At 33.7% G+C, this 57,587-nt stretch carries 51 protein-coding genes and 4 pseudogenes; 22 read left to right on the top strand and 33 right to left on the bottom strand.

The window, feature by feature from the left end:
- Window positions 1-1,159: 1,159 nt before the first annotated feature.
- On the top strand, window positions 1,160-1,981 hold the full coding sequence (locus KQI85_RS14580; protein WP_216576796.1) for an HAD-IIB family hydrolase: 822 nt from the start codon (window positions 1,160-1,162) through the stop codon (window positions 1,979-1,981).
- Window positions 1,982-2,109: 128 nt separating this feature from the next.
- Here KQI85_RS14580 and KQI85_RS14575 read toward each other — a convergent pair whose 3' ends face one another.
- The 3 genes from KQI85_RS14575 to KQI85_RS14565 all read right to left on the bottom strand — a co-directional run bounded on the left by KQI85_RS14575 (window position 2,110) and on the right by KQI85_RS14565 (window position 7,112).
- A complete protein-coding gene (locus KQI85_RS14575) occupies window positions 2,110-2,343 on the bottom strand; it encodes a hypothetical protein (protein WP_216576795.1) in 234 nt (77 codons plus the stop codon).
- 489 nt (window positions 2,344-2,832) lie between these two features.
- Window positions 2,833-6,039 carry a carbamoyl-phosphate synthase large subunit gene (carB, locus tag KQI85_RS14570; protein WP_216576794.1) on the bottom strand — a complete coding sequence of 1,069 codons (3,207 nt, stop codon included), beginning with the start codon at window positions 6,037-6,039 and terminating at the stop codon, window positions 2,833-2,835.
- The gene (locus KQI85_RS14565) at window positions 6,039-7,112 is read right to left on the bottom strand and encodes a carbamoyl phosphate synthase small subunit (protein ID WP_216576793.1); all 1,074 of its coding nucleotides are present in this window, start codon (window positions 7,110-7,112) and stop codon (window positions 6,039-6,041) included. The genes carB and KQI85_RS14565 overlap by 1 nt, the downstream gene beginning before the upstream one ends.
- Before the next feature lie 649 nt (window positions 7,113-7,761).
- On the opposite strand from KQI85_RS14565, the pseudogene KQI85_RS14560 reads away from it, so the two are divergent.
- Window positions 7,762-8,625, top strand: a pseudogene (locus KQI85_RS14560) (peptidoglycan-binding protein); the annotation flags it as partial.
- An 18-nt stretch (window positions 8,626-8,643) separates the two neighbouring features.
- Here KQI85_RS14560 and KQI85_RS14555 read toward each other — a convergent pair.
- Window positions 8,644-9,498 (bottom strand): N-acetylmuramoyl-L-alanine amidase, encoded by an 855-nt coding sequence (locus KQI85_RS14555; protein ID WP_216576791.1) that lies wholly within the window; start codon window positions 9,496-9,498, stop codon window positions 8,644-8,646.
- A 77-nt stretch (window positions 9,499-9,575) separates the two neighbouring features.
- Window positions 9,576-11,489: a type I pullulanase gene (gene pulA, locus KQI85_RS14550; RefSeq protein WP_216576790.1), complete on the bottom strand. Its 1,914-nt coding sequence runs from the start codon at window positions 11,487-11,489 to the stop codon at window positions 9,576-9,578.
- 406 nt (window positions 11,490-11,895) lie between these two features.
- On the opposite strand from pulA, the gene KQI85_RS14545 reads away from it, so the two are divergent.
- Window positions 11,896-13,671, top strand: coding sequence for an ABC transporter ATP-binding protein (locus KQI85_RS14545; RefSeq protein WP_216576789.1), 1,776 nt, complete (start codon window positions 11,896-11,898; stop codon window positions 13,669-13,671).
- A 229-nt stretch (window positions 13,672-13,900) separates the two neighbouring features.
- On the opposite strand, the gene KQI85_RS14540 is transcribed toward KQI85_RS14545, so the two are convergent.
- The 5 genes from KQI85_RS14540 to KQI85_RS14520 all read right to left on the bottom strand — a co-directional run bounded on the left by KQI85_RS14540 (window position 13,901) and on the right by KQI85_RS14520 (window position 19,390).
- Entirely contained in the window at window positions 13,901-14,869 is a 969-nt protein-coding gene (locus KQI85_RS14540; RefSeq protein WP_216576788.1) for a pectinesterase family protein, read from the bottom strand.
- Between the two features lie 112 nt (window positions 14,870-14,981).
- Window positions 14,982-15,698, bottom strand: a complete 717-nt coding sequence (locus KQI85_RS14535) for a rhamnogalacturonan acetylesterase (protein ID WP_216576787.1) — start codon at window positions 15,696-15,698, stop codon at window positions 14,982-14,984.
- A gap of 127 nt (window positions 15,699-15,825) precedes the next feature.
- Window positions 15,826-16,707: a carbohydrate ABC transporter permease gene (locus KQI85_RS14530; RefSeq protein WP_216576786.1), complete on the bottom strand. Its 882-nt coding sequence runs from the start codon at window positions 16,705-16,707 to the stop codon at window positions 15,826-15,828.
- Window positions 16,708-16,718: 11 nt separating this feature from the next.
- Window positions 16,719-17,729: a sugar ABC transporter permease gene (locus KQI85_RS14525; protein ID WP_253293916.1), complete on the bottom strand. Its 1,011-nt coding sequence runs from the start codon at window positions 17,727-17,729 to the stop codon at window positions 16,719-16,721.
- 86 nt (window positions 17,730-17,815) lie between these two features.
- Complete coding sequence (locus tag KQI85_RS14520) at window positions 17,816-19,390, bottom strand: extracellular solute-binding protein (protein ID WP_216576785.1); 1,575 nt, start codon at window positions 19,388-19,390, stop codon at window positions 17,816-17,818.
- Between the two features lie 394 nt (window positions 19,391-19,784).
- Here KQI85_RS14520 and KQI85_RS14515 point away from each other — a divergent pair, with 394 nt between their 5' ends.
- The 3 genes and pseudogenes from KQI85_RS14515 to KQI85_RS14505 form a co-directional block, all read left to right on the top strand.
- A complete protein-coding gene (locus KQI85_RS14515; RefSeq protein WP_216576784.1) occupies window positions 19,785-22,076 on the top strand; it encodes a helix-turn-helix domain-containing protein in 2,292 nt (763 codons plus the stop codon).
- 139 nt (window positions 22,077-22,215) lie between these two features.
- On the top strand, window positions 22,216-23,031 hold the full coding sequence (locus KQI85_RS14510; RefSeq protein WP_216576783.1) for a recombinase family protein: 816 nt from the start codon (window positions 22,216-22,218) through the stop codon (window positions 23,029-23,031).
- A gap of 165 nt (window positions 23,032-23,196) precedes the next feature.
- A pseudogene (locus KQI85_RS14505) lies at window positions 23,197-23,583 on the top strand (peptidoglycan-binding protein); the annotation flags it as partial.
- A 2-nt stretch (window positions 23,584-23,585) separates the two neighbouring features.
- Here KQI85_RS14505 and KQI85_RS14500 read toward each other — a convergent pair.
- Together KQI85_RS14500 and KQI85_RS14495 are read right to left on the bottom strand one after the other, a co-directional pair.
- Window positions 23,586-24,572 carry a hypothetical protein gene (locus KQI85_RS14500; protein WP_216576781.1) on the bottom strand — a complete coding sequence of 329 codons (987 nt, stop codon included), beginning with the start codon at window positions 24,570-24,572 and terminating at the stop codon, window positions 23,586-23,588.
- 68 nt (window positions 24,573-24,640) lie between these two features.
- Complete coding sequence (locus KQI85_RS14495) at window positions 24,641-25,138, bottom strand: dihydrofolate reductase (protein ID WP_216576780.1); 498 nt, start codon at window positions 25,136-25,138, stop codon at window positions 24,641-24,643.
- Window positions 25,139-25,485: 347 nt separating this feature from the next.
- On the opposite strand from KQI85_RS14495, the gene KQI85_RS14490 reads away from it, so the two are divergent.
- Window positions 25,486-26,538 carry a hypothetical protein gene (locus tag KQI85_RS14490; RefSeq protein ID WP_216576779.1) on the top strand — a complete coding sequence of 351 codons (1,053 nt, stop codon included), beginning with the start codon at window positions 25,486-25,488 and terminating at the stop codon, window positions 26,536-26,538.
- A gap of 124 nt (window positions 26,539-26,662) precedes the next feature.
- Here the strand turns inward: KQI85_RS14490 and KQI85_RS14485 are convergent, their stop codons facing one another.
- The 9 genes from KQI85_RS14485 to KQI85_RS14445 all read right to left on the bottom strand — a co-directional run bounded on the left by KQI85_RS14485 (window position 26,663) and on the right by KQI85_RS14445 (window position 36,329).
- Complete coding sequence (locus tag KQI85_RS14485) at window positions 26,663-27,217, bottom strand: group II intron maturase-specific domain-containing protein (RefSeq protein WP_253293915.1); 555 nt, start codon at window positions 27,215-27,217, stop codon at window positions 26,663-26,665.
- On the bottom strand, window positions 27,214-27,450 hold the full coding sequence (locus KQI85_RS14480) for a hypothetical protein (RefSeq protein WP_216576778.1): 237 nt from the start codon (window positions 27,448-27,450) through the stop codon (window positions 27,214-27,216). The genes KQI85_RS14485 and KQI85_RS14480 overlap by 4 nt, the downstream gene beginning before the upstream one ends.
- 47 nt (window positions 27,451-27,497) lie before the next feature.
- The gene (locus KQI85_RS14475) at window positions 27,498-28,499 is read right to left on the bottom strand and encodes a nucleotidyl transferase AbiEii/AbiGii toxin family protein (protein WP_216576777.1); all 1,002 of its coding nucleotides are present in this window, start codon (window positions 28,497-28,499) and stop codon (window positions 27,498-27,500) included.
- Window positions 28,499-29,104, bottom strand: coding sequence for a DUF6088 family protein (locus tag KQI85_RS14470; protein ID WP_216576776.1), 606 nt, complete (start codon window positions 29,102-29,104; stop codon window positions 28,499-28,501). Before KQI85_RS14470 ends, KQI85_RS14475 begins: the two co-directional genes overlap by 1 nt.
- Window positions 29,105-29,366: 262 nt before the next feature.
- A complete protein-coding gene (locus KQI85_RS14465; RefSeq protein ID WP_216576775.1) occupies window positions 29,367-29,645 on the bottom strand; it encodes a cyclic-phosphate processing receiver domain-containing protein in 279 nt (92 codons plus the stop codon).
- An 11-nt stretch (window positions 29,646-29,656) separates the two neighbouring features.
- Window positions 29,657-30,070 carry a hypothetical protein gene (locus KQI85_RS14460; RefSeq protein ID WP_216576774.1) on the bottom strand — a complete coding sequence of 138 codons (414 nt, stop codon included), beginning with the start codon at window positions 30,068-30,070 and terminating at the stop codon, window positions 29,657-29,659.
- A 152-nt stretch (window positions 30,071-30,222) separates the two neighbouring features.
- Window positions 30,223-33,774, bottom strand: coding sequence for an AAA domain-containing protein (locus KQI85_RS14455; protein WP_216576773.1), 3,552 nt, complete (start codon window positions 33,772-33,774; stop codon window positions 30,223-30,225).
- A gap of 142 nt (window positions 33,775-33,916) precedes the next feature.
- The gene (hflX, locus tag KQI85_RS14450; RefSeq protein ID WP_216576772.1) at window positions 33,917-35,161 is read right to left on the bottom strand and encodes a GTPase HflX; all 1,245 of its coding nucleotides are present in this window, start codon (window positions 35,159-35,161) and stop codon (window positions 33,917-33,919) included.
- Window positions 35,162-35,180: 19 nt separating this feature from the next.
- Window positions 35,181-36,329 carry a lipopolysaccharide assembly protein LapB gene (locus tag KQI85_RS14445; RefSeq protein ID WP_216576771.1) on the bottom strand — a complete coding sequence of 383 codons (1,149 nt, stop codon included), beginning with the start codon at window positions 36,327-36,329 and terminating at the stop codon, window positions 35,181-35,183.
- Between the two features lie 252 nt (window positions 36,330-36,581).
- Between KQI85_RS14445 and KQI85_RS14440 the strand changes: the two genes are divergently transcribed.
- Window positions 36,582-37,550 (top strand): hypothetical protein, encoded by a 969-nt coding sequence (locus KQI85_RS14440; protein ID WP_216576770.1) that lies wholly within the window; start codon window positions 36,582-36,584, stop codon window positions 37,548-37,550.
- Window positions 37,551-37,755: 205 nt separating this feature from the next.
- On the opposite strand, the gene KQI85_RS14435 is transcribed toward KQI85_RS14440, so the two are convergent.
- A complete protein-coding gene (locus KQI85_RS14435) occupies window positions 37,756-39,828 on the bottom strand; it encodes a methyl-accepting chemotaxis protein (RefSeq protein ID WP_216576769.1) in 2,073 nt (690 codons plus the stop codon).
- A gap of 276 nt (window positions 39,829-40,104) precedes the next feature.
- Here KQI85_RS14435 and KQI85_RS14430 point away from each other — a divergent pair, with 276 nt between their 5' ends.
- Entirely contained in the window at window positions 40,105-41,217 is a 1,113-nt protein-coding gene (locus tag KQI85_RS14430) for an alpha/beta fold hydrolase (RefSeq protein WP_216576768.1), read from the top strand.
- Between the two features lie 200 nt (window positions 41,218-41,417).
- Here the strand turns inward: KQI85_RS14430 and KQI85_RS14425 are convergent, their stop codons facing one another.
- The 11 genes from KQI85_RS14425 to KQI85_RS14375 form a co-directional block, all read right to left on the bottom strand.
- On the bottom strand, window positions 41,418-41,900 hold the full coding sequence (locus KQI85_RS14425) for a GNAT family N-acetyltransferase (RefSeq protein WP_216576767.1): 483 nt from the start codon (window positions 41,898-41,900) through the stop codon (window positions 41,418-41,420).
- Window positions 41,901-42,007: 107 nt separating this feature from the next.
- Window positions 42,008-42,955 carry a sensor histidine kinase KdpD gene (locus KQI85_RS14420; RefSeq protein ID WP_216576766.1) on the bottom strand — a complete coding sequence of 316 codons (948 nt, stop codon included), beginning with the start codon at window positions 42,953-42,955 and terminating at the stop codon, window positions 42,008-42,010.
- Between the two features lie 3 nt (window positions 42,956-42,958).
- Window positions 42,959-43,804 (bottom strand): ABC transporter permease, encoded by an 846-nt coding sequence (locus KQI85_RS14415; protein ID WP_216576765.1) that lies wholly within the window; start codon window positions 43,802-43,804, stop codon window positions 42,959-42,961.
- Window positions 43,797-44,714 carry an ABC transporter ATP-binding protein gene (locus KQI85_RS14410; protein WP_371820667.1) on the bottom strand — a complete coding sequence of 306 codons (918 nt, stop codon included), beginning with the start codon at window positions 44,712-44,714 and terminating at the stop codon, window positions 43,797-43,799. Before KQI85_RS14410 ends, KQI85_RS14415 begins: the two co-directional genes overlap by 8 nt.
- 87 nt (window positions 44,715-44,801) lie before the next feature.
- Window positions 44,802-45,485: a response regulator transcription factor gene (locus KQI85_RS14405; RefSeq protein WP_216576763.1), complete on the bottom strand. Its 684-nt coding sequence runs from the start codon at window positions 45,483-45,485 to the stop codon at window positions 44,802-44,804.
- 26 nt (window positions 45,486-45,511) lie between these two features.
- Complete coding sequence (locus KQI85_RS14400) at window positions 45,512-45,823, bottom strand: HAD family hydrolase (protein ID WP_371820670.1); 312 nt, start codon at window positions 45,821-45,823, stop codon at window positions 45,512-45,514.
- 21 nt (window positions 45,824-45,844) lie between these two features.
- Entirely contained in the window at window positions 45,845-46,465 is a 621-nt protein-coding gene (locus KQI85_RS14395) for a non-canonical purine NTP pyrophosphatase (RefSeq protein ID WP_216576761.1), read from the bottom strand.
- Between the two features lie 223 nt (window positions 46,466-46,688).
- Window positions 46,689-47,588 carry an NAD-dependent epimerase/dehydratase family protein gene (locus KQI85_RS14390; protein WP_216576760.1) on the bottom strand — a complete coding sequence of 300 codons (900 nt, stop codon included), beginning with the start codon at window positions 47,586-47,588 and terminating at the stop codon, window positions 46,689-46,691.
- Between the two features lie 406 nt (window positions 47,589-47,994).
- Window positions 47,995-48,936 carry a GNAT family N-acetyltransferase gene (locus KQI85_RS14385; protein WP_216576759.1) on the bottom strand — a complete coding sequence of 314 codons (942 nt, stop codon included), beginning with the start codon at window positions 48,934-48,936 and terminating at the stop codon, window positions 47,995-47,997.
- Between the two features lie 198 nt (window positions 48,937-49,134).
- Window positions 49,135-49,980: a carbon-nitrogen hydrolase family protein gene (locus KQI85_RS14380; RefSeq protein ID WP_216576758.1), complete on the bottom strand. Its 846-nt coding sequence runs from the start codon at window positions 49,978-49,980 to the stop codon at window positions 49,135-49,137.
- Between the two features lie 12 nt (window positions 49,981-49,992).
- The gene (locus KQI85_RS14375; RefSeq protein WP_253293914.1) at window positions 49,993-50,400 is read right to left on the bottom strand and encodes a hypothetical protein; all 408 of its coding nucleotides are present in this window, start codon (window positions 50,398-50,400) and stop codon (window positions 49,993-49,995) included.
- A gap of 768 nt (window positions 50,401-51,168) precedes the next feature.
- On the opposite strand from KQI85_RS14375, the gene KQI85_RS14370 reads away from it, so the two are divergent.
- The 13 genes and pseudogenes from KQI85_RS14370 to KQI85_RS14320 form a co-directional block, all read left to right on the top strand.
- Window positions 51,169-51,621, top strand: coding sequence for a hypothetical protein (locus KQI85_RS14370; RefSeq protein WP_216576757.1), 453 nt, complete (start codon window positions 51,169-51,171; stop codon window positions 51,619-51,621).
- A gap of 71 nt (window positions 51,622-51,692) precedes the next feature.
- Entirely contained in the window at window positions 51,693-52,157 is a 465-nt protein-coding gene (locus KQI85_RS14365; protein WP_216576756.1) for a GNAT family N-acetyltransferase, read from the top strand.
- Between the two features lie 26 nt (window positions 52,158-52,183).
- Window positions 52,184-52,435 carry a TIGR04076 family protein gene (locus tag KQI85_RS14360; RefSeq protein ID WP_216576755.1) on the top strand — a complete coding sequence of 84 codons (252 nt, stop codon included), beginning with the start codon at window positions 52,184-52,186 and terminating at the stop codon, window positions 52,433-52,435.
- A 78-nt stretch (window positions 52,436-52,513) separates the two neighbouring features.
- Window positions 52,514-52,648 (top strand): annotated as a pseudogene (locus tag KQI85_RS16685) (toxin-antitoxin system protein); the annotation flags it as partial.
- Window positions 52,638-52,769, top strand: coding sequence for a hypothetical protein (locus tag KQI85_RS16840; protein WP_256448230.1), 132 nt, complete (start codon window positions 52,638-52,640; stop codon window positions 52,767-52,769). The pseudogene KQI85_RS16685 and the gene KQI85_RS16840, both read left to right, overlap by 11 nt.
- 136 nt (window positions 52,770-52,905) lie before the next feature.
- A complete protein-coding gene (locus tag KQI85_RS16680; RefSeq protein ID WP_253293913.1) occupies window positions 52,906-53,091 on the top strand; it encodes a hypothetical protein in 186 nt (61 codons plus the stop codon).
- Window positions 53,092-53,142: 51 nt separating this feature from the next.
- A complete protein-coding gene (locus tag KQI85_RS14350) occupies window positions 53,143-53,775 on the top strand; it encodes a GyrI-like domain-containing protein (RefSeq protein ID WP_216576754.1) in 633 nt (210 codons plus the stop codon).
- 117 nt (window positions 53,776-53,892) lie between these two features.
- Window positions 53,893-54,210 (top strand): hypothetical protein, encoded by a 318-nt coding sequence (locus KQI85_RS14345; RefSeq protein WP_055215068.1) that lies wholly within the window; start codon window positions 53,893-53,895, stop codon window positions 54,208-54,210.
- A gap of 119 nt (window positions 54,211-54,329) precedes the next feature.
- Window positions 54,330-54,767, top strand: a complete 438-nt coding sequence (locus KQI85_RS14340; RefSeq protein WP_004853467.1) for a radical SAM mobile pair system MarR family transcriptional regulator — start codon at window positions 54,330-54,332, stop codon at window positions 54,765-54,767.
- Window positions 54,764-55,453, top strand: coding sequence for a radical SAM mobile pair protein A (locus KQI85_RS14335; RefSeq protein ID WP_216576753.1), 690 nt, complete (start codon window positions 54,764-54,766; stop codon window positions 55,451-55,453). The genes KQI85_RS14340 and KQI85_RS14335 overlap by 4 nt, the downstream gene beginning before the upstream one ends.
- Window positions 55,441-56,349: a radical SAM mobile pair protein B gene (locus tag KQI85_RS14330; protein WP_216576752.1), complete on the top strand. Its 909-nt coding sequence runs from the start codon at window positions 55,441-55,443 to the stop codon at window positions 56,347-56,349. The genes KQI85_RS14335 and KQI85_RS14330 overlap by 13 nt, the downstream gene beginning before the upstream one ends.
- Window positions 56,350-56,403: 54 nt before the next feature.
- Window positions 56,404-57,168: a class I SAM-dependent methyltransferase gene (locus KQI85_RS14325; protein ID WP_216576751.1), complete on the top strand. Its 765-nt coding sequence runs from the start codon at window positions 56,404-56,406 to the stop codon at window positions 57,166-57,168.
- A 128-nt stretch (window positions 57,169-57,296) separates the two neighbouring features.
- Window positions 57,297-57,587, top strand: a pseudogene (locus KQI85_RS14320) (integrase); the annotation flags it as partial.

The raw sequence follows: 57,587 nt of genomic DNA, 5'->3' as shown, positions 1-57,587 counted from the left end.
TCTCAAATAAAGTTTGAATCTGATTCAAAATCAACTTTTGGCTAATTTATCCTCGTTTTTACTGTTTTAAGTTCAGCACAACTTTTTCAAAAATGTTCTCGTTCCAACTTCGTTGGAACCGGAATTTTCAAGGTTGTTTTATTGTTTAGTTTTCAAAGTTCTGAATTGTCACCTTTTAACATACAATTTATTATGTAAACTTGTTTGTCATCAGCGACTTATTCAGTTTAACACTTTTGTGTTATTCTGTCAAGCACTTTTTTTATTTATTTTTTTAATAAATATTTTTCAAAGTATCTGAAATGCTGTATTTTTCTGCATTTCCTCAACAGCAAGACTTATGATACCACACGTTTTGTAATGTGTCAACAGTTTCTTTTGTTCTTTTATAGATACACTTATTTTCAAAATCTATGACGTGTTTTATTGCTTTTGGAGTTCTTTCAAACTGTATGTGCGTTGAATTGTATATACAATTTCCCAATTATTTCACATATACATACTCATTAACTTTATGATATTTAGTGATTTTGTCATTGCAGACTCTATTTTTCATATATAAAATCCTTTAGGTGGTCATAGGCTCCTCCAACTACCTTTAGGTGGTCTTTTTCTATAAACATTGCTATATTTCCATTTCTGTTTGTCATATGCGCCTCCAACTGCCTTTAGGTGGTGGGTAATTGACTGTTTATGGTGCTTTCTATATTATTTTTTCCGTATATACTTTATAATTTATTTTTTTGATTGCAAAATTATATCTTCCATCTTATTATTTATAATGTGTCTTTTGTATTACTAGTTACTATTTTTTCAGGGATGAACTTCCTGCCTACAACAACGACACCCCCAATGAATATGAGTTTAGTAGCGATAGAGTATATCGTTGGCTTTACAGAACTGCGAATGGGAAAACACTTAATGCAGACATAAATGATGCATTGAATATTATGCGTAAAAGCAGCGTTGTGGATATGAATATCCTATACAGTAGAGACGAAGTGGACACGCCTGTAAGAATAAGGATTGCCTAATTCATTAGGTGGAAACTTAAATATCAAACTTCTTAAATAGGAGCGCAGCTCCTTATAAGCCCATTACCTTTAGGTGATGAGTAGTTCACATAGTATTTAAAAATAAAAGGAGAATATTTTAAGATATGAATAGGAAAATTGCTTTTTTTGATATTGATGGAACTCTTACTTCTGAAATTGATGGTTCTATCCCAGAAAGTGTTAAAGTTGCTATCGCTAAATCCAGAGAGAATGGTCATCTCATGTTCATTAATACTGGAAGATGTATGCAAAATGTTGAGAAACGTTTTCGTGATATTGGCTTTGATGGCTTTGTCTGTGGATGTGGAACTAATATCTATTGTCGAAAACCTGGTACTCCTAACTCAACTTTTACTGAAATTTTTCATCTTGAGCAACCACATAACACTGTGATGTCAATTTTAAAGCATGCACGTAATTTTGAACTTGATTTGCTATTTGAATCTAAGAATTATGTATGTTTTGATATGAAACGACCTTTAATTAACGATGGTGCTATTAAACAATATAATGCCTTCATTAATAGAGGATATGATATGAACCTTAATCCAGAAGAGGAGTCTTTTTCATGCGACAAATTCGTCATTTGGTTTAAAAATATTGATGATATTCCTTATTTTTGCGAAGTAAGTGATAAATTTTTTGACTGCATTGATCGTGGTGGCAATTTTAGAGAATTTGTTCCTAAAGGATATTCTAAAAGCACTGGTATAACTGCAGTTCTTGATTATTATAATCTTGATATATCTGATGCTTTTGCTCTCGGTGACAGCAATAATGATCTACCTATGCTTCTTGCTGTGCCTAATAGTATTGCTATGGGAAATGCATCACCTGCTTCACTGCTAGACAAAGTTTCATTTGTAACCAAAAATGCCAGCGATAATGGAATTGAATATGCTTTAAAACATTTTAATTTCATATAATAACTGTTTACTCTTTTGGTATAATCATTATCTTTGTATAATGACTATTTTCATATAATCGTTATCTTCGTATAATGACTGTTTTGGTATAATCACAATCTTCGTATAATCTAAAAAGATGGCAAGTTTTATTTTTGACTTGCCATCTTTTTAAACTGTTCTATTAGTTCCATATCCTCTGGTGTTACTTTTATATTTGTACAAACTGTTTCTCCGGAACGTGTTGTTAATGTCATTTCTATTATTGTACCTACTTCTATGTTTGTTGACTCATTTTGAAAAAATTTTAGAACTTTTGGATGATTAGTTCTAAATTCATCAAGCATTCCTTTCATTTTCATCGCTTCCATTGGATTCACCATATATATCCCCCTTTCTTTTTCGATAATCTCTTACTTTTCTTATATGGATTGCATACGAGCATCTTCTTTGTCAAAATAGCAATTACTGGTTACAGTTTTTAATGCATGTTTGTTTCAGAGACTACATATTTTCATTATATATCATATATTTTGTAAAATGCAACATTTAAATAATATATATTCTTTATTTGTCACTTGCTAGTTACCTCACTCACACTCACCACGAATGATAGAAGATATTTCATTTCGTGAATTACCCATCACCTAAAGGTAGTGAGTTTTATCTACCCATCGCCTAAAGGTAGCGAGTTTTATGCTCTAGCTTATAAAATATACTAGCAACAAGCAGTTACACACTACTTGCTGCTAGTATATACTTTAAAGCATTTCAATGAATTGTTACAACATTATCTTATATTATTAGCACTTTTCAATTCGCTTATCTACTATATCTGCTAATATCAACTTTGTTAATAAGTTTTATCTTCACTATTTTCTATCGATTGTTGCAATATCTATTAGTGATAAGTCTGTTCCATCTTCTGTTTCAAGGCTTGTTAATAATGCGTTCGCTGTATCAAGGCTTGTTAAACATGTTACACCTGTCTCTATTGCATGTCTTCTTATAAGGAAGCCATCTCTTGTCTTATCACGTCCATTAGTTGGTGTATCGATTACAAGGTCTATCTTATGTTCTAAGATAAGGTCAAGGATTGTTGGTGATTCCTGATCTAGTTTGTTAACTTTTATTGCATGTACACCATTCTCGTTAAGAACTCTTGCTGTGCTTCTTGTTGCATATATCTTATAACCAAGTTTTTCGAATCTTCTTCCGACTTCAACTGCTTCTAATTTATCTGCATTCTTAACGGTCATAATTACCTGTTTATATTTTGGAAGGTTAACTCCTGCTCCTAAGAATGCTTTGTATAATGCTTCGTTGAATGTCTTACCTATACCAAGACATTCACCTGTTGATTTCATCTCTGGTCCAAGGCTTATGTCTGCTCCACGAAGTTTTTCGAATGAGAATACTGGCATCTTGATTGCTACATGTTCTGCGTTTGGCTGTAATCCTGGTGTATAACCTAATCCTTTGATTGTATTACCAATGATTACTTTTGTTGCGAGTTCTACAATTGGTATACCTGTTACTTTACTTATATATGGTACTGTACGGCTTGAACGTGGATTAACTTCAATTACATATACTTCTCCATCTGCTACTATGAACTGGATGTTGATTAATCCTTTTACATGTAATGAACGTGCAAGCTTTCTTGTATAATCTTCAAGTACTCTTATTATCTTCTCTGAGAAGTTCTGTGCCGGATATACTGATATTGAGTCTCCTGAATGTATTCCTGCTCTTTCAATATGTTCCATTATACCAGGTATTAATATATCTTCTCCATCGCATACTGCATCTACTTCACATTCTGTTCCTACCAGATATTTGTCTACAAGGATAGGATGCTCTTGCTCTACTCTGTTGATTACTTTCATAAATTCTACGATTTCTTCATCTGAGATTGCTATCTGCATACCCTGTCCACCAAGTACATATGATGGTCTTACAAGTACTGGATATCCAAGTTCATGTGCTGCTGCAAGTGCTTCTTCTGTTGTAAATACTGTCTTACCTTGTGGTCTTGGTATACAACACTCTTCAAGTATCTCATCGAATAATTCTCTGTCTTCTGCTGCATCAACGTCTTCTGCACTTGTTCCAAGAATCTTAACGCCCATCTTCATAAGTGCTTCTGTAAGTTTGATTGCTGTCTGTCCACCAAACTGTACTACTGCTCCATCTGGTTTTTCAAATTCTACTATGTTCTCTACATCTTCTGGTGTAAGTGGCTCAAAGTAAAGTTTATCTGCTATATCAAAGTCTGTACTAACTGTTTCAGGATTGTTATTAACGATTATTGTCTCGTATCCTTCCTGTTTAAATGCCCATGTTGAGTGTACTGAACAGTAGTCGAATTCGATACCCTGTCCGATACGGATTGGACCTGAACCAAGTACAAGTACTTTTTTCTTAGGTGTTGTCTCTTCTGCTTCGTTCTCACTATTAAAGCATGAATAGTAGTATGGTGTTGTTGCTTCAAATTCTGCTGCACATGTATCAACCATCTTGAATGCAGCTCTTATTCCATATTCGTTACGAAGTTCTTTTATCTCTTTTTCTGTCTTGCCTGTAAGTTTTCCTATTATCTTATCAGGGAATTCTATTCTCTTTGCTTCAAGAAGAAGTTCTTTTGTAAGTGGTTCTTCTTTGAGACGTTTTTCCATCTCTGTTATTATTGCGATCTTATCAATAAACCACATATCTATCTTAGTGATATCATGGATTGTCTCATATGAGATTCCTCTTCTTAATGCTTCTGCAATAACGAATATTCTTCTGTCATCTACTCTATGAAGCATCTCTTCAATCTCTTCTGTCTTAAGTTCTCCATAGTTTTCATAGAAAAGACTGTCTACATGCTGTTCTAATGAACGTATAGCTTTCATTAATGCACCTTCAAAGTTAGTGCAGATACTCATTACTTCTCCAGTTGCTTTCATCTGTGTTGTAAGTGTTCTCTTTGCCATGATAAATTTATCAAATGGAAGTCTTGGTATCTTAACTACACAGTAGTCAAGTGCTGGCTCAAAGCTTGCGTATGTCTTACCTGTAATTGCATTTTTAATCTCATCAAGTGTATATCCTAATGCTATCTTTGCTGCAACTTTGGCTATTGGATATCCTGTTGCTTTTGATGCTAATGCTGATGAACGGCTAACTCGTGGGTTAACTTCAATTACACAGTATTCGAAACTTGTTGGGTGTAATGCATACTGTACATTACATCCACCTGTTATGTTAAGTTCATCTATAATCTTTAATGCACTTGTTCTTAACATCTGATATTCTTTATCACTTAATGTCTGTGATGGTGCAACTACTATACTGTCACCTGTATGAACACCTACAGGATCTATATTCTCCATATTACATACTGTAATGCAGTTACCGTTGCTGTCTCGCATTACTTCGTATTCTATCTCTTTCCATCCTGCGATACATCTCTCTACTAATACCTGTCCTACTCGGCTAAGTCTTAATCCATTAGAAAGTATATCTACAAGTTCTTCTTCATTGTGTGCGATACCACCGCCGCTACCGCCAAGTGTATATGCTGGACGAAGTACTATTGGATATCCTATCTTATTAGCAAATCCTATACCATCTTCTACATTCTCTACTACGATTGATGGTGCTATTGGCTCACCAAGTTTCTCCATTGTATTCTTGAATTCAAGACGGTCTTCTGCTTTTTTAATTGTAAGTGATGTTGTTCCTATAAGTCTTACATTGTTTTCTTTAAGGAATCCACTTTCTTCAAGTTCCATTGCAAGATTAAGTGCTGCCTGACCTCCTAATGTTGGAAGAACGCTATCTGGTCTTTCTTTTAAAATAATCTGTTCGACAACTTTTACTGTAAGTGGCTCGATATATACCATATCTGCAATGTCTTTATCTGTCATAATTGTTGCAGGGTTAGAGTTAACAAGTACTACTTCTATGCCTTCTTCTTTTAATGAACGGCATGCCTGTGTACCAGCATAGTCAAATTCTGCTGCCTGGCCAATTACAATCGGACCTGAACCAATAACTAAAACTTTTTTTATACTATTATCTCTTGGCATTATTTATTATCCTCCATCATTTTTATGAATCTGTCAAATAAGAAGTCTGAATCCTTAGGGCCTGCACATGCCTCAGGATGGAACTGTACTGTAAATATATTCTTGTTAACGTATTTTAATCCTTCGATTGTTCCATCATTAACATTTACAAATCCTTTTACTGCTACATTCTCATCAAGACTTTCTTCATCTACAACGTATCCATGGTTCTGTGAAGAAATATAGACTTTATTTGTCTCTAAGTCTTTTACTGGATGATTGGCTCCTCTATGTCCATATTTCATCTTATGTGTCTTTGCTCCTGTTGCCAGTGCCATAAGCTGATGTCCAAGGCATATTGCAAATATTGGAATATCTGTGTTATATAATTTTTTAATTTCTTCGATTATCTCTACACATTCGGCTGGATCGCCAGGTCCGTTAGAAAGCATTATTCCGTCCGGATTAGATGCTATTATCTCTTCTGCTGTTGTGAATGCTGGATAGATTGTTACTTCACAGCCTCGTTTATTAAGTGAACGTGCGATGTTTCTCTTTGCACCGTAGTCAAGAAGTGCTACTTTATATCCGTCACCTTTAAGAATCTGTTTTTCAGAACATGTTACTTTTTTAACTACTCCTGCACATGTATACTTCTTTGTTCTTGCTATTATATCATCAAGATCATAATTCTCATTAGTTGTAATACATCCGTTCATTGTTCCTTTTTCTCTCAAGATCTTTGTAAGTGCTCTTGTGTCAATTCCTGCAATACCTGGAATATCATGTTCTTTTAAGAAATTTTGTATTGTATCTTCACTTCTGAAATTGCTAGGGAGTCTTGATAATTCTCTAACAATATATCCGCTTGGCCAAGGCTTTCCTGATTCCTCGTCTGCGTGACATATTCCATAATTACCAATTAGTGGATAAGTCATAACAACCGCCTGCCCTGCGTATGAAGGGTCAGTTAGTACCTCCAAATATCCTGTCATCGAAGTATTAAATACAATCTCACTTATTACTTCGCGTGTTGATCCAATGCTTTCGCCTGTAAAAACAGTGCCATCTTCTAGTATTAGAAAAGCCTTCATTATACCACCTTTGTTCCCTTTCTTTTTTCTGATGCTGCTTATATGCAATCACCGCTTGTAAATTTGTCTCATCTGAGTTTTTAACAAGTATCGCTGTATATGCGCAAAAAAAAAGACAGAAGTCTTTTAAAATGTGTTAACTTTTTTGTACTCAAATTGTAAAAATTCTACCACAGACCGTAGTATTTTTCAAGTATAAATATTAATTTTTTTTGTATGTACTTATTAAGTTTTTTTCTATGTATTTATTAGTTTGCTTTCTATATATTATATAGGGAGTATACTGTCACATATTTATGCATCATTTTTATGTCATATCGGGCCTTTTTATCTTTTACTCTACTTTTTATATATTTTGTTACATTTTTATGCATTTTTATGTAATTTATTATTATTTAATATCACCAATTTGTCATTATTCTTATTGTCGTCTATTAAATTTTGCACATTGCTTATATTATATCATGTCTTAATTCAGCAACTATTATTAAGCACTATATGTTAAGGATTGTGTTGATAAATTATTATGTGTCCTTAAATTATCCTTTATAACGTGAAGCATATAAGAGATTATTAAGTGAATTCACATTCTTTTGTAAACATTTGTATTTTTTTCAATATTATATAATAAAAATAATATGGTGTTATTATGGATAGTTCTATTAATAATTATGAAGGTTCTTTACGTATTGATGTTACAACTGATAATCTTGTTCCTGTTGCCGGTGCTAATATTCTTGTGTCTTTTTCCGGCGATCCTGATTCTCCGGTTCTCTCAGGAAGTACTAATGTTAATGGGCAAAGTGGTATATTTAAGCTTGCTGCGCCTTCCTTATCTTATAGTCTCTCGCCTTCTTCTGTACAGCCTTATTCTGAATATACTATTAAAGTTAAGGCTGCCGGATTTGTTCCTTATCTGGCATCTGGTGTCGAAATTCTTCCTGATGAGGTAGCTATTCTTCCGGTTGTTCTTGAACGTGATTCTTCTTATTCTCCTGATTTTGAAGTTATCACCGTTCCTGCTCATACTCTTTATGGCGATTATCCTCCAAAAATTGCTGAAAGCGAAATTAAACCGGTTAATGCATCCGGTGAGATTGTATTAAGTCGTGTTGTTGTTCCTGAATATATTATTGTTCATGATGGTGCTCCGTCTGATCCTACTGCTAAGGATTATTATGTCCGATACAGTGATTATATCGCTAATGTTGCAAGCAGCGAGATATATTCTACATGGCCTGATGAAGCTATACGTGCTAATGTTCTTGCTATTATGTCTTTTACTCTTAATAGAGTGTATACAGAATGGTATCGCAACAAAGGTTATGATTTTACAATTACTTCTTCTACTGCTTTTGATCACAAGTGGGTATATGGACGCAATATATTTGAGAATATCTCTCTTATTGTTGATGAACTGTTTGGGTATTATATATCAAGACCTAATGTAAAGCAGCCTATTCTCACTCAATATTGTGATGGACGTAATACTGTATGCCCTAATTGGATGACCTAATATGCCACAGTTTTGCTATGTTGTTATATAAGTATTATATCCCATTCTTCTTAGCCTTCTCTCCATCTTGACTGCATTGTCTAACTTTTTGTATGCTCCTACCTGGACTTTGTACAGCCCGTTTTCATATATTATGAAAGCTGGTATATCTTCCATAAGTAATCTGTTTAACATTGTATCTGCATTAGCCTGATTTTCAAATGCTCCTGTCTGTACTCTGTATATCTCTTCTCTGTCACATATACATTCCATATTATTATCGCTATTGATATTATCAGTATTTTCTTTGTATGCTTCTATTTTTTGTTCTGTTGATGTATTTTTTACATATTCTTCCTGTTTTCTTAATGTCTTAAGTATACCTTTTGCGATTGCATCAGCTGTATCATAGAATTCTTCATCAAAAAGTGCATTATCTTTATCACTGTTAATAAATCCTGCTTCTACAAGTATTGCCGGCATTTTGGTTCTCTTTAGCACTACAAGGTTAGGTCTTATATCTGTTCCAAGATCATTATATCCTACTTTTTTAAGTTCTGCATTTATATTAGCTGCCATTTCTTTTTTTATACCGGCGTTGTCAAATATTAGTGTTGATGTTCCGTTATATTCATTAGGCTTCTCTGACGAATTCCTATGAATACTTATAAAAAAATCTGCACCTGCTTCGTTACCTTTTGTTGCTTTAGTAAATGGTGTTTCATATACATCTGATGTCCTTGTATATACTACATTTATACCATTTTCTTCAAGTATATTACCTACTGCAAGTGCAAGATTTAGTGTATCATCTTTTTCTTTTCTTCCATTGTATACAGCTCCCGGATCATTTCCGCCATGACCCGGGTCGATTACTACTGTATAATTCATTGAGCTACCTCATACTTTTCTTTTATTTAATGTATGAAATTCAGCCAATTATTGTTACTATATGTAATATTTTTCTACTATCTTGCCAGTATTAATGCTGATTTTGGTGGCATAATATAGCTGTCAGTAACTTTTATTCCTTCATCATATACTTTTGTATCATCGGCAATTACTTTGTAACCTTGTGTATCAACTATATTAATTCTATCTGCAGCATTGTATATTATGTAAAGTTCTTTGTATCTGTCTGTTTCTGATAGTGCTTTGATCTTAAATGATACAACGCCTTTTTCTTTTTTTATGAATGTAATATTCTTAGCTATGTCATTACTGTCTGTCATATTAAATCCTGAGAATTCTTTTCTTAATCTTATGAGTCCTTTATAATAGGATGTTAATGTCTCATATTCATTTTTTCTACTCCATGACAGCATATTTATCTCCGGTGATGATTTATAGCTGTTTTCATCGCCTTCTTTTGTTCTTGCAAATTCTTCACCTGCCTGAATGAATGGTGTTCCAAGACTAGTAAATACTATAGCTGCTACAAGTTTGTTGATAGATACAATATATGGATTATATGTTACATAATCACTTTCTTTTTCATCTATCGCACTTAGTATCAGTTTATCATATAGTGTATAGTTATCATGTGCTGATACGTATGTGATTATCTGCTTTGGTGAATGTGCCGGAAAGCCTTTTGTGCCTTTATACCATGCTGTTACTGTATCGCATATCTCATCTTCAAGTTCTTCTCCCTGAACAAATCCTTTTCCTTCTGCTATGAATACGCTTCCTTTTATGGCATCTCGTGAGTTGTCACAAAAGATTGCTATTCCTTCATCTAACTTATCTATATTGGCTTTTACAGCTGGTATCATTCCTTTTTTCATTGGTGACTTTGCTGCTGTCCATGGTTCGCCATATACTAATATTTTCTCTCCATTTGGAAGTTTATTCAGTTTTTTTCTTAAAATATTAAGTGTGTCTGTATCACATAGTCCCATTAAGTCAAATCTAAATCCATCTATATGGTATTCTGTCGCCCAATATAATACTGAATCTATTATATATTTTCTAAACATGCTTCTCTCACTTGCTGTTTCATTACCACATGCTGAACCGTCTGAATATGTATCGTCTTCAAATTGTCTGTAATAGTATCCTGGAAGTGTCTTCTCAAATACTGAATCCAATGAGTATGTGTGGTTATATACAACATCCATTATTACTCCGATTCCTGCATTATGAAGCGCCAGTATCATCTCTTTCATCTCTTTTATTCTTGTTAATGGATTAGTGGCATCTGTTGAATATGAACCTTCCGGTACCATATAGTTAAGTGGATCGTATCCCCAGTTAAACTGACTATTATCGCCTGTTTCATCTATTGATGCAAAATCAAATACCGGTAAAAGATGTACATGTGTTATTCCAAGTTCTTTTAAATATGAAATACAGGTATTTTTACCTTCAAATGTTGTATTTTCTTCTGTAAATGCAAGATATCTGCCTCTGTATTCTTCTCTTACTCCACTATTTTTGTCATAAGAAAAATCTTTTACATGCAGTTCATATATAATAGCATTGTCAGGTCTGTGTTTATAATATGTATCTATGTCAAATCCTTGTGGATTAGTGTCTTTTAGATCTATCACAACACTTTTTTCACCATTAACTGTTACTGCTTTAGAATACATATCTGCTGCTGTAACACTCTTATTGTCTCGTACTATTGTATATGTATAGGCTCTATTTTTACAGTCACCTTCTACTGTTGATGAGAATATGCCTCTATCTCCCGGTGTCATCACTATTGCTTTAGATGCTTCTGAATCTGTGTATTTTTCATATAGATTTAATCTTACTTCATCAGCTTCTGGTGCATGTATTATAAATTGTGTTTTTTCACTTGTATACAATGCTCCAAGCTCACCTTCATAGTGATACTGTTCTTCAAATTCCTTGCTTTCATATCTTTGTTTCATTGCCTTTTTCTCCTTTACAAACTTTCTTTTACAAAATATTATCCCCAGTATTTGTATATCCGTCAGATCTTACAACATATTCCTGATTACCATCTTTGTCCATTCTTACGGTTATTCCATTGTATATGTTTTGATCGTAAAAGTCTAGTGGTTGATACATTAATCTCATATCTTCATCTGTTATTTTCGAAAAGTATTGTTTGTATAGCTAAAGTCCATCTTTTAGATATCTTACGATTTATATATCTACTGTTTCTTATTGTATTTTGTAATTATATAGTCAAGATATAATCTATATATTTTTATTTAAAAAGAGCTTTCTTATATATTCTAAACTCTATTGTGAAACGAAATATATTAAAGTATAATAGTTGGTACTATTATTTTTTATACAGGAGGTACTAATATGAAAAAGCAATATGATGAAGATTATTTTTTGCAATGTTATAAGAAAAATGCCGGACATCCTCTTAAGACGCTTTTAAGTATATACAAAGGAAATTATTATAAATTTTTTCTATCTACTTTTTTCTTTGTTATAAAACATAGTCCGGTATGGGTTCTTCCTATTGTTACTGCAAATCTGATTAACTATGTTACTGCAGGTGATGAGAATACTCCTCATATGATTATGATTAACATTGGTATTATGTTTTTTTTAATTCTTCTTAATATTCCAACTAATTATCTTCATACACGTTTTAGGAGTCTTGCTATCCGTAATGTTGAAGCAGGACTTCGTGGAACTTTGGTCAGAAAATTACAGCAGTTGTCTATCTCTTACCATACTGAGATGCAGTCTGGACGCCTTCAATCTAAAATTATGCGTGATGTTGAAGGTGTTGAAACTCTTTCATCGCAGGTTTTTGTGAGTCTGCTTAATATTATTCTTAATGTTGTTGTTGCTCTTAGTGTAACTATTTTTAAGAGTAAAATCGTATTTATGTTCTTCTTGCTATCTGTTCCGGTTGCTGCACTAACAATAGTGGGATTCAGGAAGAAAATACGATACCGAAATAAAATATTTAGACGTGAAATGGAAGAAACTTCTGCAAAAGTTATGGAGATGGTTGAGCTTATTCCTGTTACAAGGGCTCATGCACTTGAGAAACAAGAGGTTAAAAAAATGACTTCACAACTTAACCAGGTTGCTAAAGAGGGCTATTCTCTTGATATGATTCAGTCTACTTTTGGTTCTGTAAGTTGGGCTGTTTTTCAGATATTCCAGGTTGTATGTCTGGCTTTTACAAGTTATCTTGCTTATAACAAAAAAATACAAGTAGGTGATATTACTCTTTATCAGAGCTATTTCTCTACTGTTGTTAACCAGGTATCTTCTTTTATAACTCTTTTCCCTACTATCTCTAAGGGACTTGAGTCTGTTACATCTATTGGTGAAGTTCTGCTTGCACATGATATTGAAGATAATACCGGCAAAGAAAAGGTTAAAGATGTTAATGGCGAATTTGAGTTTAAAGATGTTGTATTCTCTTATAAAGGTGCTAATCACAATATTATTGATCATCTTAATCTTAAGATTAACAAAGGTGAAACTCTTGCTCTTGTTGGTGAGTCAGGTGCAGGTAAATCTACTATTCTTAATCTCGCAATAGGTTTTAATCTACCTGACTCCGGTACATTGTTAATTGATGGCAAAGATATTACTAAAATCGACTTGCACAGTTATAGAAAGCATCTTGCTGTTGTTCCTCAAAATACTATCCTATTCTCTGGTAGTATCCGTGATAATATTACATATGGTATGTCTGATGTAAGTGATGAACGACTAATGCAGATTATTAAAGATTCTAATCTGAAAGATGTTATTGATTCTCTGCCAGATGGACTTGATACTAAGATTGGTGAACATGGTGGTAAATTGTCTGGTGGTCAGAGGCAACGAATATCCATAGCTAGAGCTCTTATTCGTTCTCCAGAGGTTATTATTCTTGATGAAGCGACTTCCGCTCTTGACAGTATATCTGAGAAACTTATTCAGGAAGCTCTTGATAATCTTACCAAAAACAGAACTACTATTGTCGTTGCTCACAGACTTTCTACTATCCGAAATGCTGACCGAATTGCTGTTATCGATAATGGAAAGTGTATTGAGTATGGAACTTATGATGAGCTTATGGCTCTTAAAGGTGCTTTTTATAAAATGAAAGCTATTCAAAGTTAATCTTTATATAGACATTTAGTACTGCTTAAATATTCAAAAAGTCTAGGTTGTGATTAATATACTCGCAACCTAGACTTTTGTGAATTATCTGTTTTTGTAAAATCTCTTACTTTTGTGAACTATCTACTATTGTCAACTACCCACCACCTAAAGGTAGTGGGTGAAACCTATGACAAACGATGATTTTATATATGAACTACTTACTTTCATAATATGGTTTTACAGGTATTTATCTCTCAAAGTAATCTATATACTCCTGTGCTTCGCTTTCTGAAAGATTATGAACATAGTTCTCTCTAAGACTCATATCAACCGGTTTTTCATCATTTGTATTATTGTATTCTGCAAATACCATTGTCGTATGGGCTTCTGGTTTATTCCAATCATGCCATCCACATCTTTTTATATGATTTCCAATCTTAGAATTAATTATTACTACTTTGGCATATTCTCTCCATGGTCTGCCAAGATACACAGTCTCAGGGTCATTGTCGCTTTCAAATATACAATTATTGAATACAAATCCTATTTTTTCACTTTGAGGTGTGCATGGTGCAGCAACGAAACCTTTTATTATATTATCTCCATTTCGCCCGTCTTCTTCTGTAATATTCTTTCTTGAGAATATATTACAATTTTTAAAATATGCTCTCGCTCCACCGAATATAAAATCTATATCGCCTTCTATATAACAGTCTATATAATACTGATTGCCATTTTTACGTTCACAGTCTGCTTTTGGGCCTTTTCCATTCTTGCCAATACCAGGTTTTTTCGGTGGAAGTGGAGCTGCAAAAAGTGTATCCTGACATCCAATTAACTTACATGAATTAACTCTTATCTCATCACCTTCTGAATATAGTGCTATTGCCTGACCATAATCTCTTCCATTACCAGCAGAATTCTTTATAGTAAGATTATTAAGTGTTACATTATCTGCATCAATTCTAAATGTAGCTGTTCTGAATGTACCATATTCTATTCCATCGCAGTCTTTCTTCTTTGCATAGTCTCCATAAGTTATAATAGTTTTTTCTCTATCTTCACCTGTAATTGTGATGTTGCTTATATCTAGTAAGATCTTTTCTTTATATATTCCATTAGTGATAAAAATTTCTCTATCATTGTTGTATCTAGCTAGTTCTATAGTCTCATTAATTGATTCTGTATCACATTTTGTTTTACCAACGCTTATCATATATATCACCTCTCACAAATGTTGCTCTAATATTCTAACATATATTCTTTATCTTACTGATATTTCAATAAATTTTTAAATATCTTTGCATTTCTTAACTATATGCTAATATTTAATCTTTTAATAACCACTTTTCTCGCTCATCAAATCCTTTGTTTTCAACAAGAATATCTGAGTAAATACCTGACAGTTTATTAAGTTCTGATGCAATCATTCCTGCGAATTCTACTGCACCTTCATATCTTAGATGTGTATTATCTTTCTTTCCTTCCGGGAAGTTTGGATATTCTTTCTCTGCCAGATGCATGAAGTATCTTTTACTTGGTTCGTCTCCGCATTTTGCTATAAACTGTCTGCTTATCTCACACAAGTCTATTACAGGTACATTAAGTTCATCACCAACTTCTTTTATTGCTCTTGGATATTCTCCATGTGTATCTTTAGTTAACTCATGTTCTGATACAAATATCCTTCTATATAATGGTGTTATAAGAACCGGATATGCACTTGCATCTCGTGCAACTTTAATAAATTTTCTAAGATTTTCTTTAAATGTAGTGTCTGGATCTGTATGTCTCTCTTCATCTGGTTTTTCATCATTGTGTCCAAACTGAATAAATAACATATCACCTGCACCAATCTCTTTTTGTATCATATCTAGTCTGTTTTCATCAATGAAGCTTTTAGTGCTTCTTCCATTCTCTGCAAAATTTCTAATCTGAATATCCTTTTTAACATATAATAACATTCCCTGACCTATTCCTGTCTGTGGATAGCTTGAAATGTCATTCTGTTTTACTGTTGAATCTCCTGCCCAAAATATCTTCATATTTTTTCTCCTATTTATATATTTATATTTTATTATTTGCTGTCTGCTACTTAAATTGCTATCTATGCAAAAAAGTGAGGCGCAAATAATACGCCCCACTATAATGCTTTAACTCAAATAATTGGTATTATTCCTTAACAGCACCGATATTAACACCTTTAACAAAGTACTGCTGACAGAAAGGATAGATAATCATGAAAGGAATGATAGCTACCATAACGGCTGAGTTCTTAAGTGTATTCTCTGATACACCTGAAGCTGTTGGTAAATCACTACCTAACATCATTCCACGTAACTTCATCTGGAAGTTATACCACTTACTATCTGTGATATATAATTTGTAGTTTGTATAGTCGTTCCAGAAACCAACGGCAAACATAAGACCGATTGATGCAAGTGCTGCCTTTGATAATGGAAGTACAATCTGGATAAATATTCTCATTGGAGAACATCCATCAATAGCTGCTGCTTCGAATAGTCCCTTAGGAATACCATCGAAGAAGTTTCTCATAAGTACTAAGTTATATACATTAATACTTAATGGGATAAGTACTGCTAACAATGTGTTAGTGAAATGTAACTGTTTGTAAACTAAGTATGTTGGAATCATACCACCGTTAAATAACATTGTGAACAGTAATAAGTTAGCAAATAAATTTCTAAGTGGCATCTCATACTGGATTAATACATAAGCACCAAGTGTTGAGAGTAATAATCCTAAGAATGTACCAGCTAATGTTGTAACAATTGAAATGATAAATGGTCTGTAAAGAGATTCAGTTGTTACAATAATCTTGTATCCTACTAATGAAAATGTCTGTGGTAATAAGTTAAGACCGTAAGCTGTCTTAGCATCAAGTGAGTCAACCAAAACTTTCCAAATAGGAACTATGATAATCAATGAGATAATAACGAAAATAATACCGTTAATAATCTCAAATGGTTTTAATTTTCTTTTTTTAGGTTTATAAACATATCTTTCGTCTATAACTTTGTTTTCTTCCTTCATCATGACACCTCCTATACAATACCTTTACCACGTGTTTTCTTACTAGCGTAGTTACAAACTAAAACTAAGAAACATCCAACTACAGATCTTGCAAGACCTACAGCTGTTGTATAACCAAAGTTTGGTATTGTACCACTGTTAAATGTCTGTGAGTAAATGTATGTAGCAAGAACGTCTGACTGTTCTACAACAATATCATTCATAAGAACGAATACTGATTCGAAAAGGTTCATAACCTTAGCTAAGTTAAGGATTAATACTGTGATAATAGTATTAGCTAAGCTAGGTAATGTGATATATTTCATTCTCTGCCAACGACCAGCACCGTCAATCTGTGCTGCTTCGTAAAGTTCTGGACTGATACCTGCTAATGTAGCCATGAAGATAATTGTTCCCCATCCTGTATCTTTCCAGAGATTTATAACATAATAGACTGGTCTCCACCATGTCTTACTTCCTAAGAAGTAAATGTATGGGCTTTCTGCTGTACCGTCAACTACACCAATTGCTTTAAGAATTGTATTAACAAGACCCTGATCTGTTGGTGCTAAGATTAAGCCAAATACAGAAGCTGTAACAACCCATGACATGAAATGTGGTAAATAAATAAGTGTCTGTGTAAACTTCTTAAATGCCAAATTTACCATTTCGTTCAATAATATTGAGATTATTACTGCCGCAAATGTGTTTAAGATTAATTTAATAATACTAAGTTGTAAAGTGTTATAAAACGCTCTCCAGAAGCCTGCCTTTGAGAACATCTTCGCAAAATTGTCCCATCCTACGAAAACGGGTTCTTTTACACCATTGTAATTGTACCATGCATAGCGTAGGCCAAGCATTGGTAAGTAGTTATTAACAATAATAAATACTAATACTGGTAGAAACATTAAGTAAAACCATCTGTGATTATAGATTCTTGCAGATAAAGGCTTTGAACTTACCTGATTCTTTTTCTTTTTACTCATCGATATTGTCTTCCTTTCATTAAATAAATCATCCCATCGCGAGTCTACTCGCATATGTTTGGAGCTGCGTTAATAATTGGTATGCCGCAGCTCCAAGCTATCATGCTAAGTTCCCAAAGAACCTATTTTGCAAAAACCAATTATTTGTTAAGAGATTTAAGACAATCTTCTACTAAATCTCCAACTTCTTTTTCATATTTTGCCATACCTTCTTCAACTGTCATTGAACCTGTTACAACTTCAGCTACAATATTGGCACGACATGTCCAAATATCACCACTGTTCTGAGCGATTATATCATTTGATACAGCTACGTTAGCAATAACTGAATTCTCATTAAATACTTCGGCAGATTTCTGAGAAACTTCAGGGATTGATTTAGCACCTGGATCTGAATCTACCCATGTATCGATAACGATTGTTGAATCAATGTGGTTCTTTGCGAATAACTTAGTGCTATCTTCAAGTGATGGTAACATATGGAATTCGCCTTCAGCATAATCTTTTGACTTATCGCCCCAAGTAACTGTTTCAGCTTTTGTATCCCAGTGAACACCTTTAACACCATATGTCCATAATGTCTGAACTTCGCCACCATCTAACATTGTTTCGAAGAAGTATTTGTAAACTCCTTCTGGATTCTTACACTGAGTTGTGATAGCCCAAACTGGTGACTGTCTTTCAACATATTTACCAAGTTCTTTAATAGGTTTCATAGCAACTATATCGCCATTCTTACCATTTGCTTCAAGGTTAGTTGATAAGTTGTTAGCCCATGTTCCTGCCCAGTATGTGAATACACCGAACTGATCATCATAGAATTTTGTACGACAATCTGATGTCTTATTAGTAACTGCTGTTGGATCGATAAGACCTTCTGTATATGCATCCTGAAGTCTCTGAAGAGCTTCTTTCATTGCATCTTCTGTAAATCCATCAACGTATTTACCATCTTTTTCATAGAAGTCTGGGTATGCATCCTGATAGAATTCAGGTAAGTAGTTTGTATATGGAGCTTCTTTACTGATTAAACCAGCAGCTGAAACTGCATATGTACCTTTAACTTCTTTGAATTTTCTTAACATATCAATATATTCATCATATGTTGTAGGAACTTCTGCGATTCCACAATCGTCTAACCACTGCTGTTTTACATAAGTAACACATCCGTTACCACGTGTAGCTGACATACCGAATAATCCTTTTATGTCCTCATCATCAATGTAAAGGCAGTCAACGAATCTTTCATCAACACGTCCTGAAGCTTTTAAATCTGAATTTTCCCAAGCATCTGACATATCCCAAAGCACACCCTGTTTAGCGTATGACTGATAATATGTAGCTGGAATAATTACAACGTCTGGCCACTCGCCACCTGTAATTGTCTGCTGAAGTACATCTGAATATGAAGAATGGTCTGGCTGAATAAATTGAATATCAAGACCAAGTGCAGCTTCAAGAGCTGACTCGAACTGTGCACGTCCGTTATCTTCTGTCATTACTGTACCATCACACATAACTGTGATTTTTGAAGGTTTCTCAACATCTGATTTTGCATTATCTTTGCTATCTGATGATGTTGTTCCATCTTCTTTTGTCTGTGCATCAGCTTTTGAATCTGAATTTGATGTATCTTTGCTTCCGCAAGCCATCATACTAACTGCTAATGTAGCAATTAAACTAGCTGATAAAACTTTTTTAGTTGTTTTTCTCATAAGGTAAAACCCTCCTTTAAAATGTTCCCCCTGGTACACTTCCTTTTTACACCAGCGAATTGTCTTTGTTGAATTTTGTTTCATTCGACCCTTTTAATATACCATGCTTTAGTTATTTTTAACAAGATACAATTTTTATTTTATGTGTGCATTTTTTACGAACATTGCTAGAATCCATATATTATGCGTCTTTCAGAAATTTTATTTTTTAGTAAGCGCTTACATTTTGTGGTAGCGCTTACAAATAATTCCTTTTTTTCACTTTGTGCATTTCTTAAGGTATTTTTGTCTTCCATCCCTTTAATGCTTGCGTTTTGTAGCTTTTTTTGATAGTATAATCAAGTGGTTATACATTTTTGCGTTTTATACATTTTTCACAAGGAGGAAAACAAAATTGACAATAAATCATAAAAAAATCACTCATAAAACTAACAATACTCCTAGTTTTATGTTCAGACTTGTAATGTCATATAGTGTAATATTAGTAATAATACTGATTATGGGTGTATATTTATATAGCATCGGCATAGATGATTCAAAACAGACTCAATATTCCCAAAACAAGCTTGCTCTCGAATCATGTGTTGACAATATTGACACAACTTTAAACAATATGGCTATCTTTACTTCGCAAATTGCACAAAGTTCCAACATACTGCGTTTGAGTAATATGAGCACTGACAATACCAATTTCATTATGACTGGATATAATTCCATGGAAACTCTCAGCAATCAAAGGCCTACTGAGATGCTTCTTCCTATAATGAGATATTATGTATACCTGCCCAATTCATCATATTGCCTGTCATCTTCTATTTTCTGTACCGACAGAAATTATTATCTTGACACACAAAATGCTTCTGAAAATTATATGAAAGCGTGGGCATCTATACACACTAATACTTCATTATATATGAAACTCGTTAATATATCAGAATATGTTCCTAAGGCTAACAATACATATTTGTATATGGTCCCATTATCAACATATACTTTATCTAAGAATTATAATTCAGTGGCATGTTTTCAATTCTCTGAAAACACTCTTTCTTCTTTTTTTACTCCACTGTCGCTCTATGATTCAGGTTTTGTTATAGTAACTGATGATAATGGTAATGAATTATTCTCTGTTAAAGGGAAAAATTCTTCTGATTATAATATTGATGATATTCGAAACAAGGCTGAAAAAAATTCCTATTCAGAATATTCTATCGATGATGATAATATGTTCATAACATCTGTATCTTCTGAATCTAATGGTTGGTCCTACTATCTTGTTCAGCCATATAATGCAGCTTTCAGCACACTTGTAACATATAAGAACACTTTTACTTTTATTACCGGCATTGCATTCCTTGTTGGACTTATAATCATCCTTATTTCTTCTATTAAAAATGCAAAACCAATGATTGAGTTAAACAGTGAGTTGAATGAGACAAAAAAGCAACATACTTCATTACAGACAGAGCTTGAACATCAACGTCCTATTATATTTTCTTCTTATATAGAGAGAATCATGCTTGGTAAAGTCTATTCTAGTGAGGAATTGAACTATATTGCTAACTTTCTTGGTATTGAACAGACTGATAAAAAATTTTTTGTATTATATATGAGTGTATATAACAATCCTGATGATATGTTCTCTGAAGATATCATTACAGGCGAAATAGAAGCTGATGAAACTTCTGCATTAAATGAGCGTTATGAACTTATTAAAAGCCATATTTATCAACATTTTGGTGATGATACACTCATATATATGCCTCATAATGATGCTTATGCAATTCTTTTAAGATGTAACAACGATATAAATATTGATAATTGTTATTCTGATATCGTATCGCATTTTAATGATCTTCACGAAGAATTGCTTAATGATAATTCTATCTGGATATATGGCGGTATTGGTAATCGTAATGCTGATATAAGATATACCTGGAAGTCATATCAGCAGGCAAGAGAAGCTATTCAATATACAGGTAAGGATAACATAATACAGCCTTATAGAACAATTAAGAAGAATAAGACAACCTATTATTTTCCTTTGGAACTTGCTTCACAACTTACTACTTATATTAATAATGGTAATTCTGATCAGGCTACTGAGATCTTCAGCCTTTTGTACAAGGAGAATTTTGTTGATCGTGCTCTACCTGTTCATGTTGTTAAATGGTTCTTCTCTGACCTTAGAAACGTTCTATTAAAAGCAAGATTTGCTATCAAACAGAATAATGACAATCAGAATACACTTGAAATCATTGACAGGATGTTTGAAGAACATAAGACTTTTGAACTTTTAAAAGAAATTACTAATATGCTATGCAAACTAAATGATACAAAACCTGAAGGCAACCAGCTTATATCAACAATAAAAGGTTACATTCGTGAGAATTACAAAGATGCGTCTCTATGTCTTAGTAAAATCTCTGATGAATTCAACATATCTGAAAGCTATTTTTCTTATCTGTTTAAGGCTGAAACTAATCAGAACTTTTCAGAGTATCTTGAAAACATACGAATGGAACAAGCTGTTGAACTTCTAAAAAACAGTAGTATTAATATATCTGATATATATATGGAACTTGGTTATAATAATGCTAACAGTTTTAGACGTGCATTTAAAAAAGTATATGGCATCTCACCTAAAACTATGCGTGATGCAAAATCTACTGAAATATCGCAGTAGTGACAATCAAATATTTTGTATAGACTATTATATAAGTAAGAATAACTAGATTAAAGTATATTCACTATAGCCGGTTCAAAACAGTCATACAAATAAAATGACCTCATATCTTATTAAAAAAGTATATGAGGTCATTTTTATGAATCCAATTATAAATGGTGCATGTTATATTCGTGTATCAACTGATGAACAGGCTGAATATTCACCATCTGCACAAAAACGTGCAATATTTATGTATGCTAAATCACATAACATAAATATTGCACCCTGTTATATTTTCTCTGATGAAGGTGTAAGTGGCAGAAATGCTGAAAAAAGGCCTGCTTTTCAAGCTATGATAAAATGTGCACGCTGTAAACCTTCTCCATTCAGTGTTATTCTCGTTCACAAATTCGATCGTTTCAGTCGTTCGAGAGAAGATAGTATTGTATACAAATCTCTCCTTAAACGTGAATGTGATATACGGGTAATCTCTGTAACTGAACCTGTGGAAAATGATAAATTTTCAATTATACTTGAAGCTTTTCTTGAAGCAATGGCTGAATATTATTCTGTTAATCTTGGCGAAGAAGTAAAAAAAGGGATGACTGAAAAAGCATATCGGGGTGGTTTTCAAACCCGACCACCTTATGGATATAATATAATCCAATCAGGAAGGCCACCTGTAATTAATGAAGCTGAAGCTAATGTCATCAGAATGATATTTGATATGAGAAGTTCACAAATGACTTATCGTGATATAGGTGACTTTTTATATCAAAGCAACATAAAAACTCGCAAAGGCAATCTCTTTACACGAAAAAGCATATCTTATATTCTAAAGAATCCTATATATTGTGGATACCTTACATGGAATTGTGGAGATGAAATTATTATTCGTAAATCAGATGAGATATCTCCTATAATTACATTAGAACTATTCACAAAAGTAAACCCTTGGTTTTCTACTTCTTGATTATCTTTTTACTACTCTCACAATCAATCTGTGGAAGCTTATCGCCAAGTCCAGCTTGTAATTATGATCCATTAGGATATTTTTAGTATATCTAGCTTATAAAATCACTGTGTCAAATCGTACAAATCTTAATAGTTAACTATTACAATGTCTTGGCATATTCGGTTGACCCAATGGGGCTCAAAATCTCTTGCTGATAAAGGTTATAGTGCTATTGAGATTCTTCGCTATTACTACGGCGACTCTGTATATATAAATAGTGCAGATGAGATCTCTGGAATTCCTGCTTCATGGCCTGGTTATGAACTTGATATTGGTTCTTCAGGAAGCAAGGTTGCTTTTCTTCAAGAGGAGCTTAATGCTATAAGTCATAACTATCCTGCCATTCCAACTGTCGATGTTGATGGAATATATGGTGAAAATACTGCTGATGCTGTTATGACTTTTCAAAGAATATTTAATCTTCCTCAGACAGGAGTCACTGATTACAGCACATGGTATAAAATATCTCAAATCTATGTTGGTGTTACTCAAATTGCTGAACTTGTCTGATTTTACTCATTTAACAAGTTAGATAGCTTACTAAAGATATCATGCCATGATACTCCATTAATCATATCAGCGCTTATTGACATTGCGCCTTCCATAGAAAGCTTATTAACCTGTCCCTCTTTTTTTGTATAAGTATATTCAAGCTCATAACTATACTTGTCAACATATACAGTAATATCACACTCTGAAAATGATCTGTCTGATGAAGTGTCGATTATATCTAATCTACATTCTTTATCAAATATTGTATATGGCACAGACATTCCAACCAATCCTAATTCTCTGTCAATATACAATTCTATATCATACTGTTCATTTTTCAGAGTGTAGATATCAACTGTCACCTTCTTATTGTTAATCTCTATCTGTCTGCTATCGCCACATGACACTTCTAATGTCTTTATACTGTCTATAAATTGTTCATAGTACTGCTTATAATACTCACTCCGATTAAATATCATGTCTAACAGACTATCATTATCATTAGATATACCAACATTATAATTTGCAAGAATACTTTTTAACGTACTATCGTCAATAGCATACAATCCACCAAGTCTCTTACCTGTATCTGCAATCAGATTTTCTCCATCTATGTATGTCTCAATGTTAATAAAATTAACGCCCATGATTCCACCATGTATATCAATCGATGCTTCCTTTTTGCTATAATCTATTATAGAATCAATAGAACCTGTAAATCGTGTCGAAATCTTACTTATTGCCGGATTATCTGTATCTTTCATCTCAAAATAAAACTTTTTATCAAAAATCTTGTCTGTATCTGTTTCATATACTTTTGATATGTTCTTAAATGATTTTATCACAGATAGTTCCACATAGTACTTTGGCGATACTGTTCTTAATATTAAAGCTCTGTTAAGATACAAAATCGCAACAAGCAACACTATACTTGCTATTACTATCGCTACTTTCTTTCCTAATCTAACTTTTCCTATCTTTTTTTGCATTTTGTTTTGCTTCGACATGTTTATCTACACTCTCCTGATTTATTCTATCTTCTATTTTGCTTTGACACTTTTATCTATGCACTCTTTTATTTTTCTGTAATTCTCTCATACTTTGTAAAAGTATAACATAGATCAAAATATGTCTGCTCATCACTTTCTTCAGTTATCTTCCATTCACTATCTCTATCAAGATTAGGCATATGTCTGTCTGCAAAATACTCAAAATCTATCTTTGTAATGTGTGCTACATCACAATATGGCAAAAACTGCTCATATATACTTGCACCACCAACCACATACACATCTTCGCTTCTATACTTTTTAACTTCGTTAAGCACTTCTTCAACACTATTAAGAACCAAAGCATCTTTTACTTGCAATTCTCTATCTTCTGACAATATTATATTCTTCCTGTTCTCTAGTGGGCGTTTTCCTGGAAATGTTGCTAATGTCTTTCTTCCAAGTATAATTACTTTTCCTTCTGTCTCTTGTCTAAAAAGCTTCATATCATTAGGAATACTTACAAGAAGATGTCCATCCCTCCCAATTGCCCAATTATTATCAACTGCTGCTATTATATTCATTTTTAAACTTCCTCCACATTATACTTTACTATATTCATGCTTTCTAACTGTTTAGTTAAGAGTATAGTATACTTTTAGCTTTTTTACAATTTTTTATTTTTCTTTCAACTGTTACAGTTTATGCTATCTTTTTCATTTCTTCTCTTTCACGCCTTCTTTTTCATTTATTCACTTTAATATCCCATTATGTCCTTTTGCATCCTTTATTTCATCTATCTAATATTTACATTTTCTGGCATATATATTATTATTAAAGAAACTCTATTAACAAAAATAGGATAAACACATTTGTTAGTCACTATTTTATCACTACTACAATAACCATTATAAGAATAAAGGAGATTATTATGAAGACTTTACGCAGTTTTTTTAACTGTATACTTACACTCATTGTTGCATTTGCCCTATGTACTGACATACTCTTTCTTGGTCTTTCTATAGGAATACTTAACGAGAAAAAAATCTATAAAGCCATGGACGCATGTCATATCTATGATATTGTATATGATGATTTTTTTGAAAATACCAATACTGATAGTAATGGACCAAATCTCAAAGATGTTGTTGATAAAGATACCGTAAAAAACATTTTAAACAATGTTGTTCATTATATCTATACATCAGAATTAAATGAAACGGATCTTTCTGACAGTATTAACGTATTCGTTGATGCATATTCGCAGACTGTATCTGACTCTTTTTCAACTTATCTTAATGACTATTTTGATGCATTAAAAAAGAAGAATTATAATTTTAATTCTGATATTGTACTCAATACCAGCGAGGAAGACTTTTGTATAAATACACTTGGTCTTAATCTTAACGAATACATAAGCAATATCTATTCGGCATGTGGCAACGATTCTAAGATATTTGCATCTATTGCTGATGATACTAAGAAGCAGCTTCTAGATACAGCTAAGTCTAGCATTGATTCTGAAGTGAATAAAGCAAAAATTGAACTCAACGAACAATTATCAGACAGTTCACTTAATAATCTTAATCAATCAGATGAATTAGTAGGCATATCTACTGCTTTTAAATGGTTAAAACACAATATGCTATTTTTGCGTATATCAGCCACAATCAGCATGGTATTTTGTATCCTGATTATGTATCTTATGTATTCTCAGGGCGAAAAATACAAACTTTTTTCCAAGATTGGAATTGCATTACTATTAAATATATCATTCTATAGTCTGTTTTTATATGCTTCTAAGATAGTTGTCAATTCTTCTCAAAATAACGAAGCTGATTATATCTATGATTTTTTAAATGCCATATATAATCTTTTCGCCGGGCCATTTATATTCCTTACAATATGTTGCGGACTTATAATGATATTCTGTTACATTATGTGGGCTATCTGTAGAAAAATAAACCGTAAAGTAACCTATTAATCAAACACAAATTTAAAACCACAAACTAAAATATAAAATTAAACATAAACTAAATCGAGTAGGAGGCGGTGACTAACCGCCGTCCTCTCACAGCACCGTACGTACCGTTCGGTATACGGCGCTTTCAATAGTTGACGTGCACAGACTGATAAATAGTGGCTAAATCATAAAAGCCACTATTTATCAGTCTTTCTTTTGTCATTGCCATGTTTACTGCAATTGTATGTGTTGCGAACCAATATCCACGTCGGGTATTACCCGCTTGCATTGCCAAGTCTTCGGGTACTCCCATCTTGATAAGGTTACGTACCTTCGTCCTTGGTTTCTTCCACTGTTTCCATATACTCATACGTATTCTGTGATAGAGCCATCCGTTGATGTTGCAGATGTCATCTATGTTGTTCTTCATACTTGCAATTTCGTAGTAGTTAAGCCATCCCCTCGCATACACCTTGATTTGCCAAAAGAATAGTGCTTCGTTATGTCCAGTTACAATTCGTCCCTTAATTTTTTTCTCATTCGAAAGCCCGAGATTATCTTCAAGAAATTTTCTTATTCTATACTCACTCCAAACACAATCTCCATACTCATCCTCTGCCAAACGTTCTTCTCTACTTTCAGCAATTCCCGTAGCTATATTCTCCATAAAATAGTCCATATCTAAATCAAGAATCTTCATTTGACTCTCCTGTCTAAGTAACATCCACTTTCAAATCCACACTGTTTCCAAAAGAATTCACTTTCTTCTCCCGATGGTTCCAAATGCACTTCTCCACAATAGTCTTTCAAGAAATAAGCAATTATTTTTTTACCAAGCCCTCTTTTTCGATATGTTTTAAAAACCTCGAATAATGCAATCATCATTTTTTCTTTACTCTCATTTAAAAAGTAATAATTAATTAATGCCATCATTCTTCCGTTTTCACCTCCCGTAGTATCGCATTCTCCAAAATGTCTAATTATACCAACTCATGAATCTCTTCCTGTAACTTTTCAAGAAACATAAGAATCTCTTCAAATTCTGGTATATTTCCATATATCATATTCTTCATTGCCTGATAGTCCTCCTGCAAAGCATTAAGTACCGTTTTCCTTGGCAGAAGTTCAATACTACTCAAGGTTGCCGTTTCATAATGAGCGCCCTTTGCATAATAAAACTTTTGCTTAAAAGCAACATCTTTTTCCAGCAATTCTTTTCTTCTAAATGCACTTTCTTTTACCCATGAATTACCAAGATTATACACATCATATAAATGCCTTGCATATCTGGCAGGTAATGTTTTTCTTTCCGGAAAATTTGCAATTTTATGTAATATGGTAAGTTTTTCCCAAAATGTCCTCTCAACATCAACAGTCAGAACTGTTGTCTCTTTTTGCGAAAATATATCCGGATATTTTTCGGCTGCAAATGGAGTTACTATTGTCTCATGAGATGGCATCCATTCTGCCAATGGACCAATTTCTAATCTTACGCAGGAACGCAAATACTCTGCTTCAAATATTTGTGGATAATAAAAATTGACCACCATCTCATCTTCTGTATCAACTGAAATCCATTCTCCATCCCCAAGTTTTTCTTTCATTTCTACATTCAACTGGGGAATCAACTCCTCTTTATAAAATTTAGCTGCTTCTGAATTGATTTGTTTGTTAAATAAATCCTGCTTGGTTTTTGACCTTTCTTCCCAAGGATTTACCTCGTCATTAATGATTTTTCTCCAATCCAAAATCAAATCTATATCCTCGGAAAATCTTTCGATAACATGGTACGATTTAGATAAACTTGTACCACCCTTGAAAACAAATGCATTTTTATACTTACACTCGTGAAACAGATGATCCAGCATAAAACACACCCAAAAATCTTTCTCTATTACATTGGGCTGCATTCCCATCGAAATTGCAGTAGCCTGAAACAACTCTGTTCTATCCTTTATCTGTAACTTAGCAACTTCTTTCATTATTCAGCACACACCTTTCTGATTACTGCATATATCCATTCACTTACACCTGTTGCTTCCTCTAACATCTTTTTCTTCTCTTCTTCAGGCAATCTATTTCTCAAACTCACGATAATACCATCATCAATCCGCTCTTTCCCCAAAGTCTTTAAAGCCTCAACGACCAAAGTAGTTGTCTCAGACATAAATGATATCTCTCTGTTTGCACGATGTTTAAAAGATAGTGTAATATTATCCCATGAAAATTTTCTATAAGGTCCATCACTGATATAGGACCAGACAACCGGAACCTGTGTGGATAACCCCAGCTTATTTAATGCGACATCTCCGCATGGAGCAATGGTCCAACGAAAACTTCTGGCAATGGCATATGCTATCGCATCGGGATTTGCAGGAATATACTCTTTAAGCAACTTACTATATGCTGGTTTTTCATACACCCCATCTATAATTCTTCGTATATTCTTTTCTTCAACTTGTCTTCCCAAACATTTTCTTACAGTTGTTGTTGTCGCAATATCCGTAAAATCTGATGTAAGAAAAACCGTTCCTGGTTCAGCTAATTCTATTCTCTTCTTTACTTCCGTATAAATGCCACTTGCCATAAAATCACGCTCCTTTTTTTGTCACGATTATTATATAATTTTCGTGACATTTTTTCAACTGATTTTTCATAAAACACATTATTAACATCTTGATTTTTACTATTGACAGCTAATTGTAATGCTCTGATATAACTGTTCAATCATATCATAGTTTTCATGATTACCCTGTATCCACAATGTTGTATACTTCTTCTCAGCAAAATTCTTGCAATTATAGATAAACGTTTTATCCTTTGCCCAGCAAAGCCCCCCGATAATATTTTCAGTTCCAATAGCGTTCAATCATTCTTTCCATATTTGCACGTCCAACAGGATTAGCTGTATGGATTCTAATTGGATAGAATATTTCTCTTTCTGCTAAGTAATCGAGGATTTTTATCGCATCACCACCGTACAATACCTCAATCTCACCACCAGCAGCCTCAATTTCTTCTATTAAGTTAATTGTCTCTTCAACAGACTTAGTGCCTTCATATCCTGAAGGCACTGGTCTAATGTCATCAACCCATATTTTTATTTTCATACCTGAATATAAGTTCATCTCAAAACCTCTTATGCCAATGCAAGTTCTTGTCTACTCTTTACAAAATAGTAGATTGTTGTAATAGGAAAAATTACAAATTCAAAAACAAGAATTGCAGCTAAAATCATCGTTCCAATTGAAGCCTTAATTGCATTCCATGTAAATGCAAGAGCCCAAAAAACAGAGTCACCTTCTGATAATGATAATGCCATTCCAGAAAATACAGCTGCTCCCACTGTATATGCTAATGCTGATACCTTGTTACCAGACTTTGTAAATGCTGCAATAAGAGCACTTACCATCCATGAACCGAATAACCAGATTACCACACTTTCAGCTATATTTGCATCAGCGATCCCAACATAAGCTCCGAATACTGCAAAGATTACATTAACAATAATCAACTGAATCTTTCTAACCTTCCATGCATGTGCGTAAAACATAATCCTTTTCCTCCGATATCCTTTTTCATTTATTGGCAATTGTTATTGCCTTTTTGATGAATTAATAATAACTCGAATAAGGTAATTGCTTTTCAGGAGAAGTTTACATCATGTAATATAAAAACGGGCAGACTTGCAGCCTGCCCATGCTATTAAACCGATTTTGTATAATTACATCCCGGAAATCCTGTACATCCTAAAAATCGTCCAAATTTTCCATTTCTCTCAACTAATGGCTTCCCACATTTAGGACAAACTTGACTATCGGTATTCTCCTGTTTTGAATTGCTATCTTTGGTCGATGCATTGGTAATTGATTCTTTATCTTGGCTCGAAAACACACTAAAGTCTAATAACTCTTTTTCTACAGTGATCCCTAGCATTTCATCAATGTCTTTTTCCAAGATAATTTCCTTTATATATTCTCTGGCTACTCTGACTGGTTTACACATCCATACATTTTTATCACCGATCATATAAAAACGAAACTTTGCTCTTGTTGCTGCCACATTCACTATGTTTTTGTTTACCCAATTAGCGGCACCAGTCGAATTGCTGTCGCATCCTAACAAGAATATAACTTCATCTGTTCCCTGACCTTGAAAAGTATGTACAGTACCTACATTGTTACCGTCTAACCACTTCTTTACCCTTGGTTCTTGTCTATATAGAGATGATTTACGAATCATATCAATCATTCCTGCCTTTACAGATGTAAAAGGAGTAATAATGAATAACTTTGGAATATCTCCTGAGTCCTTTTTAAACTTCGCCTCTAAAAGCTTAATTACTATTTCTCCCTGTGCTTTTACAAAATGATCTTTTGTCCCAGAATTTTCGCTTCCGTTTACATCAATCCAACAGCTCTTATCAAGAATAAAGCTCTTAACACGTTCTTCTTTTGGTGCACCTGTTTGATACTTCATGGTACAATCATAAGAAAGTTTATTTGATATTGTATACATCGGGTCTATACACCTTCTATGCACTAGCAAAGGACAACCTACCCATTCTCTCTCTTCATCTTCTCCCAGATAAGTTCCATAAGGATTAATGTAATCAGCAAATCCTTGTACAGATATTTTCTTGTCTTTATAACTAGCTAATAGCTTTGAGGACATTAATTGCTTAATCATATCCGCCTCAGCTGTAACAACAGGCTCTATCTGTTTAGGATCTCCAACAATAACAGCTTTTCTGCATCTAAACATAGCTCCTACTGCCATTTGTGGTTGAGCTTGACCTGACTCATCTACAATCAATGTGCCTAAAACACCACTTTTTGCAATATCGCCTAAAAATGTCTGTGCAGATGCAAAGGTAGTAGAAATGACTGGCGTAAGCAAAAATATACTCTGAAGCATATATGGCATTGCAGACTTACGGTCTGCAGATTTCATACGTTCACCACAATCGTCAAACATATTCCACGCTATCATTAAATTAATGATATTCTGTCGCATACATTTTGAAGATATTACAAACTCCTTATGGAGCTTACATGCATATAAGAATAATTTTTCTCTTTCCCTATTGTATTCTGCAGTAAACCAAGGATTAGTAACCTGTGCCTTCGTTGACTGTTCTATATCAAGCGAAACATACTTCCTCATGAATTCAATATCTATTGGTGTCATTTTCTTCTCACCATGCGAATATTGTGCTAATTTAGTCTGATATTCTTGCAAACGTATTACACTACTTTTTTTCGATTCAATATCGTTTAACTCACTTTTCAAAGAACAAATAATTTCTTTCTTCTCTTTAATTAGAGCATCTCTAATAGATGTATCCTTTCGTTTCGCAAACAACCCCTTTGGTCTACTCTCTTCTAATTCCATGAGTTCTCTTTGCTCTAATTTAATCTTTTCAGAAAGATCTTGCATTTTTCCGTCAATATCATATATATACTGTGATAGTTGTTCTGTTGTAACATCCTGCAAATCTGAAGGAATCGTTTTTGATAACGCGCATATTTCTTCTAATTCTTTGCGCATTCTCTCCACCAAAGCATATTGCTGCAAGAATTGCTTTCTAACTTCTACAAATTTCACTTTGTGGTGTTCTCGGATATCGTTTGATTTATACTCTTCGACATAAGGCTTAAGTACAGCATTACAATATTTTCTTATATTCGATCGTTTTCCAAATGGTGCAGACACTAGTCCCCAACAGTCAGTTGTTTCAAGGAGTTTATTTGCATAGCGTGTAAAGTAAATATCCTTTTCTTCTCTACTTTTCCCGTACATTGTTATAGTTTCAATATCATCAGTTTGCTCTATGTCAAAAAGATTCTGAACCTCTTGCAATCCAATTCTCACATCTTCATCATCAGAAGAAGATGATTCTAAGCTCTCTAAAATATCCTTTCCCTTTGGAAGATCTATTGTTATGTTCTCTACTGCCGCATTGTTGCATGAAGCGACTAACATACTATAATTATTAATTCCGTCCTTCTTTATAGAATAGTACGCTGGAGCAAATTGATAATATGATTTTCCATACGCCTCCAATGGTCCTTGCGCAAAAGCATGTCTCTCAAAAAGTATATCTGGATCAGTTCCATTTTCAGCCAATAATCTTGCTCGTTCAACGATGTTGCTAGCCACAATCTCTTTTAGCAACGTAGTCTTACCAGTTCCAGGAGGACCATTTACAGAGAAAATTGGAGTATCGTCATTCTGTTGAATCGCAATGTTTACAGCCACTTGCTGCATAAGTGCTGGCATGAATTTAGCTGGCCACTTTCCCATTGGCGCCTTTGATACATTAAGGATATTTTCAAAGAAGACTCGCATACTCTCCATTTGTTCGTTAGGTGAAATAATTGTACGCGACAACACTTCCATTCCTTTTGTTTTCTCATACCCGGACAAAATATATTCAATTACCTTTGCTTCATATACACTTTTATCACCAAATGAGTCCGTACTGATTAGATTTGATAACTGCATAATATCATTCAGAAAAAAACTTTTTCCCAAATCAGAATAATCCGCTGGTTCCTCGTCATTATCCCTAGCTTCTTCATTTAAGTAACGATTATATTCCAGAAAGCCTAGCTTATCCCGCGTTACATCAGAAAATACAGACTTAATATATTCCTTGTATATTTTTTCATAAATCGATGATAAAAACTGCGAAACATTTTGATCTTGCAATTTTTCATTAATGTCTGAAAGAATCATGTCATATTCTTCTTTATCCAAATAGAAATCATGATTCTTCTGAGCCTTAGACTTTTCCCATACAGAAATAGCCCATAAAATAGGAGAAAGCTGGAATGAATCTTGAATATATCCCCCTTCTGTATCTGTTTTAAAAGAACACCAAGCTATAGCACTTTTCTTTGGGTATGCAAATTCTGGAGACTCTTCTCTTTTGTCGATATACTTTTCAAGATATTCAACAATTGTATTTCGTTCAATTCTTCCAATACAATAATAAAGTTCTCCTCCTATAGATTGATAATTTAAATACCTCTCTTGATCTTGCTCTAATTGCTTTTCCACACTGAGATAAGGTGAACCCAAATCAATAAATATCTCAATCTTATCCTCACTGGTCTCCTCACCTCTATCAATTTTTTCCATTATCTTCTTATTCTCTGAACTTTGTTCTGGAATATCTGTTTGACCAAGAAATTCTATCATCTTCCAATAATCCAAAATTTCAAGAACCTGATTTTTCTTTACTTTATCCATCTATCATCACTCCATATAAATATAAAAAAGAATTTAAATTGTAGCTTCTTTATATACTATATATTATTGATTCTTATTACATCTTATATCATGTATTGCAACCTATTAATGCTCTTTTGATTCTATGCAATACCGACTTTACTTATATCTGCTCATAGATCTCTACTGGCACATAAGCTTTTACTTCTATACCAGCTTCTGTATACTCTTCACTTAAAAGCTGACCATACTTTCTAATAAGTTGTATCTTACCAGCTTTATCATACGGATATACTCTCTCAATATATATCTTCTGATTACGAAGTATCTCTTCGACCTGGTTCATAAGTTCATTAACACCATCACCATTCTTTGCCGAGATCTGTAATGTCTTTTCTGCTTTAAAATCTCTCAATATAGGTGTCTCTTCAAGCTTATCAAGCTTATTAAATGCAGTTATTATAGGTTTATCTTCAACGCCTAATTTCTCTAATGTCTCATATACTATATGCATCTGAGTATCCATCTGTGGATTAGATGAATCTACAACATGAATTATAAGATCACTAAACTTAGCTTCTTCAAGTGTACTTCTAAAAGCATCAATAAGATGATGTGGAAGCTTTCTTATAAAACCAACTGTATCTGTAATAAGTATCTTTTGACCACTTTCAAGTGTAAGATTGCGTGTTGTAGGATCAAGAGTTGCAAAAAGTTTATCTTCTTCAAGAACACCTGCATCTGTCAGTCTGTTAAGAAGTGTTGACTTACCTGCATTAGTATAACCTACTATACATACAACAGGTGTCGGATTCTTACTTCTCTGGCTTCTAAGTACTTCTCTATGCTGCTTAACATCAGCTAATTCTCTGTTAAGCTGTGCAATACGATCTTTTATAAGTCGTCTGTCCATCTCAAGTTTCTTCTCACCTGGTCCTCTTGTTCCAATACCACCGCCAAGTCTTGAAAGAGAACTTCTAAGACCGATAAGTCTTGCTGAACGATATTTTAGCTGAGCAAGCTCAACTTGTATCTTACCTTCACTTGTTGATGCATGTTTTGCAAAAATATCAAGAATAATCAATGTTCTGTCAACAACTTTCATATCAAGAGAATCTTCAAGATTCTTAAGCTGTGCCGGTGAAAGTTCATCATCACATACAATTCCTGTTGCACCAGTCTGCATTGCCAACTCTTTTATCTCTTCTATTTTACCTGTTCCAACATAGAATCCTGGATGTATAGACTCTCTATTCTGTATAATAATTCCAACTGTCTTAGCACCTGCAGTCTTAACAAGTTCACGAAGTTCATCTATTGATTCCTCAGTATCATCATTCTCATTAAGGCATACTCCAACAAGAATAACTTTTTCCTCTACTTCCTTTGTTTCATATATCTCTGCCATCTGTTATCCTTTCACTTATCTATTTGCCAGATAAGAATTCCAACTCATGTTTTGCGACTTCATTATCAGGATATTTGTTAAGCACATCGTTGAATTTTATCGCCGCCATCGAAAAATCCTGCTTATATTCATAAGCAACTGCCATATTTATAAGAAGAGTCTCATCATCTTCATAATCTGTAAGTCCCTGCTCAAAACATGAAATTGCTTTATCATAATTAGCCTGTCTAAAATAACACTGTCCAAGTGCATTATATGCTTCTGCACTCTTTCCATTTTCTGAAGCTATAACTTCCAAAAGTGCAGGCTCTGCTTTTTGATATTCGGCTTTTTGCATATATACAACACCAAGAAGATATGATGCTTCTATACTTCCGGCTTCTCTTGCCTGAGTAAGTTCTGTAACACACTTATCCATGTCATTAAGAATATAATAAGTCTTACCTTTGTTATAATATCCTTTGGCATCATCTGCATTAATTGATAAAGTACCTTTTATCATCTGTATCGACTCATCTTCATATCCTGCATCTTTAAGTGCACAATATATTCCATAATAAGTATCATAATCATTCTTATCAAGATCAATTACACTTTTAAAATCTTCCATTGCTTTTGTAATATCGCCTTTTGCAAGATAAGTCTTACCACGTTCAAAATATTCATTCTTCTGCTTATATCCGACTTCAATAAGTATACCATAAGTCTTAATAGCATCATCATACTTGCCAAGCATACATTCAGCCTTCGCTCTGTAATTAAGTGCGTCCTTTTCAAGATCTGTAACTTTACCATCTGCATATTCAAGTACAAGAGCGATCTCCCCAACTACTTTATCATAATTGCCTGTATTAAGATATGCTATTGCAAGACCTTTGTGTGCTGTTGATGACTTCTTATCAGCCGCAACAGCTTTATTAAAATATTCAAGTGCTTTCTCATTGTCATTAAGTGCTATGCTTGTCATACCAAGATTAACATAATCATTGGCACTATCAGCACCCTCATTAACAGCTTCAAGAAACTTCTTCTGTGCTTCTTCATACTGCCCATTATTATAATATTCTATTCCACTATTAGAACTCTGATATGCTTTATAGCTGCATCCACTCATAAATGATGCCACAAGAGTTACTACAATTAATGTAAATATATTTCTTAACTTCATAATCATTCTCCTCTTTTAATGCTCTATACTCTAAGTATAATCTACAATGCCTTCCAAACCAAATTCTATTATACAGATTAAAATATTATGTTGCAAGCAGTTTAACTACAAAAACTTACTAATATTAAAGTTCCAATATTAAAGCTCTGTAAAAACATTTAACATTTTTGTAATATTTAATATTGACAAAAGCGAAAAAACTCAATACATTGTATTATATGAATTTTTAATTATATACACGGAGGTCTTTTCATGAAATCAGAACAAAAGCATCTCCTTCTCTTTGGCATAAGTATTATAATCACTATGTCAATGGTAGGAATTGCAGAAATACTTAACAAAGGAGAATTAATTTTCCCAGAAATTGCAGCTTTATGTGCAGGTGCAATCATCGCTCCGGGGAAAACCTGGAATTCAGATAAATATACATCTTGGGGATTAATGTGTTTTTCCTCATTAATCGGTATAATAATCGTAAGATATGCACATTTTCCACTTACCATACAATGCATTGTTACATTTGCATTAATTGTAGCTTTACTACTTATAACAGGAAGTGAATTCTATCCTGCTATATCAGCCGGAGTACTTCCAGTACTTACACATACTGGTTCTTTATACTATTTTGCTTCTGTATGTGTATTTTCACTGCTTGTTTTTGCATGTGAATTCATATTACAAAAATATAATCTAAAAGAACAGTATACAATTGAGAAGAAGCCTTTAACTCGTGAAAAACTTATAAGATTTGCATGTCTTATCATATTCTATGCAATCTTTGCATGTTTTGCACTTGCTTATGATGAAATCTTTCTTATCATCCCACCACTTATTGTTGCTTTTGTTGAGATGTCAAACAAAGATGGGAAAGCTTCTAAAAAAGCTTTTGATATATGGCTCATTCTGTCTATTGCAGGTGGACTCGGATTTTTACTTAACTTTATGATTAATTCACTTGGCTGGTCACACTTTGCATGTACACTTATTGTCGTACTTGTCATGTATATAATCATGTATGCATCAAAGCTTATATTCCCACCTGCAGGTGCTATATGCCTTCTGCCATATATTCTTCCTGCAAAGAATATATATCGCTATCCTCTTGAAGTAATGATAGGTGGTGCTATATTCATTATCGCAGCCAAATTAATAAGCAAATATACAGACAAACTTAACAATAAAGAATCTGCTACTATTGATAATACTGTAGATCAGATATAAAATGCATTACTAGTTATTCATTTTATATTGTTATCTTTATCTGAAGTAGTTACAAATCATAATAGGACAAATATTTTGGCATGCTTAAAAAAGATACATATAATATCTTATTTGGTAAATAAAAAGACGTATAGTTATAATAACATTTAGCTACACGTCTTTTTACATATCGTATTACCAATTATATAGTTTAGAATAAACTGCTTTATTTAAGTTTGAATTTATGAATCATTCCATTTAATTCTTCTGATACAACTTTTTGTTCTTTAGCTGTTCTGTCTACATTCTTGGCATGTTCACTTACCTCTTCAACATTATTTATAATATTGCTACTCTCATCTGCTGCATGTGATGATGACTCTGCAATAAGCTGAATAGCCTGTGATACCTGAACTGTTGTATGTTCAATCTCCTGAGTCATCTTATTAAGATACTCAACAATCTCTCCCATACTCTCAGCATCTTTACCATACTGTTTAGCTGTATTCACAAATTCATTATAATCAGGCGTTACTTTAGTTCCAATAAAGTTAAGAATCTCACTTGAATCTTTTGAAAGATTATTAACAGCTGACTGAACCTTCTCAACAAGATCTTTGATATGCGCTACTGTATCTGCTGTCTGACCTGCAAGTGAACCAATCTCATTAGCAACAACTGCAAATCCTTTACCATGTTCACCAGCTCTCGCAGCTTCAATAGATGCATTTAAAGATAATAGATTAATCTGACTTGCTATATCAGATATAGCTTCTGCCATAACACCAATCTCATTAACAACAGCTGAATCTTCAATACTTGTCTTAAGTCTCTTCTCATACTGTGAAGACAAATCCATTGCCTGCTTAAATGATTCATTACTATCTTTTTCAATACCAGTTGCTCTTGCTTTAATATCTTTAACAAGCTCATCGCCATCTTTTGACTTTTCTGCAAGAAGATTAACTGAAGAATTAACATCTTCAACTGAAGCAGTAAGCTCCTGTGTTGTAGCTGAATTATCAAGCATCTTCTCACTTATATTCTTAATAGAATCTTCAATATGATTAAATTCAATAATAAGATTATCAACTGCAACTTTTAATTTCTCACAGTTCGTACCAACAACATCTGAACCTTCTGAGATTGATGATATTATATTCTTGTTATCAACAAGCATTGTATTAAGAGCATCCGTCATCTTGCCAATCTCATCTTTACTATTATTCACAAGCGGCTCAACTGTAAAATCACCTGTTGCAATCTGGCTTGCGAATCCGCTTACCTTATTAATATTCTTAGTAATATATCTTATCTGTACAAATATTACAGCACAACATATAAGTACAAATATTATAATAACAGTCATTGAGCTTGCAAGTAATGTTCTTACAGGTGCATTGACTTCATCTGCACTAATTTTTATACCAAGAATCCAATTTAATTTATCTATCTTCTGATAATAAAAATCATAATTACCATCTGCTGTATCAAGACTTGCAACACCGCTGCCTGTTGCTAAAATCTCAGCACCTTTCGTCTCATAATCTGAAGAAGATGCTGCACTTTCAAATCCTGAGCCTTCATCCTCTGCTATCTGAATTGAGATTATCTTATCAGAATCAGCATTAGTAAGATATGTACCGGTTCCATCGATAAGCATAGCTTTTCCTGTCTCACCAACAGTGAATTCTGATATCATATCTGATACTGCTGTCATCTGCACATCTGTATTAATAGCTCCATAGAAATTACCCTTATTATCATATATAGGAACAACAATTGACATCATAACAACGCCAAGAACTTCATCTTTGTAAGCTGGCAGATATATAGGCTTTTTACCGGATTTGGCATCTGTATACCAGTATATATCCGTATATTCAAAATCTTCAACAACCATATTAGATATTCCACTATCATCCTTATATACATAAGTATTAATGAGATCATTACTATTATCCATAGTTCCTGGTTCAGTAAATATACCTATTGCAGTAATAAGATCGCTTTCCTCAACTTTTTCAGCCAAAAACTCATTATAATCCTTAATATCACTTACTTTTTTATGTGTACTTGCAAATGAATCAGCTATATCCTGCGTTATAGTCGTAACTGTATCAATGTTAGCCACAATCTGACTAATATCACTATCAAGTGCTATCTGCATTGTCTCTTCAATCTGAGAATTAAGTGCTCTCTTTGCCTGGCTATAATTGAGTAATACTACGCCAAGCAGTGAGAGAATAACTATCGGTAGAATTACTACATACATTTGCGTTCCAATTTTCTTAAACATATCATTCATTCCTTTCATCACTATTATTTTTCCATATACAACCAATTTCCTGTTTCTTTTGACAAAATACTCTTTTATACTATTTTCTGTCCTATCGTTCTCACTTTCTTGTCGCAATATTGCCAGAGAATTTTATACCTTTTTATCGTGTATTTCTAAGCAAAATCTTTATAGTTTCAAAATTATTTTATACTTTTTAAAGTTTATTATTTTTTTTATTCTATCGATATGATAATGTATAATTGATAAATTAATAAAATCTTAGGAGGAATAATATTGATTAAAAAAATTTTACTTACAATCTTAGCTATTTTCTTAATCTTTGTCGTATATCTGTGTCTTCCTGAAAAAAAAGTTGCAACTCCAGATAGTGCAATTACTCTTGACTCAGATGCACCACCTTCATACAATAAGGACTTTGAATATCTAAGTGAATCTAACTATGCTGACACAATGTTTAACAAAGTCAATCCTTATCTTGACGAATTATGTACTAATGATAGCTATTTTGCAGGATACGATGGTGAATCCCTGCATTATAAAAACTATATTCAAAATGGTAGTAAAGCTCACGTTGTATTCGTACATGGTTTTACTGACTATGCTGATAAGTACAATGAATTAATCTATTACTTTTTAAAAAATGGATATTCTGTAAGTATTATGGAACACAGAGGACATGGTTACTCACATCGTTATACTGATGACTTAAGTAAAGTTACTATTAAAAGCTTTGATGAGTATACTACTGACTTTGATACTTTTATTGAGACAATTGTAAAGCCATCACTTCACGATGATGAAAAACTTTTTGCATTTGCTCATTCTATGGGAGGTGCAATCGCTACACTCTATATGATTGATCACCCTGATACATTTGACTGTGCAATTCTTAATGCTCCTATGATGGAAGTAGAATTTGCTGGTATCCCTAACAATCTTGCCAACTTTATAGTTAACTTTTCAATAACTTTTGGTATGAAAGATAACTATATAATAGGCTTTGGCCCATTCTCTGATGAATATGACTTTGAAGGACATTCTGTTAACAGCGAAGAACGTTACAAATATATATATGAGCTTCAGACTAATGATAAAAACTATCAGACTACCTCCGGCTCATATATATGGATTCGTGAAGCTATTGACGCAACAAATAAGATTAAAAAAAATGCTTCTAAATATACTGTAGATACACTACTTTTTCAGGCCAGCGATGATACAATTGTAGGCCCTAACGGTCAGAATTATTTTGTTAATCATGCATCCAATGTCTCTATGATCGTAGTTAAGAATACAAAACATTCCATCTTCTACGCAGGCAATGACGTTATATATCCATATATGGATACAATCCTTAACTTCTACGATTCACACATAGATAACTAATATGTAACTTACAATACAATATAGCATTTTCTAAATAAACGCTCTATAATATCTAAAAAACGCCCGACAGTGTTATAATATCGCAAATATTATTGTTGCAATATTATAACACTGTCGGGCTGTTTTATTGTAACTTTATACTACTTAATATAATATTAAAATCTAAATTTTTTAAATTTTCAAAAATTCCAAAAATTATATTAAAATCTAATTCTCATCTGATTCCACTTAACACCACCATGTTCAGAGCCTGATACTCCTTCATTAACAAAACCAAACTTTGCATAATAGTGTATAAGTTCATCTTTACATGTAAGCACAAGTCCAAGTCTTCCCTGACTCCTTGCTTCATCGATAAATGCTTTTATAAGTTCTCCTGCAAATCCACGCCTACGATAATCAGGCAATGTATTGACTCCAAATATCATCTGCCATCTGCCACCTTCATTGTGCATCGAAGCATCCGCATACATCTCATCTGTAAGATCTTTCTCATCTGTAACCATTCCATCTATGAATGCTACAAGTCTGTCTTCATCATACATAAGCAAAAAATGATTACCATAATGTTCTATTCTATCCCTGAATTCCTCTTGTGTTGCAGCTTCTGCCTGTGGAAAACACTCTCTTTCAACTGCTGCCACATCAAAAATATCATCTACTATAGCTTTTCTTATTATCATATATTAAGTACTTCCTTCTCTTATTATTATGTGTTATATATTAGGCATTGACTAACATATAGCAAAAACTTTACTATATTGCAAACAACATTTTGATTATCTGCAAATTAATTATTCTCATCATACTCTTTCAACTCTCTGCTCTTTTTTACTATATCTGTTACAATCGGAAAATTAATCTCAATAATAAACTTATCTTCGTGAACTTCAGCCTTAATATCACCACTCATCCGCAATACAAGTTCTCTTGCAATAGACAGTCCAAGTCCGGTAGATGTCCTGCTTCTTGCCATATCAGCTTTATAAAAACGTTCAAATACCTGCGTTACGTCTATCTTCTCCTGATCACTTATATGATTGCTAATTCTAAGTACTGCATTATTATCAATATGTCTTAGATTTATACTTATCTCCTTATCTCCATGATCAAGACCATTTTTTATTACATTTTGAATAATGCGGCGAAGTCCCTGTCTGTTTGCCTGTATATATAATTCTTCATCTATGATACTAATATCCGGTATAATATTCATCTTTGCCCATTCATCATAATAAGAAAAAACAGTCTCTTTTAAAACACGATTAATACTACATGGCATAAGCTCTATATTATATGATTCATTTTTCAATTTGGTAAAAGTAAAAAGTTCTTCTAACATATCATTAAGGCAGCTAATTCTCTCCTGAATAATCTTCATATAGCGTCTCTGCTTATCAACATCATCACACTCTTCCATAAGTTGAAAATACCCATCAAGAGATGTAAGTGGTGTTCTGATATCATGTGAAAGATTAGTATAAGTATCAGCAATAAGCCTTTCCTTATTCTTATAATGCTGTCTTTCTTCTTTACGCAATTGTAAAAATTTATTGAGTGTATCTGTTAATCTGGTAATTCCACATATACCAAATTCATGGCTAATAATCATATTGCTGTCATGATTCATAAGAAACGACAATTGGCGACAGATGCTTAACACCTGTCGCTTAAAATGCCATATAATTATAAATTGTATAATAATAATTCCTATTAATACGCCTATTATAATATACATATACTAAATATCCCTCTTTTGAAAAACAGTACTTCCTGCTATAAGCATGATTATGATAAATACAATACCTACGCAAGCTGCCATAACACTTTCCTTAACAGTCGGATTCATCGGAAGAAAAGATAATTCTCCTGTCACAGTATACTTATATATCTGAAAATTCTTAATTCCCATTTTCTCAATAATCTTATTTACAGCAACATATATAATGCTCATTATATTCATTGTAAGACATATTGACATAACCATACTAATTACATTATTTCTAATTATAATTGCTATAGTCATACAAATCACTACAATTGCATAATGAAGTATTAACTGTATACCCAGATATAGCATAATATCATCTACATTACCAAACGCTACTTCACCAAATACAATTGCATTAGATATTATCTGCAACACAAATGCTCCGATAAGTGTAATCACAGTATATACAGCCAATGAAACTGCCTTTGATATAATAAGCATCTTTCTTGACTTGACCTGTCCGGCTATATTCTTGATATAACCACTGCTTATATCTGCTGTTGCAAATATAATTGCAAATATTACCATAAACAATGTATAGAATTTACCTTGTGAATTAGCAAAAAATATATCAAATACTGTAACTTTTTCGCCCAGCTTAGTCGGCAATTCAACATTCATTCCAATATTGACATTCTCTGTATCTACACTGACTGTCTGTTCACTCATTGCAACATCTTCATTGAGCATATATTCATAATCGCTTTTACAAAAAAAGGTTGTAAACACTATTAATGCTGCAAGTATCAGCCATATTACATACATACTCTTAGTTCTAAATAATCTGTACAAATCCATCTTTATCATATTAATCATGTTTTGCACCTCCTGTCAAATTAAGAAAATAGCTCTCAAGTTCTTCACTTATAATAGATATTCCTTTTATCATAATTCCGGCTTTTGCTAATTCCATATTAAGTTGTGCACTCTCATTAAGTCTCTCAAAGACATGTATATGCTCTTTATCAACGACCTGATAATTCACAAATCCCATAGAATCAAGTATAGGTACTGCCTGTCTTGGATGTTCAAGCGTGATCTCCATTCTCTCGCTGCATCTTCTCATAAGCTCATCTCTTGTAAGCTCCTGCAACAGACTTCCATTATGAATAATCCCATAATCAGTAGCAATCTTTGATAACTCTTCAAGAATATGACTTGCTATACATATTGTCATATTTTTCTCTTTTTGAAGTCTCTGTATTGTATCACGAATCTCAGCAATTCCTTGTGGATCAAGTCCATTAATAGGTTCATCAAGAATTAACAAATCCGGTTCTCCTATAAGTGCAAGCCCTATCCCAAGTCGTTGTTTCATTCCCAGTGAAAAATGCTTTGTTTTCTTTTTTTCTACATTATTAAGCCCTATAATGTCTAAAATATCTTCAATGTATCCTTTTTGCTTAATTCCTAAAAGTTTACATTTTATATTAAGATTCTCATACGCTGTCATGTTACCATAAAGCCCCGGTGCTTCAATAAGACATCCTATCCTTGTTCTTACTTTTTCAAGGTCCTTACCTCTATAACCAAACATCTCTATCTCGCCATACGTAGGCTTTGACAATCCACTAATCATCTTAAGGCATGTAGTCTTACCAGCTCCATTACGGCCTATAAAGCCATATATTGCTCCTTTTTTTATATGCATATTAACATTGTCAACTGCCTTATGATGTCCATAATGTTTAGATAGATTTCTCGTCTCTAATAATATCTCACTCAATTTTATATCCTCCTTGTTCTTATCTGCATCTATCATATATAAATATCCCTAATTAAACGCAAATAAATAGTAAAAAAAGAGTAAAGATTATGAATGAAGTCGATAACCTATTCCCCATACTGTCTCTATATATTCTTCCTTGGTTACAGCTTTAATCTTCTTACGAATATTGCTGATATGCACATCTAGTGTCTTCGTCTCGCCCATATATGGTTCATCCCAGGCATATTCAAATATATCTTCTTTACTAAATACCTGCTTAGGATTTCTTATAAGTAATTCAAGAATTGCAAACTCCTGCTTAGTTATCTTAGGCAAAACCACTCCACCTATTCTAACTTCAAATACATTCTTATCAAGAGTTATATCACGATATGAAAGCATATTATCTTCCATCTTATTATCCTGTGAGTGGCGAAGCTGTACCTGTATTCTTGCTATGACTTCTCTTATCTCAAATGGTTTTGTTATATAATCATCAGCTCCACTTGTCAGTATTCCTATCTTATCATCAAGACTGTCTTTGGCTGTCAATACTATAACCGGAATCTCACTCTTACTTCGTATATCTGCAAGAACTTCCTCGCCTGTAATTCCCGGTAACATAAGATCTAGTAATACTAATGAATATTTCTGCTCTTTCATATTAAAAAGCAGCTTTGCTTCAGTTCCTGAATATGCCTGTCCACAAGTATAACCTGCACTATTTAGAGCTTCGCAAAGCATATTATTTATATTGGTATCGTCTTCTACTATTAATATTCTAGCCATTGTTATTCTCCCCTGATATTTTCATATTAATTTATATCTGTAAATATTTTACTTTCAAAAGCGGCTTTTACTTCATCTAAATCTTCATATTTTCCATCAATAATTTTTAGTATATCTTCATCCGGCTGCCACAAATCCGGAACCATTATCGGTCTGCATCCTGCTCTATGTGCAGCTAGTAAACCATTCTTTGAATCTTCCAAAGCCTGACATTCTGATGGATTTGCTTCTAATAATGCACAAGCTTTTAAATAAATTTCTGGATCAGGTTTTGAATTCTCAACCATATCTCCACAAATAATTCCTTTAAAATATTCATAATATACCTCGCTTCTAATTGTCTAAGTCCACCTTAAATATCAATCCAGTTTTAAAATATTTCTAAAAAATTCCAAAAATCCATCTTCAACTGCCACCTGTTCTAGCTTTTCTTCCGGTAAATCATAATAATACATATTAGTTTTTATATCTAAAGATATACTATCTAATGGAAAACCTTTTTTTCTAACTGTGCTATGTGGCTTATCTGTTATAATAAATTTTTCACTTTCCATAGACGGTGACATTGCTTCATATATGTGTTCATCATCCGCCACAAAACAAATTGCATTTCTATATCTAGCCACCAGATTTCCGTAATTCTTTGCTAGGCCTGTATAATAATCTATCATCTCATCATCTGACAGACACTTTCCATTTACATTACGAACATGTACACCAGGCTGAATCTCATCTGGAACATTATCAAAGTACAATCCTGAATCGCACGAAAATACTGGAATATGAAAAGCTTTATAATATGCTATTGCTTTTAATCTTGCATTTTCAAGTGGAGACTTACCAGTCTCTGCTACCTTTGGAATAACTTTGCCATCTATTCTTAAATCATCTAATCCTATTAATTCTATGTTTAATTGTCTAAGTCTGCTTTGCATTGCAGATAATTTAGCCGGATTTCCAGTCCCGAATAGTAATTTCATTTTGTGAACCTCTCCTATCTATTATAACCATTTCTTATAAATGGGAAATTTTTCTTACATATTATTCTATTATACATTACTTTTTCCATAAATAAAGGCAAAATAGATTGCTTTAACTGTTTCATATTTTTAAAAAGTACATTCGTTCTATGTATGGCAATCTATGCACTTGCAAAAATTGTGTTAAATATAATTAAAGTAATCTGCACTAATACAATAAATCCTACAAATTTTCATTTATATATTCAATATAAGGTTTCTTATTAACTTCTGTGCTATGTTCCAAATACCATTTAAGACTATCTCTCAATCCATCTTCTAATGATATGGTCTCTGGGTATATTTTGTTTTGACGTGACACATCCAGATAATACTCATAGTTGTAAAAGCTAAAATAATTTCTCTGTTCAACCTCCTCGTAAACATTTACAAATTCTGGTATTTTTCCTAAGCTTTCATAGCATTTTGTTACCCAATCTTTAATAGAAACTGCTTCAGCATTACCAACATTTAAAATATGTTCTTTTGGATTTTCTTTAATTATTGTCTCCATCAGTCTGCATAAATCTTTCACATGAAAGAATTGTAATTTCATACTGCCATCTTGAGGTAAATAAAATTTTCTGTACGCCAATGCGCAATCAAATACAAATGCCTCTCTATACACATTATTCATTGGCCCGTATAGATAAGGTGGCCTTAATATATACGCATCTTTCACTCTTTCAAGTAATGCCTTCTCAGCCGCTATTTTATTAGTTCCATATACACCCCAAAACTTATTTTCTGATTTTTCTGATTCTTCCAGAAATGGCTGGAAACCATATTCCGAATAAACAGCACTTGAACTAATCATAATATACTTATCAAAAGAACCTAATTCTTTAACAAAATCAATTATATCTTTATCATTATAAGCTGTTATATCCGCCACAGCATCAAAGAATGTGTCCTTCAATACTCCATTCAAATTATGTCTATCGCCTTCAATGAGTTTTACTCCCTGAACTTGTGGCTTAGAATTTCTATTAAGTACAAAGACTTCATAATCTGCATTTACAAAATATTCTGCCACATATTTACTTACAAAAGTTGTTCCACCTGTTACTAATATCTTTTTCATAAAAGTCTCCTTCATACCAAAACCATCTGATATTCTATCAAATTCCACCTTAATATTTTCTATCATCGACTAGTTCTTTAAATCTTCTAATGAAATCTAACAGAAAAATCAAGCAGCCAACATATCACTTTACTAAATAGACACTTAATCTATTTTATTTTTGATACTAAAATAATAAAATAGATTTCTCTTTATGTCACGCAACGCTTGCAAAAACGGGCGCAACGGTAACAATTGCGTTTTTGTCATTAAAGAAAAACAGGAATTTATAAGGTCTTTGTTTTCTCGTTATTTTATTCATTCCCCAGGCTAAAGATTTTTACCTTTTGAGGATAAATGTGATTGCCTTGGGATGATTGCGAATACTGTCTGAAATCATCATTTTGAACTGTATCAGCTAATGTGTTCAAAGAGTCATTACATATATTTGGCATGGATTCCATTCATCCCACAACGTCGGAAATACCTCAAATTCTTTGAATCCAAGCGACTGATAAAAACGATTAGTAGCATCATATTCTGCGTAACGTCCCATTTGTACAGTCTTAACCTGAATAAACGAATATCCCGCTTGCTTGGCCTTTTCTCTTGCATGTTCAAACAGTTTTCGTCCAATCCCTTTTCTGTGATAATCTTTCAATACTCCCATAACGCAGAGTTCAACAGTTTCTTTACCTGTTTTTTTAAGGCAAAGAAAACCTATCGTTTTTTCCAAATCATACGCTGCAAAGAATGGTTGATCAGCACTTTCTTTTATATACTCTTCTCTAGCTTCTGAAATTCCAAACCAATCAGGAAGTGCTTCAAGTATTGTTCTTGAAATCATCTGCTTCTCTGTTGGTTCCTCTACGTTAATAATTCTTATTCCTGCATCACCAAGCTTATCATTATCACCTTCAAAGCGATATACTAAATTATAGCTGTCGGGAACATCGTCATCAATGTAGCCTGTATCAACAAATCCAGCTTTTTCATATACATGTATTGCTTGTGCATCTTCCATTTTTACACAGACTTCCACACAATCATATTTCTGTTCCATCTTAAGGCTATCAAGAATAAGTTTAAGTGCTTCTAATCCATATCCTTTGCCTTGGTAATTCTTATCAATCATAAACTGCTGCAATTCATAGCATGCCGGTTCATCATCCATATCCCTTACCATAGCAAGCCCTACAGGGATTCCATCTGCAACAATTCCAATCACATTTGCATGGGAATTGCGATAAACATATCCTCTTGCCAAGATACCGATATTGCTTGCCAGATAGTGTTTTTGATTTTCATCAACGGATAGTCTGGCAAAGTCCATCCAGTTTTCTTCATTTAATTCAATTAAGCTAACCATTTTTTTATTCTCCGATTTTTTATTGGAGGGTCAAATTTCGTGGGCCTCCATACACGACTAATTTTCTTCATAAAAAGCCACGCCTTTTTCTTTTATTTACTATTGTAAAAGAAGTTATAATACTAAAAATATCAACCTCTCTGACAACCTTATTAAGCTACAATTTACATATTTTTCATACAATAGTCGTCTATTGGTTTATATATTCTGTCCATCCCTTATAAATGGTTTCTTGATTTCTTTACTTAACAACTGATTGTATGTTTCTACCTTACGAAATGTGTTTCCTAACATTTCTCGATTCCTATATTCTCTAATAGCTTCCATATCAAACTCTGCATATAAAATTCCCTCTGTTTTATCATCAGCCAGCAAAACTGTGTTATCAACACATTTTCCATTTCTATCCCAGCAGATTGGACTAAATGCACAGGAACATCCAGCATTATCTCCATTCGGATTTGCCATAGCAACTGCAACCATATTTTCATATGCTCTTGTAGAAAGTGCTCTGATTCTTGGTTGCATAGAACCACAATCATTGGGTACAAGAATAACTTCTGCACCTTTTAGCATCAATATTCTTGCACTTTCCGGGTACTCTCTGTCATAGCAAATCATAATGCCTAATTGTATTCCTTCAAAATCGCACACCTTAAACTCTTTCCCTGACTCAATATTTCTTTCATCTGCAAAATCACATGTATGTACCTTAGAATATTTCATTAATATATTGCCCGATTTATTAATAACAAAGGCTGAGTTCTGTGGTTGCTTATTATTGCCTTTTGTAAAAGCAGTAAGTACCACACCTATTTTATATTTTTTAGCATTTTCACATATTTTAGCAATTCTTATATCATCATCTGCAATACTTTTTTCATATGACATAGGCAAATCATATCCTGTAATAAAACATTCCGGTAGCAATAGAATATCTGCGTGGTTTTCCGAAGCCTCTTTCATTGTCATAATGATAGTTTCAATATTTTTATCTATTTGTGCATTAATGGCACGCTTTTGTAGTATGGCAACCTTGAACATTCACTTTCCCTCCTATAGATAATTCAAAATGTCAGATAAGTTATTAACTTCAATATCACCTTTTTTATTTCTCCTGTATAATGATATCGCATGTTCATAAATTTGTTGCGAAGTTAGACTAGATAATTCAGCTATTTTTTTCATCCTATCTTCATAAACTCTACTTTCATCAACCAGCGTCGAACCAACATCAAAAAATAACCATTTTATGTCATCCTTCTTAGGTAAAAATCCTCTTTGTCTCGCTTCTTCTAGCAGTCTTGGTTGAATTTCCGGATATGTCCAATTAAGCGGCAGTTCATTCATAATTGCTATTTTCTCTATCTCACTATGTAAATCTTTTTCAAACGTATGTATCTCCGCGAAAAATAACTTTCCAAAAACATCCTTGTATTGATAACTTGTATCTTTTCCACTCATTATTTTTCATTTCACACATTTTTAGTACCAATCCAGTACCATTGCTATATTGTCATTATTGTGTGTAGTTCTGGTGGCTTGCAGGTTTGTTTACTATTCACAGAATAATATTCTGTTGGTTTGCTTGTCCACCTATGAAAATTATAATCTCCAGCCAATATTTCTGCAAGAAAAAGTTTCGTGGTACTAATCGTTAGTACCACGATTGTTTTCTATGTACTGAGCAAAATCAATTACCTTTGCTGGCTTTCTCTTAGCAGCAATCCCTAATCGTTCCATGTCTAATTTAAAAAGTTCACTAGGATATCCATACGCATCAAATCCCTCTGGCTGGCAGATATCTCTGTTCAGATACTCACTAAGTTCCCATTGATACTTTGCTTCTTTCTCCAGCTTCTTACCAAAATACTGTGTAGCCTGTCTGCCAGTTCTGCCTGCTTATTTGGGTATAAATGTGAATAAGTATTTAACGTCGTTTCTATCTTTTCATGTCTCAGCCGCGCTACTATTGCCAATGGCTGAAATCCAAGCTCCACCAGAAGCGATGCATGTGTTTCACATTCTAAAGGATAATTCCAGGACACACAACAATTTATCAATACAACCGGCTTATCTGTAAAAACGATGAAAGGACAAAAATGCTATGAAACTTATATATGCAACATATAACCAACACTGCAACAGTATAGATATAACCGCTTTTGATAATATGCTTTTACGAATCGACTGTAATAATGTTATAATCGTGTTTATCAGTTTCTAAAAAATGTGAAAGACCAAAACCCAGATTTTAAATATCTATTTGTTCCAGAGTTACACAAAAGCAAACGCTGGCACTTTCATGGTATTGGTGTAAATTGTGATAAATTAAAATTTGAAAATAGTGGCATTGTTAAAAATGGGAAAGAAATATATAACATCAATAAGCGTAGTTTCAAATATGGTTTTACTACTGCCACCAAAATAGAAAGCACCGAAAAAGTGAGCAACTACATTACAAAGTACATAACCAAAGAACTAATTACCATGTCAAAAGGACAGCACCGCTATTTGTACAGCAAGAACCTAGCCAAGCCACAAAGTGAAACGCTATTTGAAGAAGATTTAAAATTTATGGAGTTGCTTCTTTCCAAGAATAAAGACCTTGTGAAGATTAAAAAGGTAAAAGATGAAGAGTGTGGAATTGAAACGACTTACATCACGATTAAAAAGACAGAATAAAATTTGATTGCTCATGTTAGAATGTGTGATATAATAAATAAGAATAAATTTACTTTTGGAGTTTTAAAGCTATGGGGATTGAATATAGAAAAGCCACAATAAACGATTTGGAGGTATTAACAGAAACAAGAATAGAAGTATTAAGAGTGGCCAACCGCTTAAAAGATAACGTTGATATGAGTGAAGTGAGAAGACAATCAGAAGAATATTATATTTCTGCTTTGAATAATGATACCCATGTTGCGTATTTGGTCTATGACGAAGAAAAGATTATTGGGACTGGTGGGATTAGTTATTTTCAAGTAATGCCAACATACCATAATCCAACAGGAAGAAAAGCGTATATTATGAATATGTATACTAATCCAGAATATCGAAGAAAAGGAATTGCTTTAAAAACATTGGATTTATTAGTTGAAGACGCAAAAGCAAAAGGGATAACCGCCATTTCACTTGAAGCAACAGATATTGGAAAACCTCTATATGAAAAATATGGTTTTGTAAAAATGAATGATGAAATGGAGTTGCCAAACTAACATACTAGAATTTGGGGAGATAATATATGATAAAGGTAAAAATTACGATTACGGATAGCAAATGTAGATGTGGCTATTTTAAAAAAGGGCAAGAGTTTGTAGTTGAAGATATATGTCCGCCAATATGTCATGAATTATGGAATAATATTTATCCACTTGTTTATGCTTTACAAAACGGAGCAGAGTTAGATTATGGAGATACACGTGCTAAGATGTTTGATGTAAAATGTCCAGATGAAGGCAGAGTAACTATTCATGGGGAAGTTATCGAAGAATAGGTCCGCGGAAGTTTGTTACACTTGGAGATGATGTGCTGAAAAGCCCCTTTCTATCGTATTTTTTGAGGAACAAATTCATTGAGAACCACACCCAATTCGCAGTGTGCTTTGAACGCTCTTGCCATTGACAACCCTATAGAATATGCTCGGTTGGCTTTGACATGTGAGATGCAGGCATGGGTGGATGCTGAAGATTGTTTAGATGTTTGGTAAATCAATCGTGAAAATTTTAGATGAATTAAGGATGAATATGTGGCAGAATAACCCATATGGTAGCCTTGTTCAAGAGACTATCAAATCGGAATTTGAAGGAGAAGAAAATGCAAATGTTTAATAGTACACATACGAAAAATATATTAAAAGTTATTTTGATTATATTGCTATCTATTTGCATCATATTCTGTGTGTTTTATTTTTTCACTCATAACCTCTCATATAAAAATTCAGCAAAAGAGTATGCAGACTATATAGTGCTAAATGGTGCAAAGTATGAAGGATGTTCGCTTGAAAATGTAGATTATACCATATCAAATATTGTGATATGTAAAACTGATATGGGTAAAAAATTGTATATGATAGAAGAATATCCAGATTATGAGTATATTGCAGTTTATTCAGCATGGGATGGAAGTATTTATCATAAAGTTCAAGATTAGCGATAAATTCAAGTTTGGAGAATTGAGAAAATCGGAATTTGGGAGGTTATTATGGCTTTTGATTTTAAAAAAGAGTATAAAGAATTCTATATGCCGAAGAACAAACCAGAGATTGTAAATGTACCTAAGGCAAATTATATTGCAGTTAGAGGAAAAGGCAATCCAAATGAAGAAGGCGGAGCATATCAACAAGCAATCAGTGTTCTATATGCTGTTGCATACACATTAAAAATGAGTTACAAGACTGATTATAAAATTGAAGGATTTTTTGAATATGTTGTTCCGCCATTGGAAGATTTTTGGTGGCAGGATGATGTCGAGAGTGTAGATTATACAAATAAGTCTGCTTTCAGCTGGATTTCTGTTATCCGTTTGCCTGATTTCATTTCTAAAGCTGATTTTGACTGGGCGGTAGAAACAGCAACGAAAAAGAAGAAACTTGATTGTTCGTCAGCAGAGTATCTTAGGATTGATGAGGGATTATGCGTTCAAATTATGCATATAGGTTCTTTTGATAATGAGCCAGCAACTGTTGCTCTTATGGATACTTATTTAGAACAAAATGGATATGTTAATGATATTAACAAAGATAGGTTGCACCACGAGATTTATATGTCTGATGCAAGAAAGGTTGCCCCAGAAAAATGGAAAACTGTAATTAGACATCCAATTAAGAAAGCGTAAAATTCAAGCTTGTAGAATTAAGAAAATCGAAATTTGTAGGATTAGTAAATCTCGATTTTGGGAAATACAAGAATGTGTCTCATTATGGTTTTAATGCGGTTTGTAAGGAGAAACAATATGATTGGGTTTGTTATATGGTCACTTTTTGGAGTGTTTATAATTGGATTAGGAATAAAAGATATGTTTTCTAAGAATCCCGTTGGATTCTGGGCTAATACCGAAACAATAAAAGTAAAAGATGTGAAAGGTTACAATCGTGCGAGCGGACTATTGTTTATAATCTATGGAATCATTTTTGTTATATTAGGAATTCCGCTGTTAGAAGGTCAAAATACACCATACGTTCTGTTGTCGGTTATTGGTGTGATGGTGGAAACAATTGTAATTATGGCTGCTTATAGTTTAGTTATCGTTAAAAAGTATGAAGAGAAGTAAATAACTTCAAGTTTGGAGAATTGAAAAAAACGGAATTTACCTATTAAGACATATAAACTCTTGACAATAAAGCTCCTATATAGTATGTTTTTAATAAACTACTATATAGGAGCTTTTGTATGGAAATGAATGGAGGATTTCTTGTCACCAAAATAAAACAGCTTGGAGACCGGATTTTCGAGAAGATTCTCAGTGAAAAGAATATTGATGCGTTTAATGGAGCCCAGGGGCGTATTCTTTATGTGCTGTGGCAGGAGGATGGTATCTCAATCAGGTCACTCTCGACTAAATGCGGATTAGCGATAACATCTCTTACTACGATGCTGGAAAGAATGGAAAATCAAGGGCTGATAAGCCGTGTTCAGTCTGAAACGGACAAAAGGAAAACACTCCTGTTTCTGACTGAGAAAGCACATGCCTTAAAGGGCGAGTACGATTCTGTATCTGATGAGATGGGCAGTATTTACTACAAAGGTTTTTCAGAGGAAGAAATTACCCGGTTTGAGGAATGCCTCGACCGCATCAGAAAGAATCTTGAGGAGTGGCAGAAGTCATGAGTATTTGTATCAAAGATCTGATTCAGAACATGAATATCGTCATTGGCTGCACAGTGGGGTGTACATATTGCTATGCCCACAATAACGTGAAACGCTGGCATATGATTGATGACTTCGCTGCCCCTGAATTCTTTCCGGGTAAGCTCAAGATGATGGAAAAGAAACGTCCGCAGAACTTTCTTCTTACCGGCATGAGCGATCTCTCTGGATGGAAGCCGGAATGGAGAGACGAGGTATTTGCAAAGATCCGTGAAAATCCACAGCATCAGTTCCTGTTCCTTACCAAGCGACCTGATTTGCTAGATTTTGATACCGATCTGGAAAACGCATGGTTTGGCGTTACGGTGACGAGGAAAGCAGAACTGTGGCGTATCGACGCCCTTCGGAAAAACGTCAGAGCAAAACATTACCATGTTACCTTTGAGCCGTTATTCGACGATCCCGGCATAGTTGACCTTTCCGGAATCAATTGGATCGTTGTCGGCACCATGACCGGAGCTCAGAGCAGGAAGATTCATACGGAGACGGAATGGGCATGGTCTCTGACGGATCAGGCACATAAGCTCGGCATTCCGGTGTTTATGAAGGAAGACCTTGTCCCTATCATAGGGGATGAAAATATGACTCAGGAAATGCCGGAAGAATTTAATAAAGTGTTAGAGGTACAGAAATCATGGAAGAAGTAATGAATGGAATCCTCATTCGTGAGGTGGAAACAAAGAACATCATGACTAAGTCTAGTCTGCCGGTAGGCGGTTACTCGGTCAATCCCTATGTGGGCTGTACACATGCCTGCAAGTATTGCTATGCTTCTTTTATGAAGCGCTTTACCGGGCACAAGGAGGAATGGGGCACTTTCCTTGATGTGAAGCATTGGCCGAAAATTAAAAATCCGAAGAAATATGCCGGACAGCGGGTGGTCATCGGTTCTGTGACAGATGGCTACAATCCACAGGAGGAGCAATTCGGGAATACCAGAAAACTTCTGGAGCAGCTGATCGGCAGTGACGCAGATATTCTGATCTGCACAAAGTCGGATCTTGTGGTACGAGATATTGATTTACTGAAGAAGCTTGGACGTGTAACCGTTTCATGGTCAATCAACACACTAGATGAAAATTTCAAGAACGATATGGACTCTGCTTCGAGCATTGAGCGCCGTATCTCTGCTATGAAGCAGGTATATGAAGCAGGTATCCGTACAGTCTGTTTCGTATCCCCGGTATTCCCCGGTATCACGGATTTTGAAGCAATCTTTGAGCGCGTAAAGGATCAGTGCGATCTGTTCTGGCTCGAAAATCTCAATCTTCGAGGCGGTTTCAAAAAGACAATTATGGATTATATCGCCGGAAAATATCCTGATCTTGTACCACTTTACGACGAGATCTATAACAAGCATAATCGCAGCTACTTTGAAGCACTTGAAGTAAAAGCTGAGAAAATGGCTAAGAAGTATGATTGTGCCTTTGTGGATAATGAAATGCCTTATGGCAGAGTCCCGCAGGGGCATCCGGTGATCGTAGATTATTTCTATCATGAGGAAATCCGTGGGACAGAGAATACCGGAAAAAGGAATCGCTAAATTCCTGTTTGTCGAACACATGAAAATTTGAAGTTTACAGCGAGGTAAAAGTTTATGAATAACTATAATGAAGTGAAAAAATCATTTGGTACACAAGCAGAGAAATTTGCTTCATATCATATGTCTAAGGCAGAATATACCAATTATTTGATTCGTAGTATTCAGGCAAAGGGCAATGAACATGCATTGGAGGTTGCTGCTGGAACCTGTATATGTGGAAGAGCAGTGGCTCCTTATGTTAAGGACATTACTTGTTTGGATTTGACAGAAGCAATGTTGGAGCAGGGAAAAAAACTGGCAAAGCAAGAAGGTATTCAGAACATATCATTTGTATCGGGGAATGCGGAATGCTTACCTTTTGAAGATGAAACATTTGACCTTGTGATTACAAGACTTTCATTGCACCATTTTGTTGAGCCTGAAAAGCCTTTTCGGGAGATGCAACGAGTTTTGAAAAAAGGTGGAAAACTTGTTATTTGGGATATGGTAGCGACTACAGAAGAATTGCGTGAAACTAATGACGCTATTGAAACGATGCGTGATAACTCACATACAAGAATACTTAGCAGAGAAGAATTTGAAGCATTGTTTGAGGATGCTTTTGAGCTTCAGCTTGAAGAAACAACACTTGTTCCTGTAAATCTACAAAGTTGGATGGATTTGACAAGTACACCAGAGGATATTCAAAAAGATATTATTGATAAAATGGAATACGATTTGAATGGTGGAGATAAAACAGGTTTTAATCCCTATATCAAGGAGGGACAAATATGCTTTGACCATAGGTGGTTATTGCTGATTGGAAAAAAGGAAAACTAATCCCCATTTATCAAGAAAAAGAAACTTTCAGTAATACGCTCTGTTGATGTGCTGATTTTTCTACGATATACTCCTTCAAAAAGGAGTGTGCTCTTATGGGTAGATAAATTTATGACATCATCAATGACATGGCAGAAGTATTAAATGCATCGCAGATGCAGAAACTACAAGAGGTGTTGGTAAAACGGTTATCTGAAAATACTGTATCTTATTATTTGCAGACAACGAACATGGACTTTCGAGATATGTTTTTAACTACAAAGCATTTAGAAGGGTGTTCTGACAAAACAATACGCTATTATAGGTGTAATATTGAAAAGATGTTGGATACAATAAATATTCCGGTCATAAAGATAACGACCGAGATGCTACGAAAATATCTTGTAGAGTATCAAACGATAAATAATTGTGGAAAGGTA

The organism is Falcatimonas sp. MSJ-15, from assembly GCF_018918265.1.
Lineage (GTDB): Bacteria > Bacillota > Clostridia > Lachnospirales > Lachnospiraceae > Falcatimonas.
This window is presented reverse-complemented; position numbering and strand designations above follow the sequence as displayed.

Excerpts from the sequence above, each read along its gene's own strand:
- KQI85_RS14525 (WP_253293916.1), bottom strand. The coding sequence starts at position 17,729 with ATGCGAGTAGACTCGCGATGGGATGATTTATTTAATGAAAGGAAGACA.
- KQI85_RS14575 (WP_216576795.1), bottom strand. The coding sequence starts at position 2,343 with ATGGTGAATCCAATGGAAGCGATGAAAATGAAAGGAATGCTTGATGAA.
- KQI85_RS14500 (WP_216576781.1), bottom strand. The coding sequence starts at position 24,572 with ATGTCGAAGCAAAACAAAATGCAAAAAAAGATAGGAAAAGTTAGATTA.
- carB (WP_216576794.1), bottom strand. The coding sequence starts at position 6,039 with ATGCCAAGAGATAATAGTATAAAAAAAGTTTTAGTTATTGGTTCAGGT.
- KQI85_RS14475 (WP_216576777.1), bottom strand. The coding sequence starts at position 28,499 with ATGAAAGAAGTTGCTAAGTTACAGATAAAGGATAGAACAGAGTTGTTT.
- KQI85_RS14325 (WP_216576751.1), top strand. The coding sequence starts at position 56,404 with ATGAATAACTATAATGAAGTGAAAAAATCATTTGGTACACAAGCAGAG.
- KQI85_RS14580 (WP_216576796.1), top strand. The coding sequence starts at position 1,160 with ATGAATAGGAAAATTGCTTTTTTTGATATTGATGGAACTCTTACTTCT.
- KQI85_RS14335 (WP_216576753.1), top strand. The coding sequence starts at position 54,764 with ATGAGTATTTGTATCAAAGATCTGATTCAGAACATGAATATCGTCATT.
- KQI85_RS14365 (WP_216576756.1), top strand. The coding sequence starts at position 51,693 with ATGGGGATTGAATATAGAAAAGCCACAATAAACGATTTGGAGGTATTA.
- KQI85_RS14535 (WP_216576787.1), bottom strand. The coding sequence starts at position 15,698 with ATGAAGATATTTTGGGCAGGAGATTCAACAGTAAAACAGAATGACATT.
- KQI85_RS14530 (WP_216576786.1), bottom strand. The coding sequence starts at position 16,707 with ATGAAGGAAGAAAACAAAGTTATAGACGAAAGATATGTTTATAAACCT.
- pulA (WP_216576790.1), bottom strand. The coding sequence starts at position 11,489 with ATGAAACAAAGATATGAAAGCAAGGAATTTGAAGAACAGTATCACTAT.
- KQI85_RS14440 (WP_216576770.1), top strand. The coding sequence starts at position 36,582 with ATGAAATCAGAACAAAAGCATCTCCTTCTCTTTGGCATAAGTATTATA.
- KQI85_RS14555 (WP_216576791.1), bottom strand. The coding sequence starts at position 9,498 with ATGAATTATACAGTAGTAATCGACCCGGGTCATGGCGGAAATGATCCG.
- KQI85_RS16840 (WP_256448230.1), top strand. The coding sequence starts at position 52,638 with ATGTTTGGTAAATCAATCGTGAAAATTTTAGATGAATTAAGGATGAAT.
- KQI85_RS14425 (WP_216576767.1), bottom strand. The coding sequence starts at position 41,900 with ATGATAATAAGAAAAGCTATAGTAGATGATATTTTTGATGTGGCAGCA.
- KQI85_RS14545 (WP_216576789.1), top strand. The coding sequence starts at position 11,896 with ATGAAAAAGCAATATGATGAAGATTATTTTTTGCAATGTTATAAGAAA.
- KQI85_RS14385 (WP_216576759.1), bottom strand. The coding sequence starts at position 48,936 with ATGGTTAGCTTAATTGAATTAAATGAAGAAAACTGGATGGACTTTGCC.
- KQI85_RS14565 (WP_216576793.1), bottom strand. The coding sequence starts at position 7,112 with ATGAAGGCTTTTCTAATACTAGAAGATGGCACTGTTTTTACAGGCGAA.
- KQI85_RS14340 (WP_004853467.1), top strand. The coding sequence starts at position 54,330 with ATGGAAATGAATGGAGGATTTCTTGTCACCAAAATAAAACAGCTTGGA.
- KQI85_RS14415 (WP_216576765.1), bottom strand. The coding sequence starts at position 43,804 with ATGATTAATATGATAAAGATGGATTTGTACAGATTATTTAGAACTAAG.
- KQI85_RS14520 (WP_216576785.1), bottom strand. The coding sequence starts at position 19,390 with ATGAGAAAAACAACTAAAAAAGTTTTATCAGCTAGTTTAATTGCTACA.
- KQI85_RS14455 (WP_216576773.1), bottom strand. The coding sequence starts at position 33,774 with ATGGATAAAGTAAAGAAAAATCAGGTTCTTGAAATTTTGGATTATTGG.
- KQI85_RS14485 (WP_253293915.1), bottom strand. The coding sequence starts at position 27,217 with ATGAAGATTCTTGATTTAGATATGGACTATTTTATGGAGAATATAGCT.
- KQI85_RS14405 (WP_216576763.1), bottom strand. The coding sequence starts at position 45,485 with ATGGCTAGAATATTAATAGTAGAAGACGATACCAATATAAATAATATG.
- KQI85_RS14445 (WP_216576771.1), bottom strand. The coding sequence starts at position 36,329 with ATGAAGTTAAGAAATATATTTACATTAATTGTAGTAACTCTTGTGGCA.
- KQI85_RS14375 (WP_253293914.1), bottom strand. The coding sequence starts at position 50,400 with ATGAGTGGAAAAGATACAAGTTATCAATACAAGGATGTTTTTGGAAAG.
- KQI85_RS14470 (WP_216576776.1), bottom strand. The coding sequence starts at position 29,104 with ATGGCAAGTGGCATTTATACGGAAGTAAAGAAGAGAATAGAATTAGCT.
- KQI85_RS14510 (WP_216576783.1), top strand. The coding sequence starts at position 22,216 with ATGAATCCAATTATAAATGGTGCATGTTATATTCGTGTATCAACTGAT.
- KQI85_RS14460 (WP_216576774.1), bottom strand. The coding sequence starts at position 30,070 with ATGTTTTACGCACATGCATGGAAGGTTAGAAAGATTCAGTTGATTATT.
- KQI85_RS14435 (WP_216576769.1), bottom strand. The coding sequence starts at position 39,828 with ATGTTTAAGAAAATTGGAACGCAAATGTATGTAGTAATTCTACCGATA.
- KQI85_RS14480 (WP_216576778.1), bottom strand. The coding sequence starts at position 27,450 with ATGATGGCATTAATTAATTATTACTTTTTAAATGAGAGTAAAGAAAAA.
- KQI85_RS14350 (WP_216576754.1), top strand. The coding sequence starts at position 53,143 with ATGGCTTTTGATTTTAAAAAAGAGTATAAAGAATTCTATATGCCGAAG.
- KQI85_RS14380 (WP_216576758.1), bottom strand. The coding sequence starts at position 49,980 with ATGTTCAAGGTTGCCATACTACAAAAGCGTGCCATTAATGCACAAATA.
- KQI85_RS14420 (WP_216576766.1), bottom strand. The coding sequence starts at position 42,955 with ATGTATATTATAATAGGCGTATTAATAGGAATTATTATTATACAATTT.
- hflX (WP_216576772.1), bottom strand. The coding sequence starts at position 35,161 with ATGGCAGAGATATATGAAACAAAGGAAGTAGAGGAAAAAGTTATTCTT.
- KQI85_RS14360 (WP_216576755.1), top strand. The coding sequence starts at position 52,184 with ATGATAAAGGTAAAAATTACGATTACGGATAGCAAATGTAGATGTGGC.
- KQI85_RS14345 (WP_055215068.1), top strand. The coding sequence starts at position 53,893 with ATGATTGGGTTTGTTATATGGTCACTTTTTGGAGTGTTTATAATTGGA.
- KQI85_RS14490 (WP_216576779.1), top strand. The coding sequence starts at position 25,486 with ATGAAGACTTTACGCAGTTTTTTTAACTGTATACTTACACTCATTGTT.
- KQI85_RS14330 (WP_216576752.1), top strand. The coding sequence starts at position 55,441 with ATGGAAGAAGTAATGAATGGAATCCTCATTCGTGAGGTGGAAACAAAG.
- KQI85_RS14465 (WP_216576775.1), bottom strand. The coding sequence starts at position 29,645 with ATGAACTTATATTCAGGTATGAAAATAAAAATATGGGTTGATGACATT.
- KQI85_RS14540 (WP_216576788.1), bottom strand. The coding sequence starts at position 14,869 with ATGATAAGCGTTGGTAAAACAAAATGTGATACAGAATCAATTAATGAG.
- KQI85_RS14390 (WP_216576760.1), bottom strand. The coding sequence starts at position 47,588 with ATGAAAAAGATATTAGTAACAGGTGGAACAACTTTTGTAAGTAAATAT.
- KQI85_RS14395 (WP_216576761.1), bottom strand. The coding sequence starts at position 46,465 with ATGAAATTACTATTCGGGACTGGAAATCCGGCTAAATTATCTGCAATG.
- KQI85_RS14495 (WP_216576780.1), bottom strand. The coding sequence starts at position 25,138 with ATGAATATAATAGCAGCAGTTGATAATAATTGGGCAATTGGGAGGGAT.